57 protein-coding genes (1 of these 57 only partly in view) are annotated in these 57,065 nt (G+C 65.7%); 35 read left to right on the top strand and 22 right to left on the bottom strand.

What is annotated here, in order from left to right:
• From VKF82_06295 to VKF82_06240, 12 genes are all read left to right on the top strand, one after another.
• Positions 1-1,214: the 3' portion of an alkaline phosphatase family protein gene (locus VKF82_06295; protein HME81670.1), read on the top strand. Its footprint begins 217 nt before the window's first position; only the last 1,214 of its 1,431 coding nucleotides appear in the window; the start codon falls outside the window, past its left edge; it ends in the stop codon at positions 1,212-1,214.
• Positions 1,215-1,254: 40 nt separating this feature from the next.
• On the top strand, positions 1,255-1,707 hold the full coding sequence (locus VKF82_06290; GenBank protein HME81669.1) for a MaoC family dehydratase: 453 nt from the start codon (positions 1,255-1,257) through the stop codon (positions 1,705-1,707).
• A gap of 22 nt (positions 1,708-1,729) precedes the next feature.
• Positions 1,730-2,377, top strand: a complete 648-nt coding sequence (locus VKF82_06285) for a LuxR C-terminal-related transcriptional regulator (protein HME81668.1) — start codon at positions 1,730-1,732, stop codon at positions 2,375-2,377.
• A 93-nt stretch (positions 2,378-2,470) separates the two neighbouring features.
• Positions 2,471-3,067: a TetR family transcriptional regulator gene (locus tag VKF82_06280; protein HME81667.1), complete on the top strand. Its 597-nt coding sequence runs from the start codon at positions 2,471-2,473 to the stop codon at positions 3,065-3,067.
• On the top strand, positions 3,064-3,825 hold the full coding sequence (locus VKF82_06275; protein HME81666.1) for an enoyl-CoA hydratase-related protein: 762 nt from the start codon (positions 3,064-3,066) through the stop codon (positions 3,823-3,825). Before VKF82_06280 ends, VKF82_06275 begins: the two co-directional genes overlap by 4 nt.
• The gene (locus tag VKF82_06270) at positions 3,822-4,655 is read left to right on the top strand and encodes an enoyl-CoA hydratase/isomerase family protein (GenBank protein ID HME81665.1); all 834 of its coding nucleotides are present in this window, start codon (positions 3,822-3,824) and stop codon (positions 4,653-4,655) included. The genes VKF82_06275 and VKF82_06270 overlap by 4 nt, the downstream gene beginning before the upstream one ends.
• Complete coding sequence (locus VKF82_06265; protein ID HME81664.1) at positions 4,652-5,680, top strand: zinc-binding dehydrogenase; 1,029 nt, start codon at positions 4,652-4,654, stop codon at positions 5,678-5,680. Before VKF82_06270 ends, VKF82_06265 begins: the two co-directional genes overlap by 4 nt.
• 11 nt (positions 5,681-5,691) lie before the next feature.
• Positions 5,692-6,867: a 2-hydroxyacyl-CoA dehydratase gene (locus VKF82_06260; protein ID HME81663.1), complete on the top strand. Its 1,176-nt coding sequence runs from the start codon at positions 5,692-5,694 to the stop codon at positions 6,865-6,867.
• Positions 6,864-8,144 (top strand): 2-hydroxyacyl-CoA dehydratase family protein, encoded by a 1,281-nt coding sequence (locus tag VKF82_06255; protein ID HME81662.1) that lies wholly within the window; start codon positions 6,864-6,866, stop codon positions 8,142-8,144. The genes VKF82_06260 and VKF82_06255 overlap by 4 nt, the downstream gene beginning before the upstream one ends.
• Before the next feature lie 13 nt (positions 8,145-8,157).
• The gene (locus tag VKF82_06250; protein ID HME81661.1) at positions 8,158-8,985 is read left to right on the top strand and encodes an acyl-CoA dehydratase activase; all 828 of its coding nucleotides are present in this window, start codon (positions 8,158-8,160) and stop codon (positions 8,983-8,985) included.
• A 15-nt stretch (positions 8,986-9,000) separates the two neighbouring features.
• Positions 9,001-9,792, top strand: coding sequence for an acyl-CoA dehydratase activase (locus VKF82_06245; GenBank protein HME81660.1), 792 nt, complete (start codon positions 9,001-9,003; stop codon positions 9,790-9,792).
• Between the two features lie 137 nt (positions 9,793-9,929).
• Complete coding sequence (locus VKF82_06240) at positions 9,930-10,436, top strand: DUF5602 domain-containing protein (GenBank protein ID HME81659.1); 507 nt, start codon at positions 9,930-9,932, stop codon at positions 10,434-10,436.
• A gap of 118 nt (positions 10,437-10,554) precedes the next feature.
• Here VKF82_06240 and VKF82_06235 read toward each other — a convergent pair whose 3' ends face one another.
• Entirely contained in the window at positions 10,555-10,884 is a 330-nt protein-coding gene (locus VKF82_06235) for a zinc-ribbon domain containing protein (protein ID HME81658.1), read from the bottom strand.
• Between the two features lie 275 nt (positions 10,885-11,159).
• Here VKF82_06235 and VKF82_06230 point away from each other — a divergent pair, with 275 nt between their 5' ends.
• Positions 11,160-11,525: a VOC family protein gene (locus VKF82_06230; protein ID HME81657.1), complete on the top strand. Its 366-nt coding sequence runs from the start codon at positions 11,160-11,162 to the stop codon at positions 11,523-11,525.
• A 2-nt stretch (positions 11,526-11,527) separates the two neighbouring features.
• On the opposite strand, the gene VKF82_06225 is transcribed toward VKF82_06230, so the two are convergent.
• The 3 genes from VKF82_06225 to VKF82_06215 are packed head-to-tail and all read right to left on the bottom strand — an operon-like array spanning position 11,528 to position 15,494.
• Positions 11,528-13,069 carry an MFS transporter gene (locus VKF82_06225; protein HME81656.1) on the bottom strand — a complete coding sequence of 514 codons (1,542 nt, stop codon included), beginning with the start codon at positions 13,067-13,069 and terminating at the stop codon, positions 11,528-11,530.
• A 5-nt stretch (positions 13,070-13,074) separates the two neighbouring features.
• Entirely contained in the window at positions 13,075-13,605 is a 531-nt protein-coding gene (locus VKF82_06220; protein ID HME81655.1) for a hypothetical protein, read from the bottom strand.
• Complete coding sequence (locus tag VKF82_06215; GenBank protein ID HME81654.1) at positions 13,602-15,494, bottom strand: ABC transporter ATP-binding protein; 1,893 nt, start codon at positions 15,492-15,494, stop codon at positions 13,602-13,604. Before VKF82_06215 ends, VKF82_06220 begins: the two co-directional genes overlap by 4 nt.
• Between VKF82_06215 and VKF82_06210 the strand changes: the two genes are divergently transcribed.
• Positions 15,483-15,980, top strand: a complete 498-nt coding sequence (locus tag VKF82_06210; protein ID HME81653.1) for a peptidylprolyl isomerase — start codon at positions 15,483-15,485, stop codon at positions 15,978-15,980. The genes VKF82_06215 and VKF82_06210 overlap by 12 nt on opposite strands.
• Before the next feature lie 9 nt (positions 15,981-15,989).
• Here VKF82_06210 and VKF82_06205 read toward each other — a convergent pair whose 3' ends face one another.
• The 4 genes from VKF82_06205 to serA form a co-directional block, all read right to left on the bottom strand.
• Complete coding sequence (locus VKF82_06205) at positions 15,990-18,068, bottom strand: M56 family metallopeptidase (GenBank protein ID HME81652.1); 2,079 nt, start codon at positions 18,066-18,068, stop codon at positions 15,990-15,992.
• Positions 18,068-18,430: a BlaI/MecI/CopY family transcriptional regulator gene (locus VKF82_06200; protein ID HME81651.1), complete on the bottom strand. Its 363-nt coding sequence runs from the start codon at positions 18,428-18,430 to the stop codon at positions 18,068-18,070. The genes VKF82_06205 and VKF82_06200 overlap by 1 nt, the downstream gene beginning before the upstream one ends.
• A 136-nt stretch (positions 18,431-18,566) precedes the next feature.
• Entirely contained in the window at positions 18,567-19,199 is a 633-nt protein-coding gene (locus VKF82_06195; protein ID HME81650.1) for a histidine phosphatase family protein, read from the bottom strand.
• Entirely contained in the window at positions 19,196-20,779 is a 1,584-nt protein-coding gene (gene serA / locus VKF82_06190) for a phosphoglycerate dehydrogenase (GenBank protein ID HME81649.1), read from the bottom strand. Before serA ends, VKF82_06195 begins: the two co-directional genes overlap by 4 nt.
• A 102-nt stretch (positions 20,780-20,881) precedes the next feature.
• Between serA and VKF82_06185 the strand changes: the two genes are divergently transcribed.
• Positions 20,882-22,132, top strand: coding sequence for an ammonium transporter (locus tag VKF82_06185; protein HME81648.1), 1,251 nt, complete (start codon positions 20,882-20,884; stop codon positions 22,130-22,132).
• A 260-nt stretch (positions 22,133-22,392) separates the two neighbouring features.
• On the opposite strand, the gene VKF82_06180 is transcribed toward VKF82_06185, so the two are convergent.
• A complete protein-coding gene (locus VKF82_06180) occupies positions 22,393-23,106 on the bottom strand; it encodes a hypothetical protein (protein ID HME81647.1) in 714 nt (237 codons plus the stop codon).
• A gap of 61 nt (positions 23,107-23,167) precedes the next feature.
• Between VKF82_06180 and VKF82_06175 the strand changes: the two genes are divergently transcribed.
• From VKF82_06175 to VKF82_06155, 5 genes are read left to right on the top strand one after another with little or no spacing between them, the layout of a single operon-like run.
• Complete coding sequence (locus VKF82_06175) at positions 23,168-23,860, top strand: YkgJ family cysteine cluster protein (GenBank protein ID HME81646.1); 693 nt, start codon at positions 23,168-23,170, stop codon at positions 23,858-23,860.
• A 41-nt stretch (positions 23,861-23,901) separates the two neighbouring features.
• Positions 23,902-24,579 (top strand): CerR family C-terminal domain-containing protein, encoded by a 678-nt coding sequence (locus VKF82_06170; protein ID HME81645.1) that lies wholly within the window; start codon positions 23,902-23,904, stop codon positions 24,577-24,579.
• Positions 24,580-24,587: 8 nt separating this feature from the next.
• Positions 24,588-25,697, top strand: a complete 1,110-nt coding sequence (locus tag VKF82_06165) for an efflux RND transporter periplasmic adaptor subunit (GenBank protein HME81644.1) — start codon at positions 24,588-24,590, stop codon at positions 25,695-25,697.
• Positions 25,694-26,644: an ABC transporter ATP-binding protein gene (locus tag VKF82_06160; GenBank protein HME81643.1), complete on the top strand. Its 951-nt coding sequence runs from the start codon at positions 25,694-25,696 to the stop codon at positions 26,642-26,644. The genes VKF82_06165 and VKF82_06160 overlap by 4 nt, the downstream gene beginning before the upstream one ends.
• A complete protein-coding gene (locus VKF82_06155) occupies positions 26,641-27,762 on the top strand; it encodes an ABC transporter permease (GenBank protein HME81642.1) in 1,122 nt (373 codons plus the stop codon). The genes VKF82_06160 and VKF82_06155 overlap by 4 nt, the downstream gene beginning before the upstream one ends.
• Here the strand turns inward: VKF82_06155 and VKF82_06150 are convergent.
• The 6 genes from VKF82_06150 to VKF82_06125 form a co-directional block, all read right to left on the bottom strand.
• Positions 27,757-28,335: a TlpA disulfide reductase family protein gene (locus tag VKF82_06150; GenBank protein ID HME81641.1), complete on the bottom strand. Its 579-nt coding sequence runs from the start codon at positions 28,333-28,335 to the stop codon at positions 27,757-27,759. The two genes, VKF82_06155 and VKF82_06150, sit on opposite strands and share 6 nt — an antisense overlap.
• Before the next feature lie 68 nt (positions 28,336-28,403).
• Positions 28,404-29,333: an alpha/beta fold hydrolase gene (locus tag VKF82_06145; protein HME81640.1), complete on the bottom strand. Its 930-nt coding sequence runs from the start codon at positions 29,331-29,333 to the stop codon at positions 28,404-28,406.
• A gap of 15 nt (positions 29,334-29,348) precedes the next feature.
• Positions 29,349-30,233 (bottom strand): CoB--CoM heterodisulfide reductase iron-sulfur subunit B family protein, encoded by an 885-nt coding sequence (locus tag VKF82_06140; protein ID HME81639.1) that lies wholly within the window; start codon positions 30,231-30,233, stop codon positions 29,349-29,351.
• Complete coding sequence (locus VKF82_06135) at positions 30,230-31,237, bottom strand: succinate dehydrogenase/fumarate reductase iron-sulfur subunit (protein ID HME81638.1); 1,008 nt, start codon at positions 31,235-31,237, stop codon at positions 30,230-30,232. The genes VKF82_06140 and VKF82_06135 overlap by 4 nt, the downstream gene beginning before the upstream one ends.
• Entirely contained in the window at positions 31,237-32,922 is a 1,686-nt protein-coding gene (locus VKF82_06130) for an FAD-binding protein (protein ID HME81637.1), read from the bottom strand. Before VKF82_06130 ends, VKF82_06135 begins: the two co-directional genes overlap by 1 nt.
• 92 nt (positions 32,923-33,014) lie before the next feature.
• Entirely contained in the window at positions 33,015-33,506 is a 492-nt protein-coding gene (locus VKF82_06125; protein ID HME81636.1) for a DoxX family protein, read from the bottom strand.
• A gap of 178 nt (positions 33,507-33,684) precedes the next feature.
• Here VKF82_06125 and VKF82_06120 point away from each other — a divergent pair, with 178 nt between their 5' ends.
• The 4 genes from VKF82_06120 to VKF82_06105 all read left to right on the top strand — a co-directional run bounded on the left by VKF82_06120 (position 33,685) and on the right by VKF82_06105 (position 37,104).
• Complete coding sequence (locus VKF82_06120) at positions 33,685-34,263, top strand: sigma-70 family RNA polymerase sigma factor (GenBank protein ID HME81635.1); 579 nt, start codon at positions 33,685-33,687, stop codon at positions 34,261-34,263.
• The gene (locus tag VKF82_06115) at positions 34,260-35,543 is read left to right on the top strand and encodes a DUF4349 domain-containing protein (protein ID HME81634.1); all 1,284 of its coding nucleotides are present in this window, start codon (positions 34,260-34,262) and stop codon (positions 35,541-35,543) included. The genes VKF82_06120 and VKF82_06115 overlap by 4 nt, the downstream gene beginning before the upstream one ends.
• A 33-nt stretch (positions 35,544-35,576) precedes the next feature.
• A complete protein-coding gene (locus VKF82_06110) occupies positions 35,577-36,491 on the top strand; it encodes a metallophosphoesterase (protein HME81633.1) in 915 nt (304 codons plus the stop codon).
• Between the two features lie 100 nt (positions 36,492-36,591).
• A complete protein-coding gene (locus VKF82_06105) occupies positions 36,592-37,104 on the top strand; it encodes a DoxX family protein (protein HME81632.1) in 513 nt (170 codons plus the stop codon).
• On the opposite strand, the gene VKF82_06100 is transcribed toward VKF82_06105, so the two are convergent.
• On the bottom strand, positions 37,101-37,754 hold the full coding sequence (locus tag VKF82_06100) for a TMEM175 family protein (protein ID HME81631.1): 654 nt from the start codon (positions 37,752-37,754) through the stop codon (positions 37,101-37,103). The genes VKF82_06105 and VKF82_06100 overlap by 4 nt on opposite strands.
• 208 nt (positions 37,755-37,962) lie before the next feature.
• Here VKF82_06100 and VKF82_06095 point away from each other — a divergent pair, with 208 nt between their 5' ends.
• Entirely contained in the window at positions 37,963-41,184 is a 3,222-nt protein-coding gene (locus VKF82_06095) for a TonB-dependent receptor (protein ID HME81630.1), read from the top strand.
• Positions 41,185-41,202: 18 nt separating this feature from the next.
• Here the strand turns inward: VKF82_06095 and VKF82_06090 are convergent, their stop codons facing one another.
• Positions 41,203-43,233, bottom strand: coding sequence for a S9 family peptidase (locus VKF82_06090; protein HME81629.1), 2,031 nt, complete (start codon positions 43,231-43,233; stop codon positions 41,203-41,205).
• A 138-nt stretch (positions 43,234-43,371) separates the two neighbouring features.
• Here VKF82_06090 and VKF82_06085 point away from each other — a divergent pair, with 138 nt between their 5' ends.
• Genes VKF82_06085 through VKF82_06075 form a run of 3 tightly spaced genes read left to right on the top strand, consistent with a single transcriptional unit; the run spans position 43,372 to position 47,253 of the window.
• The gene (locus tag VKF82_06085; protein ID HME81628.1) at positions 43,372-43,650 is read left to right on the top strand and encodes a hypothetical protein; all 279 of its coding nucleotides are present in this window, start codon (positions 43,372-43,374) and stop codon (positions 43,648-43,650) included.
• 17 nt (positions 43,651-43,667) lie between these two features.
• The gene (locus VKF82_06080; GenBank protein ID HME81627.1) at positions 43,668-44,414 is read left to right on the top strand and encodes an SAM-dependent methyltransferase; all 747 of its coding nucleotides are present in this window, start codon (positions 43,668-43,670) and stop codon (positions 44,412-44,414) included.
• Positions 44,415-44,445: 31 nt separating this feature from the next.
• On the top strand, positions 44,446-47,253 hold the full coding sequence (locus VKF82_06075; GenBank protein ID HME81626.1) for an AAA family ATPase: 2,808 nt from the start codon (positions 44,446-44,448) through the stop codon (positions 47,251-47,253).
• On the opposite strand, the gene VKF82_06070 is transcribed toward VKF82_06075, so the two are convergent.
• The 3 genes from VKF82_06070 to VKF82_06060 are packed head-to-tail and all read right to left on the bottom strand — an operon-like array spanning position 47,250 to position 49,938.
• Positions 47,250-47,717: an SRPBCC domain-containing protein gene (locus VKF82_06070; GenBank protein ID HME81625.1), complete on the bottom strand. Its 468-nt coding sequence runs from the start codon at positions 47,715-47,717 to the stop codon at positions 47,250-47,252. The two genes, VKF82_06075 and VKF82_06070, sit on opposite strands and share 4 nt — an antisense overlap.
• Positions 47,714-49,060: a cyclopropane-fatty-acyl-phospholipid synthase family protein gene (locus tag VKF82_06065; GenBank protein HME81624.1), complete on the bottom strand. Its 1,347-nt coding sequence runs from the start codon at positions 49,058-49,060 to the stop codon at positions 47,714-47,716. Before VKF82_06065 ends, VKF82_06070 begins: the two co-directional genes overlap by 4 nt.
• 23 nt (positions 49,061-49,083) lie before the next feature.
• Positions 49,084-49,938, bottom strand: coding sequence for a fatty acid desaturase (locus tag VKF82_06060; GenBank protein ID HME81623.1), 855 nt, complete (start codon positions 49,936-49,938; stop codon positions 49,084-49,086).
• Between the two features lie 116 nt (positions 49,939-50,054).
• Here VKF82_06060 and msrB point away from each other — a divergent pair, with 116 nt between their 5' ends.
• The 3 genes from msrB to VKF82_06045 are packed head-to-tail and all read left to right on the top strand — an operon-like array spanning position 50,055 to position 51,260.
• Positions 50,055-50,534: a peptide-methionine (R)-S-oxide reductase MsrB gene (msrB, locus tag VKF82_06055; GenBank protein HME81622.1), complete on the top strand. Its 480-nt coding sequence runs from the start codon at positions 50,055-50,057 to the stop codon at positions 50,532-50,534.
• Entirely contained in the window at positions 50,531-50,818 is a 288-nt protein-coding gene (locus VKF82_06050; protein ID HME81621.1) for a hypothetical protein, read from the top strand. Before msrB ends, VKF82_06050 begins: the two co-directional genes overlap by 4 nt.
• A gap of 16 nt (positions 50,819-50,834) precedes the next feature.
• On the top strand, positions 50,835-51,260 hold the full coding sequence (locus VKF82_06045) for a hypothetical protein (protein ID HME81620.1): 426 nt from the start codon (positions 50,835-50,837) through the stop codon (positions 51,258-51,260).
• Here VKF82_06045 and VKF82_06040 read toward each other — a convergent pair.
• The gene (locus tag VKF82_06040) at positions 51,232-52,287 is read right to left on the bottom strand and encodes a hypothetical protein (protein ID HME81619.1); all 1,056 of its coding nucleotides are present in this window, start codon (positions 52,285-52,287) and stop codon (positions 51,232-51,234) included. The two genes, VKF82_06045 and VKF82_06040, sit on opposite strands and share 29 nt — an antisense overlap.
• Positions 52,288-52,490: 203 nt before the next feature.
• On the opposite strand from VKF82_06040, the gene VKF82_06035 reads away from it, so the two are divergent.
• The 4 genes from VKF82_06035 to VKF82_06020 are packed head-to-tail and all read left to right on the top strand — an operon-like array spanning position 52,491 to position 56,367.
• A complete protein-coding gene (locus VKF82_06035) occupies positions 52,491-52,970 on the top strand; it encodes a (2Fe-2S)-binding protein (protein HME81618.1) in 480 nt (159 codons plus the stop codon).
• Positions 52,967-55,432: a molybdopterin cofactor-binding domain-containing protein gene (locus VKF82_06030; GenBank protein HME81617.1), complete on the top strand. Its 2,466-nt coding sequence runs from the start codon at positions 52,967-52,969 to the stop codon at positions 55,430-55,432. The genes VKF82_06035 and VKF82_06030 overlap by 4 nt, the downstream gene beginning before the upstream one ends.
• 10 nt (positions 55,433-55,442) lie before the next feature.
• On the top strand, positions 55,443-55,922 hold the full coding sequence (locus VKF82_06025; GenBank protein ID HME81616.1) for a VOC family protein: 480 nt from the start codon (positions 55,443-55,445) through the stop codon (positions 55,920-55,922).
• Between the two features lie 10 nt (positions 55,923-55,932).
• Positions 55,933-56,367, top strand: coding sequence for a hypothetical protein (locus tag VKF82_06020; GenBank protein HME81615.1), 435 nt, complete (start codon positions 55,933-55,935; stop codon positions 56,365-56,367).
• Positions 56,368-56,431: 64 nt separating this feature from the next.
• Here the strand turns inward: VKF82_06020 and VKF82_06015 are convergent, their stop codons facing one another.
• The gene (locus VKF82_06015) at positions 56,432-56,878 is read right to left on the bottom strand and encodes a TonB family protein (protein ID HME81614.1); all 447 of its coding nucleotides are present in this window, start codon (positions 56,876-56,878) and stop codon (positions 56,432-56,434) included.
• Between the last annotated feature and the right edge of the window lie 187 nt (positions 56,879-57,065).

Below are 57,065 nucleotides of genomic sequence, written 5' to 3'. Positions count from 1 at the left end.
ATCCGGGCGCTGATGGTTTGCCGCGCACGAGCGGCGGCGGCTTCGCCGTCTGCGTACCGGCGCCGAGCGGCGGCTGCGTGCAGCCCTTCCACGACGCGAGCGATCGCAATGCCGGCGGACCGCACGGCGCGAGCAGCGCCGTCGCCGACATCGACGGCGGCAAGATGGACGGGTTCATCGCCGAGCAGGCCAAAGGCGGCAAGCGCCACTGCGCCGGTGCGTTCGATCCGCGCTGCGGCGCGGGCGATCACCCCGATGCGATGGGCTACCACGACGCGCGCGAGATCCCGAACTATTGGCGCTACGCGCAGGCCTACGTCTTGCAGGACCGCATGTTCGAGCCCAACGCCTCCTGGAGTCTGCCGGAACATCTTTTCATGGTGTCGGGATGGTCGGCGCGCTGCGCCTCACCCGATCCGATGAGCTGCGTCAACGAGCTGCAGAACCCCCAGCGTCTGGCGCACGGCGACCAGCCGGATTATGCGTGGACCGATCTCACATATCTGCTGCACAAGAACCACGTCTCGTGGGCCTACTATCTCGCTCAGGGCACGCAGCCCGACTGCGAAGACGATCAGATGTATTGCGCGCCGCAGCCGCAGACGCGCGGCGTGCCGCAGATCTGGAATCCGCTGCCGTGGTTCGAGACCGTCAAACAGGACGGCGAGCTCGGACAGATCCAGGACATCTCGAATTTCTTCGCCGCCGCCAAGAGCGGCTCGCTCCCGGCCGTATCGTGGGTCGTGCCCAACGGCACGGTGAGCGAACATCCGCCGGCGCTGGTCAGCACCGGGCAGAGCTACGTCACCGGCGTGATCAACGCCGTGATGAAAAGCCCCGATTGGAACAGCACGGCGATCTTCCTCGCATGGGATGATTGGGGCGGATTCTACGATCACGTCGTGCCGCCGCAGGTGGACGAGAACGGCTATGGCCTTCGGGTTCCTGCGATGCTCATCAGCCCGTACGCGCGCAAGGGCTATGTAGACCACCAAACGCTCAGTTTCGACGCCTACCTGAAGTTCATCGAAGACGATTTTTTGAACGCGGCGCGCATCGATCCGCGCACCGACGGCCGGCCCGATCCGCGCCCCGACGTGCGCGAGAACGCGGTGCAGCTCGGCAACCTGCTCTCCGAATTCGATTTCGATCAGCCGCCGCGCCCGCCGCTGCTCCTGCCGGTGAACCCGACGCCCGGTCCGGCTTCCCGATAGTCCCACAGGAAGAAGCGCCATCCGTCGCGGACGAAGCGCCGTGACGACGATTCGCGGCATCGCGGGGTTCAAGGAGTTGATCGGCCGTCCGTTCGCGCCGAGCGAATGGTTCGTCGTGGATCAGCAGCGCGTGGATGCCTTCGCCCAATCGACCGGCGACATGCAGTGGATCCACGTCGACCGGCAACGCGCCGCCGCGAGCAAGTTCGGCACCACGGTCGCGCACGGTTTGCTCACGCTTTCCCTCATCCCGCAGTTCTGGCACTCCGTCGCATCCGTCGACGGCTTCACATCTGCGGTGATCTACGGACTCGAGCGGGTTCGCTTTCCCGCGCCGGTATTGATCCCATCGCGCCTGCGAGCGACATTCACCGTCAAGGAGGCCGCGGACATGCCGGGCGGCCTGCGCGTGCGGCTTCACGCCACGCTCGAACGCGAGGGCGAAGTGAAACCGGCATGCGTCGCCGAAATGCTGGTGCTCCACTATCTGTGAAAGAGGAGCCGCCTAGGCGCTCATGCCCGTGAAACTCGGCGCCAGCCTCGAGGCGACCGTCGTCATCGACGACGCCGGCCTTGTCGTGTCCTGGAATGAGCCTGCGGAGCGCCTGCTCGGCCGCAGCGCCGCTGAAGCGGTCGGCAAGCACTGCCACGAGGTCATGCACGGTCTGACGCCCGCAGGCGCGCCGCTGTGCGGTCCCGATTGCGCGGTCATGGCGCTGTGCCGTCAAGGCAATGCGCCGCGGCGCTTCGAGATGGTCGCGCGCCGGCCCGACGGGTCCGAGGTGTGGCTTGACGTCACAACGGTGACGATCGAAGAAGACGAGCACCAGCTCGCCGTGCACGTGCTCAGCGAAAGCGTGTCGGCCAAGCGTCTAGCCGGGGTCGCCGCGGAGGTCGCGCGGCGCCTGACGGAGGCCGCGCCGGAGCGGAGCGTCGACGAAGCGGCGCTGGCGCAGATCAACCGGGCGCTCACGCCGCGCGAGGTCGAGGTGCTGCGACTGCTCGCGGCCGGCATCGGGACCGACGACATCGCCGCCAGGCTCAGCCTCTCGCGCAGCACGGTGCGCAATCACGTGCAGAACATCTTGCCCAAGCTCGGCGTCCACACGCGCGTCGAGGCGGTCGTGCTGGCGCTCAAGAGCGGCCTGGTGCATCTGCACTAGGCAATCCATCCATCCGCCCCTTGTGACATAACCCCGTATCGCGTACGGTAAAGTTCGAACGAACGCTCGAACGAAAACGGAGGCGCGAGGGGGATGGCGAGTTTCGACCAGCGGCTGCTCACCGCGCTGGATGCCGCGGAAGCGGTGTTCGCCGGCAAGGGATATGACGGGGCGAGCATGCGGGACATCGCGGGCGCCGCCGGCATGAGCATCGCCGGTCTTTACTATTATCTACCGAGCAAACAGCACGCGCTCGAGCTGGTCTGCGAGCGCGCGTTCGGCGCGCTGTTCGACTCCCTCGATCGCGCTGTCGCCGGCGCGGCGGCGCCCGATGCGAAGCTGCGGGCGTTCATGCGCGGCCATCTGCGCTTCGTCGTGGCGCACCCGGGGGCGTTTCGCGTCTTGCTCTACGACATGGATGCGCTCGAAGGTCAGGCGCGCAGCGCGATCCAGGAGCGGCGCCGGCGCTACTTCGCGCGCGCGACCGAACTCGTCATGTCGGTCGCCCGATCGCAGCCATCCCCCGTATCAAGCCGCGTAGCGACCGGCGCGCTCTTCGGCATGATGAACTGGACGCCGATGTGGCAGCACGGCGGCGATGCCGCAGAGGCCGCCGCGATCGCGGACCAGATGTGCGAGTTGTATCTGCGCGGCATCACGCCGCCCCAGGCAACGGAGGTCGTGGCATGAGCGATCGCATCGTCGTCAATCGCGACGGCCGGCTGGGCCGCATCACGCTGCGCGCCGGCGCCCTCAACGTGCTCGACACGGCAGACGTCCGGCATCTCGAGCAGGTGATCTGCGAGCTCGATGACTGCGCGGTCGTCCTGCTCCACGCCGAGAGCGACCGCGCGTTCTGCGCGGGTATGGAGGTCGCCGACCACCTGCCCGATCGCGCGCCCGCCATGCTAGAGGCCGTCGACAGACTCTGCGTCGCGTTCCTCGCAGCGTCGCCTGTCACGGTCGCCAAGATCGGCGCACCGGCGATCGGCGGCGGGTTGGAGCTTGTGCTGTTGTGCGATCTCGCCATCTGCTCGCACCGCGCGAAGTTCTCGCTGCCGGAGATCACGCTTGCCGCCCTGCCGCCGATCGCGTGCGGTCTGCTCGCGCAGGCGATCGGCAGCCGGCGTGCCGCCGATCTCATCCTGACCGGTCGCACCATCGACGCCGCTACCGCGGAGCTGTGGGGGATCGTGCGCGAAGCGGTGCCGGCGGAGCGGCTCGACGCAGCCGCGAGCGACTTGTGCCAGTCGCTGCTGTCGCTATCAGCCGACGCGCTGCGCTGCTGCAAGCGCGCGATCCGCGCGGGCAACGTCGAGGAAGCCGTGCACATCTACATCCAGGACCTAGTACCGACGCCCGACGCCGCCGAGGGCATCAACGCGTTCCTCGAACGGCGCAAGCCCGAATTCGGGCGGGTACTGCCCGCTCAGGAGGTTGCTCCATGACACAGGTCGCCGAACCATCGGCTGCGACCGCCGACGTCCTCTACGCCGTCGAAGACCGCGTCGCGACGATCACGCTCAACCGCCCCGAGGCGTACAACGCCTATACGACCGAAACGCTGCGCCATCTCCATGAGGCGCTGCGCACGGCGATGTGGGATGACGAAGTCGGCGTCGTCGTGCTCACGGGCGCCGGCCGCACCGCATTTTGCACCGGCGGCGACGTCAAAGAGTACGAAGCGCGCTACCTGCGCAAGCCCGAGGACTTCTGGAAGTACATGGTGCTGTTTCAGGACTGCCTCGACTCGTTGCGCACCATGGGCAAGCCGACCATCGCGCGGCTCAACGGGATGGCGGTCGGCGGCGGCAACGAGATGAACATGGCGTGCGACCTCGCGATCGCCGCCGATCATGTGACCATCCGCCAGGTCGGCGCGCGGGTCGGCAGCGTCGCCGCGGGCGGCGCCACGCAGTGGCTGCCCATCATGGTGGGCGATCGCCGTGCGCGCGAGATGCTGTATCTGTGCCGCCCGATCAGCGCACAGCAAGCGTTCGAGTGGGGCCTCGTCAACCGTGTGGTGCCGTTCGATCAGCTCGATGCCGCCGTGCGCGACTTCTGCGACGAACTGCTGGCCAAGTTCCCGGGCTGCCTCAGCTACACGCAGTGCCAAGTCAACTATTGGAAGGATCAGGCGTGGTATGCGACGATCGGCCACGCGCGCGAATGGCTCGCGCTGCACTTCGGCCATTCCGAGACCGCCGAAGGCATGAAAGCGTTCGTCGAGAAGCGCGCGCCGGACTACGCCGCCGTGCGCCGCCAGAGAGCGCGATGAAGGCCGCGGTCTTCCACGGCGCGCATCGGCCGCTCGCATTAGAGGAGCGACCGATACCGCAGCCCGGCCACGGCGAGATCACCGTGAAGGTCGCCGCGTGCGGCCTGTGCCACACCGATCTGCATTACATCGATCACGACGTGCCGACGTTCCAGAAGCCCCCGCTGGTACTGGGCCACGAGGCATCGGGGACGGTCGCGCTGGTCGGGGCTGGCGCTGAGCGCTGGCACGAAGGCGACCGCGTGCTCATCCCCGCGCTGCTCACCTGCGGCGCATGCGACGCTTGCCGGCGCGGCCGCGAGAACATCTGCGAGCGTGGCATCATGCCCGGCAATCATATCGACGGCGCTTATGCCGAGTACGTGCGCGTGCCCGCGAAGGATCCGCTGCCGCTGCCCGAAGACCTGCCGCTCCAAGAGGCGTGCCTCATCGCCGACGCGGTGTCCACGCCATACCACGCGGTGGTCAATCGCGGCGAGGTGCAGGCCGGACAGCGTGTGGTGGTCTTCGGCTGTGGCGGCGTCGGAGTCAACGTCGTGCAGATCGCGGCCGCCGTCGGCGCGCAGGTCTGGGCCGTGGACCTGCAGGCCGAGCGGCTCGAGCGGGCGCTGCGCTTCGGCGCAACCGCGGTCATCGACGCTTCGAAGACCGACTCGGTCGCAAAAGCGGTCAAGCGCGAGACCGGCGGCGGCGCCGACGTGGCGTTCGAGGCGATCGGCAACCCCCAGACCATGCGCGCTGCGTTCGACAGCTTGCGGCGCGGCGGGCGTCTGGTCGTCGTCGGGTACTCGGAGCGCGAGCTCACGCTCGCCGCCGCCAAGATCATGTTCAACGAGATGGACGTGCGCGGTTCGCTGGGCTGCCGGCCGGTGGACTATCCGCGCGTGATCGACATGGCGCGGCGCGGCGTCATCGCGGTAGAACCGCTGGTCACCGGGCGCTTCAGCCTCGACGACATCAATGCCGGCCTTGACGAGCTGCGCAGCGGCCGCGGCCTGCGCAACATCGTGATCCCGACGGCGTAGGAGAGACGGACATGGCGCTGCAGCTCGAATCGTCTTTCGACCAGATCGTCGATCGCTGCGTCGAGTCGATCGAATCGCTCGATTTCGCCGAGGCCAAGGCGTGGAAACGCGCGTCGGAGGGGCGCGCGCTGGCCGGCTGCTTCCCGGTCTACTCTCCGCTGGAGATTTTCCACGCGGCCGGAGCGCTGCCGGTCGGCCTTGTTGGCGGCGGCAACCGGCTTGAGATCGCGCATGCGGATTCGCGCTTCCAGTCGTTCATCTGCTCGATCGTCAAGAGCACGCTCGAGCTCGGCATGACCGGCAAGCTCGACGATTTCGACGGGCTGGTCTTCCATTCGATCTGCGATCCCGCGCGCAACCTCGCGAGCGTCTATCAGCGCAATTTCCCGGACACCAAGATCGAATACATCCATTTCCCGCAGCGCATCGGCGCGCCCGACGCCGTGGACTATCTCGCGGCAGAATACGCACGCATCGCGCTCTGGGCCGGCGAACTGACCGGCCGGCCCCCGTCCGCCGACGATCTGCGCGCGAGCATCGAGCTGTACGACGCGATACGGGCGCGCATCCGCGCGCTGTACGCGCTGCGGAGCGAGCGGCCCCACCTGCTCTCGACGCGAGAGCTCTACGCGCTCGTGCGCTATGGGCACGGCGTGCCCCCCGACGTCCACCTCGGCGTGCTCGACGAGGCGCTCGCACAAGTAGCGCAGCGCGGCGGCAAACCGAAGGATCGTGCCCGCGTGGTCCTCATCGGATCATTCTGCGAGCAGCCGCCGCTCGATCTCATCGCTTCCATCGAAAGCGCAGGCTGCTATATCGTGGACGACGATTTCCTCCTCGGACGGCGCTTCTTCACCGAGGACGTCGGCGCCGACTGCGATCAGCCGCTCGTGCGGTTGGCCGACGCCTACGTCCGGCGCAGCGTCGACTCGAGCGTCAAGCACGACTTGGGCCATTCGAAGGCGGAACGGCTGGTCGAGAGAGCGCGCGCGCAACGGGCCGATGCGGTCGTCGTGCTCACCGCCAAGTTCTGCGAGCCCGCGTTGTTCGATTACGCGCTGTATCGCAAAGCGCTGCAAGAAGCGCATCTGCCCCACGTCTTTCTCGAGTTCGAAGAGAAGATGTGGCTGTTCGACAAGATCAAGAGCGAGATCGAGACGTTCGTAGAATCGCTGCTGTTCGCATGAAGGAGTCAGCCGTGGCCGTGACCGCCGAATACCAAGGCCGCTTGCACCATCTCCAAAAGGAGCTGATGGCGCAGTACTACCGCGAGCTCACGGAATCGTCCGAAGGGCATGGGAAGAAGGCCGCCTACCTGCTCATCGGCGGCAATCCGGTGGAGTTGCTGCGCGCGTTCGATATCCTGCCCGTGTATCCGGAGGTCAACGCGCTGCAGCTGGCGGTCAAGAAGCAATCGCTCGGACACATCCAGGCGGCCGAAGGCATGGGCTACTCCACCGACAATTGCGCGTACGTCAAAGCCGACATCGGTTTGTACTTCTCCGGACGCAAGACGCCGTTCGCGACGATTCCAGAACCGGATCTGCTGCTATGCAACTACGTCGGCTGCAACGTCTACCTGCACTGGTTCGACCACCTCGCCCAGTACACCAAGCGGCCCGCGTTCCACCTCGACGTCCCGTTCATCCGCACCAAGTCGGGCGGGCCGACGAACGACGATTTCGCGTACGTCATGCGTCAACTGCGCCAGCTGATCGAGGTGTGCGAAGGCATCACCGGCCGCCGGCTCGACGAGGACAAGCTGCGCGAGGCGGTCACGCTGTCGTCGAAGACCGGCGAGCTGTGGTCGAAGATCAAGCACCTCACCAAGCGCACGCCGTCGCCGTACGACGCCTATTTCGATTCGGTGACGATGATGGCGCCGCTGTACTGCCTGCGCGGCACGCCGGCCGGCGTCGAGTTCTTCGAGACCGCGTATGCGGAATACGCGGCCAAGGCCGACGCGGGCGAAGGGCCGTTGGCGCGCGAGGACGTCCGTTTCGTCATCGAAGGGCCGCCGCCGTGGCCGTACCTGCGACAATTCCGCGACATGTTCTCGCGCTGGAACGCCGTCGCGGTAGCGTCCACGTATTCGACGGTCGGCGGCCTTTGGGAGTTCGGATTCGTCCATGATCCGGATAAGCCGCTCGAGAGCATCGCCGAGCACCTGCTGCGCTGGAATCTCACTAATCGCAATTTCTTGCAGCGCTACGACCAGATCGAACGCTATCTCGAGGAGTGGCACGCGGACGCGCTTGTGATCCATTCGGTGAAGAGCTGCCGCCTGTTCTCCGCCGGCCAAGGCGACATGCGCGAGTATTTCACGAAGCGCGGCGTGTCGACGCTGCTCGTCGAGTCGGATCTTGAGGATCCGCGCTATTTCTCCGAGGCGCAGATGCGCAACCGCATCGACGCGTTCTTCGAGTCGCTCGCCCATCGCAAACTCACTCACGCGCAGGCATAGGAGGACGAAGAGCATGGCTTTCGCAGCAGGCGTCGACGTCGGATCCACGCAGACCAAGTGCGTCATCGTCGACGAGGGCAACGCGATCGTGGCCCGCGCGCTCATCAACACCGGCTCCAACGTCACGCGGGCGGCCGAGCGCGCCTTCGAGCAGGCGCTCGAGGCCGTTTCGATGTCGCGCGCGGACGTCGCGTGCGTTGCAGGCACCGGCTACGGGCGCTTCAAGGTGACCTTTGGCGACCTGCAGATCACCGAGATCAGCTGTCACGCCAAGGGTGCGTGTTCGGTGTTCCCCGGCACGCGCACCGTCATCGACATGGGCGGACAAGACGCCAAGGGCATCAAGGTGCAAGACGGCGAGGTGCTCGACTTCGTGATGAACGACAAGTGCGCGGCCGGCACCGGGCGTTTTCTGGCGACGGCGGCCGAGGCGCTCAATCAGCCGCTCGACGCCATCGGCGAGCTGTCGCTCCAGGCGCGCAATCCGGTGCGCCTGTCCACCGTCTGCACGGTGTTCGTCGAGTCGGACATCATGGCGTACCTCGCGCAGGGCAAGAAGGTTCCCGACATTCTCGGGGGTATCCACGGCGCGATCGCCGCGCGCACCATCGCGCTCGTCCGGCGCGTGGGTCTCGAGCCGGAGATCACGTTCACCGGCGGCGTGTCGCTAAATATCGGCATGGTGCGCGCGCTCGAAGAGCGGCTCGGCACGCGCGTCAACGTGTGCGACGATTCGCACTTCATGGGCGCGATCGGCGCCGCCGCATTCGCGCTCGAGCGCGCGATGGCGAACGCCGTCGCGCCCGTACCCGGCGTGGCCGGCGCAGCGGGCGCGGCGTAAGCGGAAGGAGCGATCATGGGATACATCGCCGGCATCGACATCGGAGCGCGCGCTACCAAGGTGGCGCTGATCGGCCGCGACGGCGCGCTGCGCGGATCGCACATCGCGCGCACGCGGCCGCCGTTCGAGGATCTCGTCGAGGGTGCGCTCGGCGCGGCGCTCGACGCCATGGGCGCCTCGCGCAGCGACATCGAGTACGTCATCACCACCGGCTTCGGCCGGGCGAGCTACATGGAGCGCGACACGCAGGTCACCGACATCTCAGCGGGTGCGTTCGGCGCGACGCATCTCTTCCCGGGCACGCGCGGCGTCATCGATATCGGGTCGCAGAGCACTCGCGCCATCCATGTTGACCCGGTCGGCCGCGTGAAGGAGTTCAAGTCCAATGACAAGTGCGCAGCGGGGGCCGGCGGGTTCGTCGAGCGTGCCGCGCGCTACCTCGAGATCGATCTCGAGGAGGCCGGCGAGTTGGGGTTGGCGGGGGACAACCCAGTCACCATCTCGAGCATTTGCGCCGTGCTCGCCGAATCGGAGATCATCAACCACGTGAGCCAGGGGAGCTCGGTTGAAGACATCGTGCGTGGGATCCACAATTCGCTGGCCGAGCGCGCGGTCGCGCTGCTCAAGCGCGTCGGGATCGAGGCCGAGATCACGCTCGTGGGCGGCATGGCTCGACAGCGCGGCATGGTGAAAGCGCTCGTCGAGGCGCTCGGGCAGGAGCTGAACGTTCCCGAACAGCCGGAGATCGTCAATGCGCTCGGCGCGGCGCTGCTGGCCAAGCGGCGGCTCGAGAAGGCTGCGGCGTGAGAGCCGCCCTTGACACGGGACTCTAGCGCCCGGAGACGAAGCATATTCTCACGGTCGTTTCGGACCGGCCTTGTCTGTGGCCGGCTCTTTTTTTTTACGTCAGACGCCACGCTATGATATCGGGAGAGAATATGCGTTTGTTTTTTTCAAGGATCTTCGTCGGGTGCGCCGCAGTCGCGCTTTTTGCCTCGGTTGCGGCAGCGGATACGGCAGCGACCACGCCGCCCTTGCCGCCGGGCATGACCCCAGCGGTCTACAAGATGATCATGACACCCGGCAGTCCTCAGCCGTCCGGATTGCCGGCGGACGTCGAACCCAAGTCCGGGTGCATTCCTACGATGGGCTTCCATTACGCCGCCCCAGGCAAGTTCCCGTTCGGCCCGATCTATGGCTGGTACCAGGGCCAACCCATCTTCACCGAGGTGATGATCCCGCAGTCGGCCTTCGAGCAAGGGATGAGTTGGAATGAGGTCCTGGTGCCGTTGGCCGGCCATCAGATCGATCACGTCGACATCTGGTTCGAGCCGCACGGCCATCCGGGCTATGAAGTGCCGCACTACGACATCCATGCGTGGTACGTGAAGCACGACGTCCACATGTACTACTGCGGAAACACGTCCGGCAAGAAGCCGATCTGGCTGTAGCCGCTCGCGCTAGCGGACGGTCCGACAAAGAAAGAGGCCCGGCGTGACGCCGGACCTCTTCTTATGTAGCGGTCGAGTTTACTCGACCGTCGCGGTCGAATTTATTCGACCGTCGCCGTTAGTACGCCGAGCGCTGCTTTTGGAAGCAGTCGCGGCAGTACACCGGCTTGTCGCCGCGGGGCTGGAACGGAACCTCTGCGACTCCGCCGCAGCTCGAGCATGTCGCTTTGAACATCTCGCGCTGGCCGCCGCCGCCGCCGTAGCCACGGCTTCCGCCGCCGCCACCGCCACCGCCGCCCATGCGGCTGGCCTTGCGGGCCTGCCGGCAATCGGGGCAACGGCTGGGTTTGTTCTGGAACCCCTTTTGTTCGTAGAACTCCTGTTCGCCAGCGGTGAACGTGAATTGATTCCCGCAGTCGACGCAGGTGATGAGTTGATCGGTATACACTAGAGTTGAAACTCCCCTTGGTGCATTGTCAGACTCTGACAACACACACGTCAGTAGTTGAACGTTTCGGTGTCCGGTTTCTGACGATCGCGAAGAGGAGTTATCCTGATTCGACGCCCTGGCAGAGCCCCTAGACTTTCCAAAACCACGCTTATCTTAGCAAAATAGGGCCCCGCATTCAAGGCCCTGGGGCGCAGGGCGGCACGGATGGGCCGAAGAACGAGACGCGCCCTCCTGCGCGATGCGGCAAATGACAGCCGAAAGGACGCCTTAATATGCCCAGACCAGTGCATTTCGAGATCAATGCCGACGAGCCAGCTCGCGCCGCCAAGTTCTATTCGGGCGTGTTCGGTTGGAAGATAACCAAGTGGGATGGCCCTTTGGACTACTGGCTGGTCGACACGGGCGAGGGCGATACCGGCATCAACGGCGGCATCGTGCCTCGGATGCAACCCAACGTCGCGACGGTCAACACGATCGCCGTCGATGATCTCGATGGCTATCTCGCGAAGGTCGAGGCGGCCGGCGGAACGATCATGCGGGCCAAGTACATGGTACCCGGCATCGGCTGGCTTGCTTACGTCATCGACACGGACGGCAACCCGTTCGGGATGCTGCAGCCGACCGACGAGGCGACCTAGGGCTAGTTCGGCCTTGCTGGGATGAAAAGCGCGGCCACGATCGCGCTCGCCAACGCGAGCAGCGCGCCGAGGAGCATCGCGACCCGGAACGCGCTGACGTACGAGCGCGCTACAGCGCCTTGCACTTCGTCGCGTATATCCGCCGGGACGTCGGCGGGCGCAGTCGCTTGGGCCAGCTTGGTGCGTTGCGCCGCCATGTGCGCGTCGACGTGGGCCCGCAGTTGCGGCGGCATCGCCAACGCGTTGAGCGACGTGTCGAGCTTCATGCTGAATACCGACAAGACGACTAAGCTCATCACGGCGACCGCGAACAGGCCCGCCGCTCGCGAGACGGCGTTGTTGATCGCAGACGCGAGACCGGCGTCGCTTTGGTCGACCGATTCGAGCACCGTGGTCGTCAGCGGCGCGACGGTGACGACCATCCCGAGTCCGAGAACGACGAACGCCGGAAAGAACGTCGTCCAATAGCTGCCGCCGATGCCGGGCAGCGCGAACAAAGCGAAGCCGGCTGTGGCGATCGCCGGGCCGATCACCAGCGGCAGTTTCGAACCATAGCGCGCTACCAAGCCGCCGGCCCATGGCGATAGCGCGACCATGAGCACGACGAACGGTATCATCGAAAGCCCGGCCACGGTCGGCGGATAGTGCTGCACCTGGATGAGGTCGAAGGGGACGAAGAAGAGTATGCCGGCCAACGCTGCGTAGAGCAAAAACGTGAGCAGGTTCGCGCCGGAGAACGTCGGCGATGCGAACAGCTTGAGCGGCATCATCGGGGCGGGTGAGCGCGCTTCGACGGCGAGAAAGGCGGCGAGCGCCAGCGCGCCAAGGATCAGCGACACGATCACCTGCGGATCGCCGAAGCCTACTCCGCCTGCGGTGATCAGCCCGTAGGTGAGGCCGGCGAGGCCGATGGTCGCCAGGGCCGAGCCCGTCCAGTCCAGATGATGGACGCGCTCGTTATCGTGGCTTTCCGGCACGCCGATCGCCGAGATCGCCACGACCGCGATCGCGAGCGGGATGTTGAGGAAGAAGATCCAGCGCCACGATGCGTATTGCACGATCGCTCCGCCGAGCGCCGGTCCGATCGTCGCCATCAGCGCGGTGAACGACGACCACGTGCCGATCGCGCGCCCGCGCGTCTTGGCGTCGAACGTCGTGCTGATGATAGCCAGGCTTCCCGGCGTGAGCAGCGCGCTGCCGATGCCCTGCAAGCCGCGCGCGATGATCAGATGATGGACGTCGGGGGCGAACCCGCACCACGCCGAAGCGGCGGCGAAGATCACCGTGCCGACGATGAACACGCGCCGGCGTCCGAAATGATCGCCGAGCGAGCCGCCGACGAGCATCAGCGCTGCCAGGAACAGCGTGTAGGCGTTCACGACCCACTGCATGTCGATGGCGTTCGCATGCAGGGCGGTCTGTATGACCGGCAGGGCGATGTTGACGACCGTCCCGTCGATGAAGACCATGCTCGAGCCGAGGATGGTGGCGATGAGGACGAGGATGCGCGTCGTGCGCGGATAGACGACGGCTGCGTCAGCCATGCGCGTCAGGGCGTCTGCGAGTAGATTCGCTGCAGGTACGCCCGCACGCCCGCGTTCATGCCGACGGCCAACGCGAGCAAGGCGACGCTGATCAAGCCGACCGATCCGGGAGCCGCCGCTGGCATGCCGGAGGGATCGACGCTGAAGCCGCCGCTGAAGAAGCGCATCCCGAAGCGCAATGCCAGCACCGCGACGAAGATGATCGCGCCGATCGGCGAGACCTTGACGAACATCGCCCGTGCGGCGCGGTCGACCCGCACGCGGGTGTGCGTGCCTTGATACCAGCCAAGCGCCATGCCGGCGGCGAATGCGGCGAGCATGATCGCGATGTCGGCGGCGCTCGTGAGGTGCTCGAAGACGGCGAACCATGCGGTGACCGCCGCGAACAGCACGGTGACGGTCCACATGCCCGTGGGGCTGTAGCGTTGTTCGGCCGTCATGCGGACGACGCGCACCGCGACGACAAGGACCAGAAGGCCGATCGTCAGCGCGGCGATCAGGCCCGGTGGGGCGGTCGGTGCAGCGACCACGCTCATGCGAGCGCCTGCTCCTGGGCGGTCCGCTTGAACTGCGCCTCATACAGCTGCGCGTACAGGCCGCTGCGCGCGAGCAGCTCGCGATGCGTGCCCGACTCGACGATGCGCCCGGCATCGACGACGTGGATCACGTCCGCGCGCGCGATCGTCGACAGCCGGTGCGCGATGACCAAGCTCGTACGGCCTCGCATCAGCGGTTCGAGCGCGGCTTGGATGAGCTGTTCCGAGGTCGAATCGAGCGAGCTGGTCGCCTCGTCCAAGATCAGGACGCGCGGATCCTTGAGCAGCACGCGCGCGATCGCCACCCGCTGGCGTTCCCCGCCCGACAGCTTGAGGCCGCGCTCGCCGACGACGGTGTCGAAGCCGTCCGGCAAACCGGCGATGAAGTCGTAGATATTCGCCGCCTTGCACGCCGCGATCAGCTCGGCTTCGCCCGCATGCGGATTGCCGTAGCGCAGATTCTCGCCGATCGTGGTGTGGAACAGATACGTCTCCTGTGCGACGATGCCGATCGACGAGCGCAGCGATTCGAGCGTCAGGTCGCGCACGTCGCGGCCGTCCAACGTCACACGCCCTTCCTGCGGGTCGTAGAAGCGCGGCACGAGATTCATGATCGTGGTCTTGCCCGCGCCGCTCGGACCGACGAAGGCGACGAGTCGGCCCGTCGCCGCATGGAACGACACGTCGTCGAGCGCCCAGCGATCCTCGACGTAGCGGAAACGCACGTGCTCGAAGCCGACTTCGCCGCGCACGTCGGTGAGGGTGATCGCATCGGGCCGCTGGGGCGCCTCGGGCGTCATGTCCAGATAGTTGAAGATGCGCTCGAAGACCGCCAGCGCGCTGACGATCTGCACTTGCACGGAGACCAGCGCCGCCGCCGGCCCGTACAGGCGCGCGAGATATGCGACGAACGCGACGATCGTGCCGACCTGCAGGCCGCGCTCGATCGCCAGCCAGCCGCCTCCCAGCCAGATCAACGCCGGTCCGATGACGACCAGCGCGCCGACGAGCGCGATGAACCAGCGCCCGACCAGCGCGAGCCGGATCTCCATCTCCATCAGCTCGGTGCCGGCGTCATGGAACCGCGCGGCCTCTTGGCGTTCGCGCACGAACGACTTGACCAGCGTGATGCCCGAGAGCGACAGCGTCTCCTGGATCAGGCTCTCGATGCGGTCGCGCTGCTCGCGCGTCTGCTTGCGCACCGCATACATCGTGCGCCCGACCGGGCCGAGCGGGATCACCATGAGCGGCACGACGACGAGTGAGAGCAGCGCCAGGCGCCAGTCGAGCAGGAAGATCGCGATCAGGGTGGTCACGATCATGAGGACGTTCGTGACGATGGTGACCAGCGTGCCGGTCACGACATTGTCGATCGCGTCGACGTCGCTCGAGACGCGGTTCATGATCTCGCCGGTCTTGGTGGACGTGAAGAACGAGAGCGGCATGCGGTGCAAGTGCTGCACGAGCGCGTCGCGCATGTCGCGCATGATGCCCTCGCCGACCGAGGCGTTGAGGTAGCCTTGCCAGACGCCGATCGCCGCGGCGGCCAGCGAGACGCCGATCATGCCGCCCACGTTGACCCAGAGGCTGTGCAGGTCGTGTTTGGCGATCGAGACGTCGATGATCCATTTGGTGAACAGCGGCGGGAGCTGGCCCAGGCTCGTCGCGATCGTGATGCATACGAGCACGAGCGTTTCTTTGCGCCAATACGGCGCGAAGTAGCGCAGGATGCGGCGCAGGTCCACCTTGGCCGGCGGCTTGTTGCCGTCGCCTGAGGTGCCCATCGCGTACATCATATGGAAAGGGGTGGACCCGCCGAGCATGAAGCTCATCTCCGGCGGCTCACCCGCCGATTCCCCTAAGGAGGCGACTTGCCAGTGCCAGCTCACGTTCCGCCTACCGCCGACGAGGCGACCACGCTTTCGCGCGATGCCAAGACGCAGCACGCGCGCATCGCGACCAAACACGGGGACATCGTCTTCGAATTCTATCCGGACGACGCGCCGACGACCGTGGCCGCGTTCGTCAAGCTCGTGCGCGCCGGGTTCTACGACGGGTTGACGTTTCATCGCGTCGAGCCCGGTTTCGTGGTGCAGGGAGGCTGTCCGGAAGGGACGGGCCGCGGCGGCCCGGGCTACAACCTACGCGAGGAGTTCAACAAGCGCAAGCACGTGCAGGGCACGGTCGCGATGGCGCGCGCGCAGTCGCCTAATTCGGCTGGCTCGCAGTTCTACATCTGCCTCGAGCCGGCGCCGTTCCTCGACGGCCAATACACCGTCTTCGGTCAGGTCACCGACGGATTCGAGAGCGTCAAGAAGATAAAGGTCGGCGACAAGATGGAGAGCGTGCGGATAGAACCCAAGGCCTCGAAGTAGCGCGCTCGTCTAGCGCTGTTCGGCCAGCGCTCGCTTGATGCTCAGCTTCACGATGTCGCAGCTGATCGTTCCGCCCGCCCGCTCGAGCACGGCGCGGATTTCAGGATCGTCGGCGGCAGGCGCCAGCGCTTCGACCGCCGCGAGCTGCACGCCGACGGGTTGGCTCGGCGATAGGGTCGCCTGAAGGGCTTTGCGCACGGCCGGTTCCCGGGCGTCGTCCATCAGCACGTGGATGATGTTCATCTTCACGCGCGCGGTCGCCGCATTGGCGAGCGCGTTGATCAGCGCCGTCTGAGCCTCGGTCTCGTACGATGCGCCGGAGAGAGCCTGCACGGCGGCAATCTGCACCTCCTCGGGCTGCGAGGCGAACGCGTCGCCGATCCCCCGGGAGACGGCATCATCGTGCACCGCTCCGGTCAGGGCAGCGATGATCGCCAATTTCACGTTGATGGCCGTCGCGCTCGAGCGCAAGGCATCGAGCAGCGCGTCTTGCTGTTCGGCCTCGTGGACGCTTTGCGCCAGCGCTTGCACCGCGACGATCTTGACCGCCAGCGATGCGTCGTTGCGCAGCGCATCCACCAGCGCCGCGCGCGCCTCGATGCTGTCGGCGTGCGCCCCCAGCCGCTGGATGGCGATGATCTTGGCTGAAGACGATAGCGTCGGCAGCTTTGCGGCGAGCAGCGGGATGTTGTCGGTCGCGCCGGCGTTCGCGACATCAGCGTTCGTCGCGTCAGCGCTCGACTCCACGATGCGGGCGTCGGGCGGAGCGGCATACGCCACGCTCGTGTCGCTCGTGGAGACAACCGGAGCGACTGTGGCCGGAACGACCGCAGGCGGCGCCGCAGCCTCGCGCGGCGGGGCTTGATGCGCGAGCGGCGGCGCCGGCTCGTGGCGGATGAAGATGAAGTTGCGCGCTCCCACGGCGTTGGAACGCGCAACACTGAAGACGCGGTGCACTACGGTATCGGCATGGCGGGCGAATGCCGCCGAGCGAACCGCTGCCGTGGCGGCGGCATGTGCCGCCGTGTGCCGCGACTGGACGAGGACGATGGCCAGGACCTTTGCCCCTCGCTCGTGGTGCGCGAGCGCGGCGGGGCCGGCCGGGTACGTGGAATCGGGCATCACCGAGACGAGCGGGCTCATTCGCGACGCGACCACGAGCGCACCCGCGATCGCCGCGCACAGCGCGACCGCCGCGAACCCTGACGCGAATGGGATGGCCCGGCGTTTTTTTTCGAGCAGCCGCTCGATGCGTATGGCAAGCTGACGCCGCGTCGACGTGGCGGCCAGCGCCGGCAGCGCTTGGCGCGTCAACGCTGTGGCCTCGACCAAGCGCGTCAAGCACGCCGCGTAGGTCAGCGGTTTGCCGGTACCCGCGATGACTCGATCGTCGCACGCGATCTCGCGCTCGAGGGTCAACTGGCGGCCGATGATGTGGACGGCAGGGTTGAAGAAGAGCAGCGCCTCGGCTATGCGCTGGAAGACGTTGGTGTAGTCATCCCAGCGCTGCAGATGTGCGAGCTCGTGCAGACCGACTTGGTCGAGCTCGTCATCCGAGAGCTGTTCGAGCAGCCGCTCGGGCAGTACGATGACGGGGTCGAAGAGGCCGATAGCCACCGGCATAGGGACTTTGTCAGAGACGCACAACCTGCAGGTCCGCCGGCCGCCCGTCGCCGCCAGCCAGCGCCGCACGCGATGCTGATAGAAGACGGACAGCGGATGCGCCTCGGCTTTGAGCTGCTGCAGGCGGATGTAACTGACGATCAGGCGCAGCACGAGTACGGTCGCGACCACGTACCAGAGCGCGAACAGGATCTGGGCGAAGCGCTGCGGCACCGCGACCGCAGAGTCGCCGCCGGATGCGGCCGGCGGCGTCGCGCCGGCATGCAGCGCGATGACCGGAAGGATGACCACGGCGGCCAAGGCCACGCACCACAGCCCATAGCGAAGCGACGCGTTGGCGCGCGGCGCCAGCCGCAGCACCAGCCATGCGAGCAGCGCGACGGCGAGCGCTTCCCACAAGCCGTTCAATATCGCGCCGACGCTGACGCGCGCGAATGCTTCCCCGAGTTGCAGCCAGACCTGCATCACGAGTTCTCCCTGCTGCGTTCGATGAGGCGTTTGAGACGCGCCAGCTCTTGCTCGTCGATGTTCTCTTCCTCGAGCAGGCGCAGCGCGAGCAGTCCCGGTGAATTATCGAAGAAACGGCGGGCCAGCTGTTGCGCCGCATTGCGGATGGCCTCGTCGCGTCCGATCAGCGGACGGTAGACGAACGCGCGACCCGACTCCGAGTGCGCGACGTAGCCTTTGGTCTCCAGGATGCGCAACGTGGTGAGCACCGTGCTATACGCGAGCGCGGTATCGTCGGGCAGGCCCGCGAGCACTTCGCCGACGGTCGCCGAACGTTTCTCCCACAAGACCTGCATGAGGCGCAGTTCCGCCTCGGTCAACGTCGGAGATTTTTTCCGGGCCAAAGCGACCTCCCGGCTAGTATATTAAAGAATTAGTAGCTCAAGCGATACTGTACTATGGTCGCCGATGCCTTGTCAACTAAGAAATTAATAGATGCCAAGAATATGGCGGGGCCTAGAGCGCTTGGCGTGCCAAATCACTGCGAAGCCCATCAAGGTGCTGCGCGTCGTTGGCACGCACGAGCCGCGGCAGCCCGTCCGCGAACGCGATCTCGGTCAAGGCGGCATTATCGCTCTTCAACGACGCGAAGCGCGTCATCGGCCGGCCTCCGGCCCACAGCGTCGCGAGGCGGATGATGACGTCGTGGGTGCAGACGACGAGGGGCGTCTTGCGCGCCGGCACGTCCGACATGAACGACTCGAAGCGCGCTTGCACCTGATCGAGATTCTCGCCATTGGGAAAGCGAACGGCTTGCGGCGACGCGTGCCAGCGCTCGAGCGCTTCGGGCCAGCGCGCGGCGATCTCCGTGCGCAAGAGCCCCTCCCAATCGCCGTGCGAGATCTCGACGAGGCGCTCATCAAAAGCGACCGGCAGCTCGCAGGCCGCGCCGATGACTTCCGCCGTCCGCCGCGCGCGAGAGAGCGGGCTCGAGACGATCGCCGCGGGATGGTCCACAGACGCGAGCCGCTGCGCGACGGCTCGCGCCTGACGCTCGCCCAGCTCGGATAACGGAGGATCTTGGCGGCCTTGGAAGCGGCCTTCGACGTTCCACGTCGACTCGCCATGGCGCACGAAGAGCAGCGTCACAACTCGATCGCGCGCGCGTCATGCAGTTCGCCGATGCCGCGCAGCCTGTCCAGCACGTGGGCGTCGGGCGCTCGGTCGACGCCCAAAACCATGAGCGCTTGCCCATCGTCGCGGCGCGCGACGTTCATGGTCGAGATGTTCAACGCCGCCTCGCCGAGGATCGTGCCTGCTTTGCCGACGATGCCGGGCACGTCCGAGTGGCGCGTCAGAATGATGTGGCCCCGCGGCGCAAGATCGATCTCGAAGCCGTCGACATCGACGAGCCGCAGTTGTTCGCCGTGCACGACGGTGCCGGCAAGCGATGTTCGGCCGCCGCGTACCGTCAGCGCGCCGGCGAATCCGCGCTCGCACGGCGCGGCCAGCGTCTCGAGTGCGATCCCCATCTCTGCCGCGATTTGGTGCGAGTTCACCACGGAGACGCGCCGGTCGGTCACGCCGCGCAACAGGCCGACCAGGAACGCCGCCGTGAACGGGCGCGGATCGTAGTCGGAGAGCTCGCCTTCAAACGTGAGCGAAAACGCCGGCAAGGTCGGCTCGCCGGAGATCTGCGCGTAGGCCCGGCCGAGCACCGCGGCCAGCTCGACGAACGGGCGCATCGCCGACGACGGCGCGACCGGAGCGTTGACCGAACCGGACGGCGGATGGCCGGCGAGCACCGCAAGCACGTCGCGGCACAGATCCGCGGCGATGCGCGCTTGCGCCTCGTGCGTGGAACCGGCCAGGTGCGGCGTGGCAAACACCTTGGGATGGCGCAGCAGGCGCCACACCGGCGCGTCGGTGGGTGGCGGCTCGCCGCGCACGACGTCGAGCGCCGCTCCGGCCAGGTGGCCGGCTTCGAGCGCCTGCAGCAACGCTTCTTCGACGACCAGGCCGCCGCGCGCGCAATTGATCAGCCGCGCCCCCGACTTCATCAATCCGAGCTCGCGTTGGCCGATCAGCCCTTGCGTCTGGGGGGTGAGGGGCGCGTGCAGCGTGACGAAGTCCGAGCGCACCAGCAGATCGTCCAGCGGCACGAGCTTGGCGCCGAGCGCCTCGGCCCGCGCTTCGCTCACGAACGAATCGTGCGCGAGCAGGACCATGCCGAATGAGCGCGCCCGCGCGGCGACCGCCGCGCCGATCCGGCCCAGACCGACCACCCCCAGCGTCTTGCCGGCGAGCTCGGTGCCGAGCAGGCCCTTCGCGCTCCAGCGGCCCTCGCGGATGCGCTCGTGTCCCTCGGCCAGGTGCCTGCACAGCGCCAGCATGACCGCCATGGTGTGCTCGGCCGTCGCCAGCGTGCTCGCGTCGGGTGTGTTCAGCACCACGATGCCCTGGCGCGTGGCCGCGACGACGTCGATCGCGTCAACGCCGACGCCGGCCCGGCCGACGACCCGCAACGCGGGCGCTCCGGCGAGCATCTCGGCATCGACCTTGGTCTTGCTGCGCACGATTAGCCCGTCGACGTCGTGGAGGAGCGATCGCAGCTGCGATGGGGCCGTGTCGAAGGCCTCGCGCACCTCGACACCGCCGTCGCGCAGCACCGCCACGCCCTCGGGGGCGAGCGGCTCGGCGACCAGCACGGTGGGTTGGCGCTCCGGCATTGCGCAGGCGTTCGTCGAAAGCGCGCGCTTCACTCTTCGACAAACGTCGAAAGCAATTCGCGCGCAGCCGCCCTATACTGTAGTCCCAAGGAGGGTGCGCTTTTGCACTCGATCAACGCCGGCGACACCGCCTGGGTGCTCGCCTCCGCCGCCTTGGTGATGCTCATGACGCCCGCCGTCGGGTTTTTCTACGGCGGGCTGGTGCGTCGCAAGAACGTGCTTGCGACGATCATGCACAGTTTCTTCATCTTATGTCTCGTTAGCGTGCAGTGGGCGCTCTGGGGCTACACGCTCGCCTTCGGACCGGACGCGAATTTCCTCGGGTACTTCCACGGCATCATCGGCGGGCTGCAGTGGCTTGGCCTGCAGGGCGTCGGCCAAGCGCCGTCCTCATACGCGCCGACGATCCCGGCGCTCGCGTTTTGCGTGTTCCAGATGATGTTCGCCGTCATCACGCCGGCGCTGATCTCCGGCGGCTTTGCCGAACGCAAGCATTTCAAGGCGTTCGTCATCTTCACGCTGCTGTGGGCGACCTTCGTCTACGACCCTATCGCGCATTGGGTGTGGGGCCAAGGCGGCTGGCTCAACAAGCTCGGCACGCTCGACTTCGCCGGCGGCACGGTGGTGCACATCACCTCGGGCGTGTCGGCGCTTGTGGCGGCCTTCGTCCTCGGGCGCCGGCTCGGGGTCGCGCCGGATCGCAACACGGAACCGCACAACATGACGATGGTCGTCCTCGGCGCCTCGCTGGTGTGGTTCGGCTGGTTCGGGTTCAACGCAGGCTCCGCGCTGGCGGCCAACGGGCTTGCGGCAAGCGCATTCGTCGCGACGAACCTCGCCGCGGCCATGGGCGCACTCACGTGGATGACCATCCACTGGTGGCGAAAAGGCAGTCCAAGCGTGCTCGGCGCAGCCGCCGGCGCAGTGGCGGGGCTCGTGGCCGTCACTCCCGCATGCGGCTTCGTGACGCCCGCTGGGGCGATTCTCATCGGCTTCGGAGCCGGCGTGGTCTGCTACATCGCCATCCAATGGCGCGAGCGCATGCACAGCGTGGACGATTCGCTCGATGTCTGGGCGGTGCACGGCATCGGCGGGACCTGGGGAGCGCTCGCGACCGGCTTGTTCGCCACCGTCGCCGTGAACGCGGCTGGCGCCAACGGGTTGTTCGCAGGCAACCCCCACCAGCTCGCGGTGCAGGCGATCGCGGTCGCGGTCTCGTGGGTCTACGCCGGCGGCATGACCTTTGTGATCCTCAAGGCGATCGAGCGCTTCATACCGCTGCGCGTGTCGCAGGGAGAAGAAGAGCGCGGGCTGGACGTCTCGCAGCACGCCGAGGTGGCCTATCAGATGTAACGGTCGAATTCATTCGACCGTCGGACCCTTGTCGCAAGCACGACGTCAAGCATTCGACTCGTGCACATAGGCTTGGGGCGCAAAGACGGGCTAGAATGGCTTTATGGAAATGGTCGCATCGTTTGCCGCGTTCGCCCTGCTCCTAGCCGGTTGGCTCTTGCTGGGCACGCGGCGGCCGGCCCCAGTAGAATAAAGAGAAGCGCGCCGCACGGCGCGCTTCTTCGGTATAGGCCGCTTCGAGGCGTATCGCGCCTCGGGCTTCACATGCTCGTCTCGGCGGACTTGCTCGGTTTCACGTCGGGGTTGAACTCCGCGAACGCCCCCAGCGGATTGGGGACGAGCCAAACCATCAGATCCCAGATCGCCGGGTATTCAAAGACGAAGGCCACTTGGCTTGCATCCTTGGCCTTGCCGATCTTCACGATGTCCGCAGCCGTCGGGTTTGCCAGCGGCACGCCGAACTTCGCCGCCGTCTTCGCGCCGTAGCCGGCGCCGTACTTCACTGAGCCGTCTGGCTGCTTCAGGCCGTAGTGGACGTGTTGCTCGATCGCGATGAAGCGCGAAGCCGAAACGCCCCACATCGTCTGCGCTTTCACCGAGTCAGCCTGAAGGTACGAGAAGTCCGCGCCGATCAGGCGGCCGTTGATGTCGTACCACAGCTGCGCCGGGTGCTGGGGATCGCTCTTCCAATACGATGTGTTCACCCAGCTGATCGCGCCGGTCTCGTCTTCGTTATTGTAGCGATAGTAGCCGGCGGCGGCAGCCTGTTTGGTCGTCGTGAAGCGCGTCTGGAGATCGCGGGTGACCGTGTCGACGAAGGTCCGCTCCAAGGGAGAGAGCGGTGGTGCCGGCGTCGGCGCCGGTGTCGCCGTCGGCGCGGGAGTCGGCGTGCCCATCGCGGCGCCGAGGCCGGCGGCCGGCACGAGCATGCACGCGCACGCGGTGAGAATGAAGCCCAGATGATGTATACGCATAAGGCTCCTAGCGTTCACACACGCGAGGTCCGGCCCCTTCACCGTCGAAGGCGCGCGCATCATGCACCCCTGTGAGTCCTGCACCGGCGAGTGCTGCAAGATCTACTACGTCAATCTGAGCGGTTTCGATGTCTGGACGATCGCCCGCGGCACAAACCTCGCCCCCCAGCAGTTCGTCGACATCGCGCAAGAACACGAAGCGACCGGCATCGGCTTCAAGCTCGACGCCACCAAGACGACCTTCGCGATGGTGCTCGCGAAGAACCCCGGCCGCGACGGCAAGCAGCAGTGCGCGTTTCTCATGGAGATCGGCGACGGGGTCTGCCGCTGCGGCATCTATCCGCTGCGTCCTGCGGCGTGCCGGGTGTTTCCGGCACGGCTGCGCGACGGCGCGGTCACATTTCGCGACGACATCGTGTGCCCGAAGGAGTCGTTCAACGCCGACGCGCTCGACGCGCCAGCCTGGCGCATGTCGCTGCTGCGCAGCCAGATGGAATGGGCCGTCTATGCCGCGGTGGTGCATCGCTGGAACGAGCTTGCCTGCAGCACGCCGCGCGGCGAGACGCGTACACCTGACGAGTACTATGCATTTCTCATGGATCGCTACGCCCGGCTCGATGCGCTCGAGCACGACCTGCAACCCGACGAGCTCTGCGTGCTGATCGAGGGCTGGGGCCAGCCAGCTGCAGCGCGCGGCGCGCCCCTTTGGGAGCGCTACCTACGTCGCGCGGAAGGCGTCATCGCGGAGGCTTGAATGCGGAAGGTATTTTAAACGATTGTTTAAAATGACTGTTCATGAGCCCTGCAACAACGTCGGCAAGACGAGCCGCCCGGCGAGAGACGGTCGAACGGCCTACCGCTGATCCAACCCGGACCAAGCTGCTCGCGGCAGCGACCGAGGTCTTCGCCGAGCGCGGCTATCACGCGGCCACGGTCCGCGAGATCTGCTTGCAGGCCGGCGCGAACATCGCCGCCATCAACTACTATTTCCACGACAAGCTGGGTCTGTATACCGAGGTGCTGCGCAGTGCCGTCGGCCCGGTGCGGGAGACGATGCGCCCGATCTTGGAACGGCCCCTTCCGCACGAGCAGAACTTGCGCGCCGCGATCCGCGCGATGATCGAGCAATTGTATGGCCGCGATAAGCCGGCCGTGCCATTCCGGTTGATGCGTCACGAACTGGTCCAGCCGACGCCGGCGCTCGCGCAGGTCGTCGACGATCTGATCCGTCCGCAATACGATCGTCTGCGGGCGACCATCGGCGCACTGCTCGACTTGCCGCCGGATCACGAGACGACCCGGTTGTGCGCGCACAGCGTGATGGGCCAATCGCTGTTCTATCCGCTCACCGGTCCCGTGATCGCGCGCCTTTGGCCCCAGTTGAAGATGACGCCGCAGCGCCGCAGCCAGATCGCCGAACATATCGCAGATTTCTCGCTCGCATACATCCAAAGCAGACGAGGTAAGGCATGAGTCCGCGCATGAGAACCGCTGCTGCTGCGTGCGCGACGCTCGCCCTGCCCGTCCTGCTCGCGCTGGTCGCGTGCAGCCGTGCTCAAACGAGCTATAGCGGTACGCTGCAATCCGAGTCGGCGAACGTAGGCAGCACGGTCGGGGGGCGCATCGTCGCAGTGCTCGTGAGCGACGGGCAACGGGTGAAGAAGGGCGATGCGATCGTGCGATTCGATCCGAAGGATCAGAAAGCAGCGCTCACCCAAGCGCAAGGTCAGCTCGCGCAAGCGCAGGCGAACCTCGCCGACCTGCTCGCCGGTCCGCGACAACAAGATATCGAAAAGGCGGACGCGCAAGCCGCGCAGGCGCAAGCGGTCTATCAACAGGCGTTGCTCACCGCACCGCACCAGATCGCCGAAGCTTCGGCCAATCTCAAACAGGCACAGGCGGCAGCCGCGCAGGCGCAGCACGACGCGGATCGGGCGCGCACGCTGTTCTACGGCGGAGCGATATCGGCGCAAGCCCTTGATGCCGCGCTTTCGGCGACGCGCCAAGCACACGCGCGGCTGGTTTCGGCGCAGGCGCAGTTCGAGGCGGCGCGCACCGGCTCGGTGCCTCAAGGCATCGACGCGGCACGCCAGACGTATGAGGCCGCGGCGGCGAACGCGGCATTGGTCGCCGCCGGGACCCGGCCCGATCAGATCCAACAAGCGCGCGATGCGGTCAAGAGCGCACGGGGTCTGGTCGGCGCAGCCAAGGCCCGTCTGGCTGAGATGACCGTGACGGCGCCGGCCGACGGCATCATAAACGATCTCGATCTACGTCCTGGAGATCTCGTGGCGGCCGGCGCTTCGGTCGCCAGCGTCGACGAGTTCGTCGACCCGTTCGTGCGCGTCTACGTGCCTCAATCGATGCTTGGGCCGATGAGAGTAGGGCAGCGCGTCAGCGTGCACTCGGACGCGCTTCCCAAGCGCTCGTTTGACGGGCACGTCGAGGCGATCGACTCCAGCGCGCAGTTCACCCCGCGCGACGTGCAAACGGCAGAAGATCGCGCCGACCTGGTGTTCGGCATCAAAGTGCGTGTCAGCGATCCCGAGCGCGTGCTGCGCGGTGGCACGACCGTCGAAGTCAGCCCATGAACGGCGCCGGCCCGGCGATCGTCGCGCAGGGGCTTACGAAACGCTACGGCGAGCAGACCGTCGTGCGCGACCTGAGCTTCGACGTCGCGCGCGGCTCGATCTTCGGCTTCCTCGGACCCAATGGGAGCGGCAAGTCGACCACCATCAAGATGCTATGCGGGCTGGTGACCCCCAACGCCGGCCGCGGGAGCGTCGACGGTTTCGATGTCGAGCGCCAAGGCGACCAGGTGCGCGCCGCCATCGGCTACATGTCACAGCAGTTCTCGCTGTACGGCGATCTGACGGTGGACGAGAATCTCGAGTTCTACGGACGTGCATACAATCTGGACAAGGCGCGGCGCGAGCGGCGCAAACGCGAGGTCACCGAGCTTGCGGGAATCGGCCAGTACAGCCATCGGTTAGCCGCTCAACTTTCCGGGGGCTGGAAGCAACGGCTGGCGTTAGCGACGGCGTTCCTTCATGAGCCCAACGTGCTGTTCTTGGATGAACCGACCGCAGGCATCGATCCAGTCGCGCGCCGGGATCTGTGGGATCTTCTTTTCAGGCTCGCGGAGACCGGTGTCACGCTGTTCGTGACGACGCATTATATGGACGAGGCCGAGCGCTGTTCGCGCGTGGGCTACATCTTCAATGGCGAGCTCATCGCGCTCGGCACGCTCGAAGAGCTGCGGCACTTGCCAGGCGTGCAACCGGCCGGAACCGTCCGCTACGCCGTCCACACGGTCGATGTCATGCCCGCGTTTTCTGCGGCCAAGGGCCTGGCCTACGTCAAGGACGTCACGATTTTCGGGCGCGACCTGCATCTCGTGGTCGCAGCAGACGTCACGCCGGAGCGCTTGCGTTCCGACCTGGCTGCGGCGCGGGCCGGAATCGAGGGGATCGAGCGGATCGAACCGTCGCTTGAAGACGTCTTCGTGGCGCTGACGCGCTCGCGCGAGTTCGCATGAGAGCGGCGTTCGATCTGCGCGGCTTCTCGGCCGTGCTCTACAAAGAGTGGCTCCACGTGCTGCGGGACCGAGGCACCTTGGTCCTCGCGTTGATGCTCCCGATCCTCCAGCTCTTGATCTTCGGTTATGCGATCAACACGCGCGTCGAGCACATCCCAACAGCCTACTACGACGAGGATCGCGGCGCGCTCGCTCTGCGGGCATTGGATTCGCTGCGTACGTCACAGCAATTCGACCTCGTCCGCAAGGCCTCGTCACGGCCGGAGCTCGAGCGTCTGATCGTGGCCGGCAAGGTCCATGTCGCAGTCGATATACCACCGAACTTCACCGCGGACGTGCTTGCCGGCCGGCAGGGTCAGATCCAGGTCCTGATCGATGGTTCGGATTCTTCGATCGCGCAGCAGGCGTATGGTGCGTCAGGCCTCATCGGCCAGGCATTGTCGGCGCAACTGCGCCCGCAGCCGGCGAGCGTCGCGCTCATCGACGTGCGGCCGCGCATGCTCTTCAACCCCGATCTGCGCAGCGCGAACTTCCTCGTGCCTGGGCTCATCGGCTTGATCATGCAGCTCATCACGATCTTCCTGATGGCGCTCTCGATCGTCGGCGAGCGCGAGCGCGGAACGCTCGATCAACTGCTCGTGACACCCATCGGGTCCACCGGCCTCATGCTCGGCAAGATCGTGCCGTACGCGTGCATCGGGTTCGTCGATTTCTTGCTGGTCTTGCTGGCGATGGTCTACATCTTCAAAGTGCCGATCGCGGGGAGCGTACCGCTGTTGCTGGTGCTCGGCGCGTGCTTCTTGATATCGGCCCTGGGGCTTGGCTTGCTGGTCTCGACGATCGCGCAGACCCAGCTTCAGGCCATCTTGTTGACCTTCGCGCTCACCGGACCGTCGGTTCTGCTGTCAGGCTTTTTCTTCGAGCGAGAGCTCATGCCGCCGGTCATGCAGTGGATCGGCCTGTTCATCCCGATGACGTACTTCTTGGAGATCCTGCGCGGCATCATCTTGCGCGGGGCGGGGCTCGATGCGCTGTGGCCGCAGGTGCTGGCGATGTGCGGGCTCGGCCTGGTGCTGATCCTCGTGTCCAGCATCCGCTTCGCGCGCACGACGTCATAAGACGCCGCCGTTCGAAGGCTCTGGGGTCGGGGGCGGTGTCGGAAGAGCTCCCGAGATCACGTCGAGCTTATGCGAGATCTCGTCGTCGGTCATCGACCCGACCACGTAGCAGTCTAGTACGCCCTGGCGCGTGAAGAACAGGTGCGCCGGGAATTCGACGTTCTTTTCGGTGGTGCCGGTCTCGAGCGCATACGTGAAGCCGCCAGTTTGATCCATCGCTATCGGATAGGATATGCCGTACTTGGTGCGATAGGCGCGCACCGTATCGTCTGATTCTCTGAAGTTGATCCCGACCACGCGAAGCCCGTGCTCATAGCGATCCGTCGCTGCTCGAACGATGAAAGGCTGCTCGTTCACGCACGGCTCGCACCAGGTGGCGAAGATGTTCAGCCAGACCGCATACCCCGCATACTTCGAGAGAGCGAAATCCGGCCCGTCGAGAACGCGCATCTTGATCTCGAGCGGTCGATCGTACGGCAACGTCGTGTTGTGATCGCACTCGACGGCCGCTCGTGGTGTCTTCGCGCCGACAACAGCGGCTACGAGCCCAAACAGAAACTGTTCACGCAGCACAGCGCTGGCGGGTTCACATCCCGAGAAACTGATTCCCGCCCACGGCTTACTCCCGCCCTGCGGAATTCCTAGCCGAGGATGAGATCGAGCAGTGGCGGATAGCACTGCGCGACGCATTGATTAGGGTTATCCGGTTCGATGACGTCGTGCATCGCCGGGAAGCCGACGAGCCAGGCGGCTGAACTTGAGACCATGCCGGTGCCGCGCCAGTGCTCCGAGAGCTGCTCGGGCACGCTGTTGTTGACCGCCGGGTCGCGCGGGTTGAGCGCGAAGATCATCTGCGTGCGCGCCCGCCCTGCAAGCGGAGCTTGCGCGCCGAGCGTCCACTCGCCGATCTTGTAGCATTCGCCGAGCGCGCGCAGCGGATAGCGGGGGTAGGCGTGGCTCGGCGTGATCGCTTCTTTGAGCGTCGGATTCCACCACGCGTAGCGTGACGGCGGCATCGCGCGCATCCACGCGGCGGCATAGACGCTGAGCGGAAACCAGATATGATCGATTCCGAACGCCGGCGACAGCGCGACGCAGCGGTCGATATCGCCGCGCTGCGTCACGAGCCACGCGGTCAGCACGCCGCCCAGCGATATACCGTGCACGACCAGCCGCCGGCCCAAACCGCGGGCGGCGTCGACCGCTTCCATCGCGAGCGCGCAGACCTGTTCGGCGGTCATGCGCTCGAGCCGGGTCGTCATCCGGTTCACGTCGCCGTGCTCCGGCAGGCGCGGCACGAGCACGTTGCAGCCGCGCGCGTGCAGTCGCTGCGCGAACAGCGCGTATTGGGCCGGGCAATTGGTGAAGCCGTGAAACAGGACGACCGTGGTGTCGGTCGGACGGCCGTGAGAATAGAGCGCCGTCCGTCCGACGGGGAGGATGCTCGCGTCATCGAGGGCCTGGATCCGGCGTACGAGCGCCAGCGCATCGTCAAAGCGGGAATCATCGGCCTTCGCGCGCGGCAGCAGCGGTACGGCGGAAAGCAGTCGGATGAAATCGCGACGGTACATCGACCGGGTCGCGCGCTAGACCTTGAGTTCGACTTTTTCGAGGGCCTTGGTGGTCGAGACCACGTGATGGTTGAGCCGTAGCTCTTCGGGCGAGTAGCCGAACGCGAGGCCAAGCAGTTGAGGCAAGTGGAAGATCGGCGTGTCGATCACCTTATGCATCACGGCGGCCGCATCGGGCTGCTGCGCGTCGAGGTTGAGATGGCACAGGGGGCAGGGGGTTACCAAGAGGTCGGCGCCCTTTTCTTTGGCCTCGAGGATGTGGTTGCCGCCCATGGTCAGCGCCTTATCGCGGTTCATGGTCACCATCGGGAAGCCGCAACACTTGGACTTGCCGTGGTACTCGACCGCTTCGCCGCCGACGACCTCGATCAGCTGTTCTAAGTAAGTCGCGCGCTCCGGCCGCTCTTTGAGGCCGAGGTACTCCTGCGGACGCAGGATGTAACAGCCGTAGAACGGCGCGATCTTCAGGCCCGTCAGCTTGTGCTTGACGAGCGAGCGGATCTTGTCGAGCCCGATGTCTTCGACAAGGATCCACAGCAGATGTTTGACCGTCGTCGTTCCTCTATACTGATAGCCGCTGTCGGCGAGCGCGACATTGGCGGCGGCGAGGCGTTCAGGGCTCTTGCGGAAGTGATAGTTATGGTTGGAAAGCACGCCTTGGCAGGTCGAGCAGATGGTCATCAGCGTCGCGCCTTGCTGCTCGGCCATGGCCAGCGTCAAGCCGTTGAGCGAATCGGCCAGCGGCGGATTCTGCTCGGAGAGCACGCCGGCGCCGGTGCACGGCGCCTCGGTCAGCTCGTGCAGCTCGAGTCCGAGCGCTTCGGCGACTTTGCCGGTCGAAACGTACAGTTCGGGGCACGCGCCTTTAGAGACGCAGCCGGGCCAGAATGCGACTTTCATTTGAATCGTCCGCCGATCTTCTTGAAGAGGTTCTTGATTCGCTCGACGTGCGGGACCGCATGGTGGATGAGGGGCGGGAACTTGCCGGCGCGCAGCAAGTTGAACGCCGCGGGCAGCGACTGCAGCTGCGCGGGGATGTTGAAGAGTCCGAGCGACTTGGGCATCAGCGTGAGCTCGTTGAGACGGCCGCTGTCGCGCACCGATTCCGCGAACGCGTCCGCATGGCGCGTGCCCGTGTTATGCGTGAAGCCGGCGTCGACCGCCATCTTGCGGAGTTTGAGGATCTGGTCGAGCGGTGCGACGCCTTTGGGGCATTGCTGCACGCACTCGTAGCAGTGCGTGCAATCCCACACGCCGTTGGGCTCGCTGTACTGCCCCAGTCGCTGGGTGGTTTCCGCGTCGCGTGGGTCGGCCGTATACCGATAGGCCTTGGCCAGCGCGGCGGGTCCCGTGAAGTCCGAGTTGACGGCGAACGACTCGCAATCCATCAGGCACGCGCCGCACGAGATGCAGCTCACCTCTTGGAGGAGCTCTTCCATCGCGGCGTTGGGGACGCAGTATTCTTCGCCTTGGGGCACCGGCTGTTTGTTCTCAAGCCACGGCTTGACCGAGAAATTCTTCTTCCAGAACGGCGTCATGTCGCAGACCAGGTCGCGCACGATCGGCATCGAGGGCGGCGCCTCGACGGTGACCTTGCCGTCCGGCGTGAAGTCGCGCAGCTTGCTCGTGCACACAAGACGCGCGTGGCCGTTGACCCACATGGCGCACGATCCGCAGATCGCGCTGCGGCACGCACAGCGCACGCCCAAGCTCTCGTCCTGATATTCGCGGATGGCGATGAGCGCGTCGAGGACCATCGCGTGCTCGGGCAGGTCCACCTTGAACGTCTGGTAGACCTTGGGCACGGCGTTCTGGTACGGCGGCCGGAACGGCTGGCCAGGCTCGCCCTTGGGCTGCGGCTCTCCGGGCGGGCTATAGCGCCCGACGACGACGGTCCATTCCATCAGTACTTACGCTCCTGCGGCGGCCATTTGGTGATCGTCACCGGCACGTAGCTGATGACGGGCTGGCCGTCGCGCCGGGTGATGAGGATGTGCTTGAGCCATTCCGCGTCGTTGCGCTCCGGATAATCGGTGCGCGATTGGGCGCCGCGGCTTTCCTTGCGTTCGATCGCGCCGAGAATCGTGGTCTCGGCGCAATCGAGCATGTAGCCGAGCTCGAGCGCGAAGGTGAGCGCCTGGTTGTAGATGCGGCCCTTGTCGCGCACGGCGACGGTCTCATAGCGCTTCTGCAGATCATGCACCTGCGCGAGCGCCTCGCGCAGGCCGGCCTCGTCGCGATAGACGCCGACCTTCTCGTCCATCAGATTGCCGAGCTCGAGCCGCAGCTTGGCATGCGTCTCGCCGGTCGTCGGACGGTCCATGAACGCCTGCACGCGTTTTTGCTCGGACGCCAAGAACTGCTCGCCGGCGGCGTCGGGCGGCATGGCCGATACCGTCTTGACGTATGCGGATGAGTTACGGCCTGCGTGGCGGCCGAAGACGAGCGTGTCGAGCAGCGAGTTCGCACCGAGGCGATTGCCGCCGTGCACGCTCACGCATGCGCATTCGCCCGCGGAATATAAGCCTTCGACCGGCGTGCGCGCGCCGGCGTCGGTCTTCACGCCGCCCATGATGTAGTGCATGCCCGGGCGCACGGGCACGGGCTGGTTGAGCATGTCGATGCCGAGGAAGTCGAGTGCCATCTCGTGGATCTGCGGCAGCTTCTTGAGGATGACGTCGGGTCCGAGATGCCGCAGGTCCAGCAGCACGCAGCCGTCGATGCCGCGCCCGGCCGCGATCTCCTGCCACTCAGCGCGCGACACGACGTCGCGCGACGCGAGCTCCTTCATCTTCGGCGCGTACTTCTCCATGAAGCGCTCGCCCTGCGAATTGAGCAGGTAGGCGCCTTCGCCGCGCGCGGCCTCGGTCATCAAGAAGCCGGAGCCCTTGAGCGTGGTGGGATGGTACTGCACCATCTCCATGTCCATGACCGGCGCTCCCGCCCGATAGGCGAGCGCGATGCCGTCACCGGTGCAGATGAGCGCGTTGGTGCTGGGCTCGTACACGCGGCCCATTCCGCCGCTTGCCACGACGACCGCCTTGGCGCGCAGCAGCACCAGATCGCCGTTCATCATGTCGAGCGCGACGACGCCGCGGCACGCGCCGTCCACCATGAACAGCGCGGTCGCGAACCATTCCTCGTAGACCTTGACGCCCGCTTTGAGCAGCTGATCGTACAGCGTGTAGAGCAGCGCCTGGCCCGTGATGTCGCCGACGAAGTAGGTGCGGGCCTTGGAGGCGCCGCCGAACGCTCGCGTACCGAGCTTGCCGTCCGGACCGCGGTAGAAGATGACGCCCATATGCTCGAGCTCGATGATGTCGGCAGGCGCTTCGCTGCACATCACCTCGACGGCGTCTTGATCCGCGAGATAGTCGGAGCCTTTGATGGTGTCGAGCGCGTGGATCTCCCACGAATCGCCCTCGCCGATCGCGGCGTTGATGCCGCCTTGGGCGGCGCCCGAGTGGCTGCGCACCGGATGGACCTTGCTGATGACGGCGACGTTCGCGCCATTGCGCGCTGCCTCGAGCGCGGCACGCATGCCGGCGAGACCGGCGCCGAGCACGATGATGTCGTGGTCGACAATCACGGCAATCTCACCCCTATCGGTCGTCTGCTAGGCGTTTGCCGTTCCCTCCGGTCTGAGGCGCGACCTACTGGCGTGCATATGTTCGGGCGACTTTAGTCGAGCTTTTCGGCAAGCATCTGCGCGACGGGCTCGCGAGGCTGAGCCGGTGCGATCGCACCCGCTATCGCGAGCCCCGCGGCGATGAGCACGAGGTTCTTGACCACGAATTCGCCCTGCACGGTGAGCAAGAGCGGATCGCCGTGCTGGAACGAGTTCTCGGGCTCGAGCACGAGCACCAAGAACGTGCCCAACATCTGCACGAAGAAGAGCAGCATGGTCACGCGGATCGCCCAGCCGGTCAACAGGCCGGCGCCGATGACGAGCTCCAGCACGCCCATCGACTTGACCGCGACATCGGCGGGCAGGAACGGCAGCGTGCGCGCCACGAGATCTGCAACCGGGCTGACCCCGAACAGCTTGAGCGCGCCGAACCAGATGAACACAAGCGCGAGGGCGATGCGCAGCACGAAGACGCCGTGGGCGCGCACGAAACCGATCGCCGCATCGTCGAAGCGCTGGAGCCAGCCCGGTGCCCGCATGCTCATGCCTCCGCCTTTCCGCCCCTGTTCTTCCTTTAACCCATTAACGCCGACGGCCGATGAACCTTCTAGGGCAGGAATCCGACGAATCGCGCAGAGTGGCGTGGTCTTGTCGCCCGCCCGCTGCGCCACTCAAACGGTCGAATAAATTCGACCGCTACAGGGGTGGTGCCGAGAAACGGCGATGCACGCAGCAAACAGCGCCGACGCCCAGCTCGAAAGCGAGTGGCTGAGGCAGACAGCACACGGGGATCGAGCGGCGTTCGAGCGGCTCTTCCGGGCCTACGAACACCGCCTCTACCGTTTCTTGCTCGGGCTCGTGCGCGAGCCGCAGGTCGCCGAGGAGCTGACGGGAGACGTCATGCTCGAGGTGTGGAAGAACGCGGCGCGCTTCCGCGGCCAATCCAAAGTGTCGACGTGGATCTTCGGCATCGCCCATCACAAAGCGGTCGACGCGCTGCGCAGGCGCGCGCCGGCACACGTCGACCTGGAGGAGTTGAGCGCGGTTCCAGATGCTGGCGCAGGGCCAGAAGCGCAAGCGATGGCGGACAGCGCGCGCCGTGCGCTTGCCGATGCGCTGCTCGAGCTGACGCCTGAACACCGCGCGGTGCTCGAGCTGACCTTCACCAATGGATGCTCGCAGGCCGAGATCGCGGCGATCGTGGGCTGCCCCGTCAACACCGTCAAGACCAGAGTGTTCTATGCGAAACAACAGCTGCGCCGGATCTTCGAGCGCAGGGGCGTTCGGAGAGATCTGCCATGAACCACCAAGACGTCGCCGAATTGCTTCCGTGGTACGTCAACGGCACGCTTGCGCCGCACGAGCGCGCGCAGGTCGAGGCCGAGCTCGCGTCCTGCCCCTTGTGCGCCGGCGAGCTGGCCGAGCTGCAGCGCATCCACGCCGCGATGCACGAGATCGACCAAGACGCGCCCGGTCCGTCAGAATCGCTGATGGCCCGCACGTCGGCGCGCATTGACGCGCAGCCGGCGCGCGTGGGCGCCGCGTTCTCGGTGAAAGATTGGTGGAACAGTCTCACCGCCGCAGGCAAGATCACGGTCTTAGTCCCCGCAGCGCTGGCCGCCGTGCTGGTCGTCATCGCCGTGCGCCAAAGCGCGCTTCATCAGGTCGCTCTTTCCACCTATACGACGCCCGCCGGCGTTGCGGGCAAAACCCTCGACGAGCGCACCCAAAGCACGGATCAAGTCGCACAGGCACCGGCGCCTCCCCAGGCAGGGGCTCCGCTGCCGATCACGAGTGGCGCCGTCGCCCGAAGCGCTTCGGTGAATGAGGCCGCGGCGCCGGCCACGAGCCAGCTGCAAGCCACGAACGTTCTGAAGCGCGTGCCTTTGCCGTCCGGCGAGCGCCCGCAGCTCATACGCACCGGCACCATTGACTTGCTGGTGCCAGACGTCGAGCAGACGCTCGCGCAGCTCCAATCCCTGGCTCAGCTCCAATTCGGCGATGTGATCTCGCTCGATGATTCGACGCCCTCGACGCCCGGCGTCCGCCACACCGCGCAGGTCCAGTTGGCCGTGCCCGCCGACCGCTTCGATCAGACGATGCAGGCGCTCGTCAAGCTCGGCGCGGTGCAATCGCGCAATATCAGCGCTGAGAACGTCTCCGACCAGATCGTCGACGCCCAAGCCAGGCTTCGCAATCTGCGCCGGACCGAGACCGACATGCTGCGCATCCTCGACCGTGCGGGCAAGATCCCGGATGTGCTTGACGTGACGCAGCAGATCGCGCAAGTACGCGAGCAGATCGAGCAGCTCGATGCGCAGGTGCAATCGCTGCAGCATCGCGTCGCCTACTCGACCATCTCGATCGCGATCGAGGACGAGAAGCCGGTCACAAGCGCGCAACCTGGCATGGGCGCGCAGCTCGACGACGCCTGGAAAGCCGCCGTGCGCGAACTGCGCAACTACACGGTGCGCGTCGCTGCCGTCATGCTGACCATTATCGCGTTCGCGCCCTATTGGCTGGGGGTGCTGCTGATCGCTCTGTTCATCGCCAACCGGCTGCGGCGCCCGTCCGGCGCCTGAGGACTACCTGCGCCGCTGGAGAATCAGCGGCGCATGCTCGCCCTCGTGCTCTCCGTCGCCGTCGCCGCCGCTACGGCGCCGCCCCCCGCGCCGCACGATCCGGTCATCGCCGCGGTCGGCGACCTCGTCTGCGATCCGCGTCCCCACACCCTGCCCGATATCGAAGACGTGCTGGGGGGCTGCAGCTCCAACCAGACGTTCGCGCTCGTGGCGCACCGGCCGCTGGCAGCGATCCTCATCTTGGGCGACGCGCAATACGAGGACGGTGCGCTGGTCGCGTTCCAACAAGGCTATGCCAAGTCGTGGGGCAAGCTCAAATCGATCACGCATCCGACGCCGGGCAATCACGAGTACTATTCATCGCCGCATGCCGACGGCTATTTCACGTATTTCGGCCGGTCGGCGGGCGATCCGGCCAAAGGCTACTACAGCTTCGACCTGCCCAACTGGCACTTCATCGCGCTCAACGGCAACTGCGCCCTCATCGGCGGCTGCGCCGCCGATTCGCCGCAGGAAGCGTGGCTGCGCGCGGACCTGGCCGCGGATCACGCTTCGTGCACTCTCGCGTACTGGCATCAGCCGCGCTTTTCGTCCGGCTTTCACGGCAACGACACCCAGTATGGGCAGTTCTGGAACGACCTTTACGCCGCCAAAGCCGACATCGTTCTCGGCGGGCACGATCACGACTACGAACGCTTCGGCCTGCAGACGCCGGCCGGCAAGGCGGATCCGCAAGCCGGAATCCGCGAGTTCGTGGTCGGCACAGGCGGCCGCAGTCACTCGTTCTTCCTTAGAATGGATAGGAACAGCGAAGCGCGCGCATCTGGAACCTTTGGGGTCATGTTCCTGACGCTTCACGCGCACGGGTACGATTGGCGCTTCACACCGATCGCCGGCTACCACTTTTCAGATAGCGGAAGCGGGACATGCCATGGTCGAGGCCCCTGATTTCACGCATTAGATTCCTTGGAGTAAGTTTCACGCACGGAAGCGTGTGTCAGAAAAGTCAGTACTTCTCCTTTTGGCTCTGACTGTCTATAATGTGCGCATGTTTACAAGCTTAGCCCTCCTTATCGCACGCGTGCTGCTCGGTTGGATTTTCATCGCCCACGGCGCGCAAAAACTGTTCGGCTGGTTCGGCGGCTACGGCCTCAAGGGGACCGGTGGATTCTTTGAGGGCCTCGGCATGAAGCCCGGCGTGCTCTTCGCGTTCGTCGCGGGCGCGGGTGAGTTCGTCGGCGGGCTGCTGACCCTGCTCGGCTGGCTCAACCCCGTCGGGCCCGCGCTGATCATCGCGGTGATGATCGTGGCGATCGCGACCGTCCATATCCCCAAGGGCTTTTGGATGACCAACGGCGGCTACGAGTACAATCTCGCCAACATCGCGGCGGCATTCGCCATCGCGGGCGCCGGCTCGGGCGCGTACTCGCTTGACGCCGTAGCGCCGCTGGCGCTGTTGAGCCAACCCAACGCGGGTTGGATCATCATCGTCGCGGCGGTTGTCGGCGCACTGCTCTCTTTGGTCGTCCGTCGGGTACCAAAAGCCGCTGCCACCTCCTAGGGGACCGGCTCCTTCGCTTCTCGTTGCGCACGCCGCCGTGCGAGCCGTTGTCGCACGGCTACGAATACCGTCGCCGCGAGCGTGGCGGCCAGAACGGCCATGACCTCGCGCGGGCTGCCGCCGAACAGCGCGACGAGCGCTGAGGCGAGACAGCCCCCGCCGCCGATGCCGATGCGCCTGGCCAGCTGCGCGCCATCATTGCGGTCCGCATCATCGAGCTGAATCCGCGGATCGCGCAGCCCCTTTGCGATCAACACCGCGAGCAGCGAGTAGGCGAGCCCGATGCTCGCGAAATACGCGCCGAGCGACACGTCGTCGCCGAACGTCGATACTAACAACAGCGAGTAGGCGACGAAGACCGTCGCCGCGAGAAACGTGAAGTTGAGCAACACGCTCGGCGTATCCGGATAGAAGTAGCGCGCGAACAACCGGTGATGCAGCCACCACAGCGCGCAGACGAACGCGAAACTCGCCACGAACGTCACGATATGGATCGGGTGCGCTAACAGATCGCCGCTGGCGCGCGGGACCTTCAGCGTAAAGGCGAGCTGCGAGAGCGTGAAGGCGATGACGATATCGCTGAACGTCTCGAGCCGCCGCACCGTATGTTCGTGCCGCGGCGGCTTGACTGCGGCGCGGGCGTCGTCCATCGCAGCGGCGTTTAGCCGCCAGCGCTCGTTTCGCCTCGATGCGCTGCGCGTTACGTTCGGGAGCCCGTGTCCTATCGTCGGCCGCTCCGAACGAATTCGCCAATCCATCAATAGATGAGAGAGATTCTACGGCACAGCGGCTGGCCAGGAGCCGCATGACGCCTGAGGCGAAATTGCGCGCTACGTCGCCATGGGGGAGTCGCTCATCATGCGTTCGATTTTGCGTATTTCAGCCATTTCACTCGCTGTCGGATTCGCGCTCCTGTGCGCGCAGGTTTCGCCCGCCAGGGCCGGCACGACCGGCGCGATCAACGGCACCGTCACCGACGGCGGCGGCCATCCGATTGCGGCGGTGCAGGTCAGCGCGGCCGCTCCGTCAGGCACCTCAAAGACGATCACCGCGGGCAACGGATTCTACGCCCTCAACGGATTGTCGCTCGACACCTACGTCGTCACGTTCATCAAGGCCGGCTTTCAGACGACCTTCGTGCCCGGCGTGACGGTGACGCAGGATCAGACCCGTCGCGTGGACGCGGTGATGCAGACCGGACCGAAATCCCTCGGCACGGTGACGGTGCGCAGCGCTCAGTCACTGGTGCAACCTGCGACGACCGCGAGCAGCTATGTCGTGAACCAGCGCACGCTGCAAGACATCAACGGCACACCGCAAGACCTCAACGGCTTCCAAGCGTTCAATTCGCTGCCCGGTGTGACCACCGACTACGCGGGCTATCCAGTCATCCGCGCGGGCGCGGAGAACGACGTCGGCTATCAGCTCGACGGCGTCGACAACACCGACCCGGTCACCGGCCAGTTCCTCAACGCGGTCACGCTCAACGGCGCGCGCAGCGTGCAGCTGGCGACCGGCGGCTACGACGTGGCCTCGGGCAACACCAATTCGGGCGTGATCAACGAGGTCATAAAACGGGGCGCGTATCCGGGCGCCGGCCAAGCGACCTTCCGCCTAGGCTGGCACGAGTACGATCACGAGATCTCGATGGACTACGGCAGCGCGACGCCGGACAACCGCTTTAGCTATTACTTCTCGTTCGGCGGCCAGCGCATGGCGACCGACTATGGCAACAACGCGACGCTGCTGCCGCTGACCCTGGGATACCAGAACTTCACCACGCTCAACGACGTGGTGGGCAATTTCTTCTATCGCTGGGGCGGCGACAACCGCAACGAAGTGCAGTTCCTTTCCAACCTGAGCGGCCAGACCTTCGACTTCGCGACGCTGATCAATCCGGCGCAGGCGCCCTACCCGACGATCAACGGCAACGACGAGGCCGGCACGAATCTGCTCAACTTCCCATGCAACCCGACGCCCTGTGTGCCGCTGTCCAATTTCATCACGCTGTATCCCGGCCAGGCTGCCGTGAATCAGAACATCAACGCGGTCGACACGCAGACGTTCAACTCGACCATCGACAAGCTCAACTACAAGCGCCAGTTCAGCGCGTCGAGCTTCGGCGATCTGACGCTGTTCCGCACGAGCGAGAATCTCGTGTCTTCCTATCCGTACAATGTCGGATCGTTTTCGGACACGTATCAGGATCTGAACACCGTCGGGCTCGGGATCCAAGCAGACTACGACAATCAGCTCAGCAACCACCACGAGCTCGGTGCGGGCGGCACGTATACGTACTACTCCTCGCTCTTCAAGGCCGCGTTCCCCAGTTTCGAGCCCATCGTCGAGCCGCTCGAAGGCATCGGCTGCCAGCAATTGCTGCTGACCACGAATCCTGGCCCGGGCGTCGGTGGCTGCTACATCGGCCCGCTTAACGCGCAGCTCAACGCGACGCTTGGCACGACTCTGCCGACCAGCGGACCGCTCGCGCCGCTGAACACCTTCGCGGACAGTACGTCGTACACGGACGCGCCGATCCATCGCTACGATTTCTACGTCAAGGACCGCTGGCAGCCGAACGACTTGCTTACCGTGACGTTCGGCGTACGCTACGACATGGAGGTCATCGGCCTGCCCAGCGACGCCGCGGCGCAGAACATCAGCTACTACACCGACGACACGACGCCAGCGGGCTGCGGCGCTCCTCCGAATCCGCCATGCAACATCGTCACCTTGCCGGGCTCGCCGATCGGCACCGACGTCACGCGCCCGTCGCAGATCAGCCCGCGCATCGCCGTCTCGTACCAGCTCGGCCCGCACGACGTCGTGCGCGCATCGTATGGCAAGAACATCGAGTTCGAGCCGATCTCGGCCGTCCAGAACTCGTATCGCATCGATCCGTCGCTGGCGAACTGCACGATTGCGAGCGGCTGCTTCCAGCCGCTGCCGGGTTACAGCCCGACGTGCGTCAACGGCGTCGACCCGGCGAACTCCAACGCGAGCTGTAACGGCTTCTCAAACCTGCAGCAGCAGATCCTGGCCGACCTGAACACCAACAACTTCCAGTCATTCACGCCTGTCGTTCCGCAGCGTGCGATCAATTACGATTTCTCGTACGAGCACGACTTCGGCCATGGGCTGGACACGAAGATCACTCCCTACTACCGCCGCGGCACCGACTACGTGGTCACCAGTTCGAATTTCCTGTTCAACCTCCCCAGCGGTACGCCGGTGTTCGGACCGGCGCGCTCGGTGAACGCGGGTATCAACTCGAATACCGGCGTCGAGTTCGAAGTGCAAAAACAGGCGACGTTCGGGTTTTCCGGGTTCTTCAACGCGACGTACGACAACACGCTCGCCAATTACGATAGCGACTTCTTCCCGACCGTCAACAACGCGGCGCTGGCCGCCGGTCATTTCTTCCACGTGACGTATGTGTCGCCGCTGGTCGCCAATCTCGTGGTCGCATACGACTCGCGCCAGGGCCTGCACGCCTCGGTCGATATCCCGTACGAATACGGCTATCCGTATGGCGTGGGGACCAAGACCTTCGTCTTCCTCCCGTGCAGCCAGGTGCCGACCTGCACGGGCGATCCGACCAGCACGGTCCCGTATCAGGTGCTCAACACCGATCTGGCCGCCTCGACGCCGTCGGAAGCGTACTACTTCACCGATCCGACCAATCCGGGCACGATCACCGCACCGAACATCGTGTCGTCGCGCGGCACGCCCGAGGGACCGGACCCGGGGTCATTGCGCGGTCCGCAGATCCTCACCGTCAACGCCAGCATCTCGCAAGACATCGGCCGCGGCCCCAACAACTTCCAAGTCGGCGTGCGCGTGCTCAACCTGCTGGGCAATTACACGCCCGCGGTGGTCGCGAACAATCCATATTACGTTCCCAATGGCCTGGGTGGCTACGGAGTCGGCTCGGGCTTCAACACGAATCAGTGCCCGGCCGGCGTGGTCAACCAGTTCGGCTGCGAGCCGTTCCAGAACAACTACACTCCGTATCCGTACGAAAGCGAAGCGTTAGGCCCACCGCGCCAGTGGACGTTCTTCTTGAGCATGAAGTACTGACGGGTCCGTACGGCGGCGTCACTTCAGATAGCGGTCCATCCAGGCCGCCCAGCGCCGGTAGATGTCCTCGGAGCGCACCGGGTCGTTCGGATAGTGCCCGCTCACCGGATAAACGACGAACGTCACCGGCAGGTGGCTGTCCTTGAGCCCGTGATAGAACTCATATGAGTGGATCACCGGTACGCGTACGTCGCCGGAATCGTGCAGCAACAGCGTCGGCGCCGTGACTTTGGCGACGTAGCTGAGCGGCGACTGGTCGCGATACGCTTGGAGCAGTGCGGCCGAATCCCACGGCGAACCGCCGAAATAGAAGCGGCCCAGCACGTTGTAGTCCGATGTCGCATAGTCGACGAACGCGTCCGCGGGCGCGGCGCCGGCCATCGCGGCCTTCCACACCGCGTAGTGCGTGATGAGCCACTCGGTCATGTAACCGCCGTACGACCAGCCGGACACCGCGATGCGCGTCTCGTCCACGATGCCCAGCTTCTTGACGGCCTCGATGCCGGCCATGACGTCGCGCCCCGGGCCGTCGCCGGCATCGTTGAAGATCGCGATCTGGTACGCGTTGCCCTGGCCGTCGCTGCCGCGATAGTTGGGCGAGAAGACGAGGTAGCCGTGCGCGGCGATGTACTGCGGCAGGCCCGGCCAATCGGTGTCGCGCCAACTCGCGATCGACGATTCGGTGGGTCCGCCGTGGATCTGCAAGACCAGCGGGTATTTCTTGCCGGCGACGTACGAGGGCGGGTAGAAAAGCACGCCGCTTTCGGAAAACCCGTCGGGTCCGGTCCACGCGATGTTCTGGACTTTGCTCTGCGCGCGCGCATCGATGGCCGCGTTGTAGTCGGTGAGCCGCACCGGCGGGGCGAATGTCGAAGCCATGTAATAGACCTCGGTCGCGCGCTGCGGTTCCGAACCGGCGAAGGCGATCTGCCCTGCCGCAGTGGCATCGAGCGTGCCGGGCACCGGATCGACCGCCTGCGTATCGATGCGCGACGAGTCGCCGTGCTCGCCGACGATGAACAGCCGCGAACGGGTCCCTTGAAACGCGTTGACGACCAGCCGATGCCCGCTCAGCCAGCGCGCGCCCATCGCGTCGATGTCGAGCGTCTGCGTCGCCGCGATACCATCACCGCCGCTCGCGGGCGCGATCATCATCATCGTCTGCGCTAGCGCATTATCGGCGCGCGCGTAGGCGTACGCGATGCGAGTGCCGTCCGGCGAGTAGATGGCGCCGGCCTCGAGGCGCTTGTGGTCCGTGAGCTTGCGGATCGAGCCGATGGCGACGTCCAGCACGTCGGTCACGGTGCCGACCGCATCGGAATTGTACGCATTGTCCATGCGCGCGAACACGATCGAAGCGCCGTCGGGCGACCACGCGAAGAACGGCATCGGAGCGACCTCGGGCAGCGGGTAGATGAGCTCGCCCTTGGGTAGGCTCCAGCTGCCGCTGGTGAGACGGCGCGGCGCGCCGCCGGCGATCGCTTGCAGCCACAGATGCGAGGGCGTCGGCTTGGCGGTGCTCAGGTAGTCTTGATCGCCGACCTCGAATGCATCGAGTCCGGCCGCGATGGACTTTGCGTCTGGCGCAGCATCCGGCGTCGCGTACGCGATGGCCGAACCGTCAGGGCGCCACGCGAACGAGTCGACGCCACGTGGCAGATGGGTCAGCTGGCGGACGGATCCGCCGCGTACGGAGACGATGAAGATCTGCGGCGCGTCATTCGCGTCGGCGATGTACGCGATCGCGGCACCGTTGGGGGACCATGCCGGATCTGTCACGCCGTATGATGCCGGTGTCACCGGCGTGCGCGTGTGCGTCGTGCAATCGATGACCTCGATGCGCTCGACGTAGCGATTGGTGGTAAAGTCCTGGCGCTGCACGACGGCCGCCACGCGCCTGCCGTCCGGAGAAATGGCGAGGCTGGGTATTTCCACGTACGTGCGCAGGGTCTCGAGATCCAAAGCCTTCGAAGCGTTCGAAGCCGACGCGGCTTGAGGCGCGCCGGCGAACGCGAACGCGGACAAGACGGCGAGTAAGAGTGTCTTCATCACGGCCGCCGTTTCGCTGCGTGGAAAGAGCGCTCATTCCGATTGCAGGGCATTTACGAACGTCGGTGAACGCCGCTTGTCCGCTCTCTCGAGAGAACCTACAAATGAGTCGGTTCTTGTTCTGCAAAGGAGTTCGTCGTGCCAGAAGGCCCGTTCGTCAAGTTTCTCGAGAAGACCAAGCATAAGGACTTCTCGAAAGACGTCTATGAGCAAGTCCTCAAAGTATTCGAACATCACGGTCTCAAGGAAAAGCAGATCAGAGCGTTCTTGTGGGGCTCGATCAAAGATATCGAGGCTCTGGTCGCCGAGGAATACAAGGCTCTTGGGGTGACGCCGATGCAAGCCTTCTCATACGGACCGCCGCGGCCCAACGTGTGGCCCGGTGGTACCGGCGGTGGCGGAGACCCGCACTCATAGCCTGGTCCACACCGCCATTGCCGGACCTGACCATTGTCGGGGCGGGCATCGACGCCGGACGCGACCTGACGCCGGCAGCGCGCTGGCATATCGAACGCGCCGATAAGGTATTTTTCTTGGTCGGCGATCCGGTCGCCGCTGGCAGCGTGCTTGAGCTAAACGCCAGCGCCGAGTCGTTGCACACGCTCTACGACGTCGAAAAGCCGCGCATCGACACGTATGAAGAGATGGTCTCGCGCATCATGGCGAGCGTCCGCACAGGCGCAAAAGTATGCGTGGTCGCCTACGGCCACCCCGGCGTCTTCGCCTATCCGATGCATCGCGCGATCGCCCAGGCTCGCGCCGATGGCCACACCGCGACGATGCAGCCGGCGGTCTCCTCGGTGGATTGTTTGCTCGCCGATCTTGACCTCGATCCCGCCGCGTGCGGGTTGCAGATCTTCGACGCATCCGATCTGGTGTTCAGAAGGCGAGCGTTTAGCGTGGATAGCCCGCTGGTGTTGTTGCAACCGGCCGTGACCGGCGATCCTAGCTTCAAGATCACGTACGGACGCGAAGGCGTCGCCAAGCTCGCAGGCTATCTCGTCGAGTATTACGGCGAAAACCATCAGGCCATCGTCTACCAGGCATCGCAGTACTCGGTGTTCGGCCCGCTCATCCAACGCACGACCGTCGGCGCGCTCGCAGATGTTGACGTGACCACCGGATCGACGCTGTACATCCCGCCTAAAGAGCCGTCGCCGGTCGGGGAAGAGCGAGGCTAGGGCGCGAAACGCCCTCATCGGGGGCGAAACGATGGCGGACTCCGCACAAACGCACAGACTCGTCGGCAGAGATCCGCAGTTGGCGCTGCTGCGACGGCTTCAGGAATCGGCGAAGTCCGGCGCCGGCAGCGTGGTCTTGCTGGGCGGCGAGGCAGGGACGGGTAAGAGCCGCCTCGTCTTCGAGTTCTGCGCGGCGCTCGCATCCGCCGAAACGCGGTACGCGGTCGGCCAATGCCTCGAATACGTCCAATCGCCGTTCGCGCCATGGCTCGCTGCGCTCGCAACCCTTAACGACGCCGACCCGGCGGTCCTCAAAGCATCACCGTCTGTCCGAGCGACCCTTTCGCATTTGCTGCCGGAGCTCGCCGCCACGGCTGTACCGGCTGAACCGGCGACCGACAAACTGCGCCAATTCAACGCGATCGTCGAAGCGTTGCGCGATTTCGGCGCAGCGCGACCCACGGTAGTGGTGATCGAAGACATCCACTGGGCTGACAGCGCGTCGTTTGAACTGCTGCAGCACCTCGCAGCGAATATCGGCGATGCGCGCCTGCTCGTCGTTGCCACCTATCGCAACGACGAGCTCAAGCGCGCGCAAGCCTTGCGCCCGATGCTCGCCAAGCTTGCGCGCCAGTCCGCGGTGCGGCGCATTGAGCTGCCTGCGCTGAGCGCGTCCGAGATGCACGAACTCGTGTTCCACGTGCTTGAGGGCCGGGCTCAGCTTCCAGCCGCGACGATCGGCGCCATCTGCTCGCGCGCAGAGGGCAATGCGCTGTTCGCAGAAGAGCTGCTCAAGTCGGTGCTGGAAAGCGGCCGGCTCGAAGCGCCGAGCTTGCCTGCGACCCTGAGCGAGGCGGTGCTCGAGCATTTCGCGGCCCTGACCGTCGTGGAGAAGAAGATCATCTCACACGCGGCGGTGATCGGCCGGCGCTTCCAAGCGGCACTGCTCGCAGAGATCGTCGGCCTTCCTTTAGAGGACGTGACCGCGGCGCTCAAGCACGCGGTCGAACTGTCGCTGATCGCCGAAGAGAGCAACGGCGTCGTCTTCTTCGCCTTCAGGCACGAGCTCACGCGCCAGGCGATCTATGAAGAACTGCTCGCGAGCGAGGCCCGGCAGATCCACACGAAGATCGCCACGACGCTGGAGGGGCACCCGCACGACGAGAATACGGCGGAGCTCGCCTATCATTGGTGGCAAGCGCACGAGCGGGCGCGCGCCGCGCGGTACAATGAGTTGGCGGCGGATGCGGCGCTTAAGGTCTTCGCGTACCGCGACGCGGCCACCGCATTGGAGCGAGCGATCGAGTCGACGAGCGGCGACGACGCGCATCGCGCCGCGCTGAACCTCAAACTCGCGTACGCGCTGCACCAGTGCGGCGCCGAGGAGCAGGCCAAACGAGCCGCCGGTGAAGCGCTCTCTTTCTACGAGGCTAGCGGTGACCGGGTCAGCGCCGCGCGGACGTGTCTCGAGCTTGCCCGGATGCATGGCACGTACGGGCACACCGACGAGTCCTTCGCGCTTACACAGCACGCGCTCGAGCTGGTCGGAGATGATCCGGCAAGCCCGGCGTACTTCGACGCGCACGTGCAGATGATGCGCCTCTTCACCGAATTCCGTTGGGATCCGCAGCGCCTTGCGCAGCACATGGCGCTTGCCGACGCCGCGACCGGCGCACGCGCGCCGGAGACGCGGATCAACTTCTTGGTGCTGCGCGCGGTCAGCGACGCCGGCGCAGGCGAGGTGGATCGAGCGCTCGAGGACACCCGCGCCGCCGCTGCACTAGCGGCTGAAACCGGCGATTTCCGCAGCGCAGTCCGATGCTGGGGAAGCTTCGGGATTTCGATGCTGCAAGCGGGCGAAAGCGCGCAAGCGGCTGCGGGATTCGACGCGGCGTCCGAGATCATCCGCCACAAGGGCGTCGGCGGCCTGACGGCGATCTGGATCCGAGTCGCTTCGGCGCACGCCAAGCGGGTCAGCGGCGACCTGGCCGGTGCACGCGCTCTGCTTAAAGAGGCGCTTGCGGCGAACGTCGAGACGCCCGGCTTCCAGATGTTCATCGCAAGCGCCGGCATCAGGGTCGGTCTCATGCTTGACGACGATGCCCTGGTGACGCGGTGCGCGCGCCGCGAGCTGGTGAGCTTTGCGCTTTCGTCCGGCAACTCCAGGATGATCGGTTCAACCGCCGCGTTCGCCGAGCTCGATGCGGCGCACGGCAGGACCGACCAGGCTGCCTCGCTGTTGCGCGACGCCATCGGCGCGCTCGAGAACATCGGTGCGCCGCCTGGGTTCGGCGATGCGGATGAGCTGTGCATCGCGGCGGCGGCGTACGGCGCGATCGAGGATTTGCCGCGCGCTCGCGCGCTGCTGCAGGGCGCAGCGCGAGCACCTGAGATGCCGCGCGCCACGCGCGCCAACCTCGCGTTCTTCGATGCCTACGCGGCGAACAGAGCCGGCGACGCCGCGACCGCGTCCGCGCGTGCGCTCGAGACCGCCGAGCTTTTCCGCACCATGGCGTGGCCCTATCACGAAGCGCGAGCGCTGGAGATCGCCGGAAACCCGGAGCAGGCGCTCGAGCTCTACGCGCGCGCCGGCGCGATGCGCGATGTGCAACGGCTAAACGCGCAGTTGAATCCGGTGAACCGGCGCGGGCGAACAAAAGGCGAGCTGACGCCGCGCGAGCGCGAGATCTGCGATCTGCTCGTGCAGGGCAAGACGAACAAGGCGATCGCCGAGCAGCTCGTCCTGAGCGAGCGCACCGTGGAGAGTCACGTGTCGTCGGTGTTGACGAAGATGAGCGCAGCCACTCGCGCGGAGCTCATCGCCAAGCTCAAGGGCTAGCCGAAGGGCCTGCCGCCCCGAAGCGTGCGCTCCAGGTTCGCGACGAACTCGTCGGCGGCGCCGGGGGTCGCGCCTTGCGTCAGATGCTGGTCGAGCGCTGCCGCCGCCGCTGCGCCGCTGCCCTCGATGTCCGCGTGTATATCGATTCGCGAGCCGCCTGGCGCCGGTTGCACTCCGGCCGTCACGACGGCGTTCACGCCGCCCCGACCGGTGGTATCGTCGGCCGTGATACGCACGACCGCGCTGCGCGCCTGATCGTCCACCGACTGCACCGCGATCGCGACATCGTACGTGCCCTGCATCGGTCCCGCATGCATGGTGATGCGGGCGCTGTGAGCCCCATTGCTCATGCTCTCGAGGAGACGCGCGCCCGGAATGTGGGGCAGCACGCGCGGAACGTCCTTGATGATATCCCAGACCGCGCCTGCGGGCGCAGCGACGTGGAAGGTCCGATCGAAGATCACCGTTGGGACCGGTACAGGTGCGCGCGCGTCAGCGGCAGCGCGACGCCCCCGCCGGGCGTGCGCTTGGCGAGCAGCATCTGGACGATGCCCATCCTGCCGGCGGCGAAGCCATGCGCCGAGCCGGCCATATAGAAACGCCACACGTTATAGGTCTCGTCGCCGACGAGCGCGCGGGCCTCGGCCTCGTGCGCTTCGAGACCACGCACCCACTGGCGCAAGGTCAGCGCGTAATGCTCGCGCAGATTCTCGACGTCGCGCACTTCAAACCCGGAATCGAGCGCAGCCTCATCCATCGCCGCGAGCCGCGGCAGGTCGCCGTCGGGAAAGACGTAGTTTTCGATGAAGCGCGAGCCGTGCGGGAAGAAACGGGCCGCCAAGCCTCGCTCGTGGGCGCGTTGCGTGACGATTCCGTGATTGAGGAACAAACCGCCAGGTTTGAGCGCACCTTCGACCGCTTCGAAATATGTCGACAGCATGCCATCGCCCACGTGCTCGACCATGCCGATGCTGGCTGCCTTGTCGAAGAGACCGAGCGGCTCAAGCTCACGGTAGTCGCGCAGCTCAACGCTGACGCGATCGGCAAGACCCTCGGCGGCGATGCGGCGCTGCGCGTATTCGGCCTGCTTCGTGCTGAGCGTGATGCCGACCGCGGTCGCGCCGTGCTCGCGCGCCGCATAGCGGATCAGCCCGCCCCAGCCGCAGCCGACGTCGAGCAGACGATCGCCTGGCCGAAGCTGCAGCTTGCGGCAGATATGCTCGTACTTGTGCTGCTGGGCGTCGTCGAGCGACTCGATCGCGTCTTGGAAATACGCACACGAATAGGTCATGTCGGCGTCGAGCCACAACGCGTAGAACTCATTGGAGACGTCATAGTGGTAGGCGATCGCGGCTCGATCGCGTTCGATCGAGTGCACGCGCCCGCGTAGTCGAGCCGGACCGCGAGCTCGCGGCGGACGCTGTGCTGCGGGCAAGCTTGGCAGGCGCGCTGCCAGCCCCGCGATCGCGAGCCAGTCCGACGGCGATCGAACTGCCGCAACCGTATCCATCGCCGCAAAGGCGTGCTCGATATCGCCGCGCACGACAAGGTCGCCGCGCGCCATAGCCTCGCCGGCCGACAGATCGGATGAGCGCGTCAGCAGCGAGCGCAGCACACCGGGGTGGCGGACGACGATCTCGGCACGAATGGGGCCGTCGGGCGTCAACAATGCGGCGCCATCGGCGAGCGACATAGCGATGCCGGCATCGAGGCCGGCGAACAGCCGCGCCGTGAGCTCGCGCGCGATGCGGGTGGCTTCGCTCTCGCGCGAAGCGGCGGGGGCAGGTGGAGGATGCGTCGTGGCCACGACTCTCGTGTCCCTCCGCAGGGTCAGCTTTGCGCTTGCGAGCTCCGCGGCGCCGCCAAGCGCTCGAGCATCGTCGGCGTCGGCAGTTTGACGTCACGCACCAGTCGCAAGGCCTTGAGGACCCGGATCTGGATCCAGGTCGGGTCAAACTCGAACCAGCGTAGACCGTGCCGCGCAGAGAACGGGAATGCGTGATGGTTGTTGTGCCATCCTTCACCCCACGTGATGATGGCCACCCACCAGCAATTCGTCGAAAGGTCGTCCGTCTTGAAGCTGCGGTAGCCGAAACGGTGCGCCGCACTGTTCACGAACCACGTGATGTGGTAGACGAAGACGAGGCGGAAGAAAACGCCCCAGATGACCCACGAGACGCCGCCGATCGCGAACAGGATCAGGCCGAGCGCGACTTGGAGCCACAGCTGGTAGGTCTGCAGAAAGCGGTAGTACGGCTGCGACCACAGGTCCATCGCGTAGCGCTGCTGCTCTTCGACGCTGGGCCGCGCGTCGTTCGGCTTGTACAGCCAGTCGACGTGCGTCCAGATGAGGCCGCGATGCGCGTCGTGCGGATCGCCCTCGTCGTCTGCATGCGCGTGGTGCAGGCGATGGGTCGCGACCCATTCGATCGGACCGCCTTGCAGCGAGAGCGTGCCCCACAGCGCCGCGAAGTACTCGAGCCAGCGCGGCATCACGAGGCTGCGATGCGTCAACGTGCGATGATAGCACAGGGCGATGCCGACCGCACCCGTCATCCACCAGAGCACGACGGCGACCGCCACGCCGCTCCAAGAGAAGAACATCGGGAGAAACGCCGCGAGGGCGATCAAGTGGATGATCGCTAGCCCGATCGCGACGGGCCAGCTATAGCGCTTGAATTCCATTTGCAACAGCCATTCGCTAAACGCGTAACGGGGACCCCCGTTCGGGCTGATTCATCCGATGTGGCGAGGGACACGTATCCACTCAGAGGAATCGCATCATTAAGGAGAGGCTTTCGATGACCAGACGCGTTTTTTTCGCCGGTGCGCTCTTCGCCGGCGCGCTCGCGGCACTCGTACGTCCGCGCACCGCGGAGTCCGGCCAGCAGTACGAAGTCTCCTACAGTCCCGAACAGTGGAAGCAGCGCTTGACGCCGGAACAGTATTACGTACTACGAGAGAGCGGCACGGAGATCGCGTTCACGAGCACGCTCGATACGGAGACGCGCGCCGGTATCTACGAGTGCGCTGGCTGCGATCTCGCCGTGTTCTCCTCGACCACGAAATACGACAGCGGCACCGGTTGGCCGAGCTTTTGGGCGCCGATCCCCGATGCGATCGGCACCACGCGCGACACATCGCTGTTCGAGGTGCGCACCGAAGTGCATTGCCGCCGCTGCGGCAGCCATCTCGGGCACGTCTTCGATGACGGTCCGAAGCCGACCGGCCTGCGCTACTGCATCAACGGCGTCGCGCTGAAGTTCGTGCCGAAGTCATGAGCAGCGACGGTCTCGCGCAAAAGCTTGCGGCGCTTTTCAGCCAGACATCCGAAGATCACCACGTCGCGTACAAGGCGACCGACGGCGTCGACCCGGACTGGTCGATCTGGTATGCCGGCCATCTGCTCGAGAAGGGCTTCGACACGATGCTCGGCGCCGCGATCCTCAAGAGCGATCTCATCTATCTGCTCGTGACCGTGGACAAGGAGCTGCAGAGCTACGCGCCCGGCGCTCACTGGGAAGCCTACTACGCCGCCTTCTTCATCGACCGCTACGCCGACTGAGGCTACGGCTCACGCGGTGATCAGCCGCGCTTGGCTGATCGCGCTCACCGTGGCGCTGATGATCGTCAGCTTACCGCACGCGCTGGAGGATTTTCACTATGGCGATCTCCAGCGCATCGGCATTCCGCTGCCGGCCAGCGTTCTGGCGCTCCTGCTGGCGTACGCGCTGCAGACCACCGGCATCACGCTGACCGCAAACGGACGACGCGCCGGCACGTGGCTGCTGGCCCTCATGGGAGCGATATGGAGCGTCGGCGCCATCGTGATCCATGGCCACGATCTGCTGTTCGCCGGACCCGAGTACCGGCACGGTCACGTCTCGAAAGTACTTGAAGCGCTCGTCATCCTGTTCGGAGCCGCGGTCACGTGGGTCGGCCTGCGTGTCGCGCGGAACGACTCGCCGATCGAGGTCGTCAGTACGCGAACAGGAACGCCGCGTTGAAGGTCTGATGTCCATGGCCGGCTGACACGTCTTCGACAGTGACCTTGGCGTTGCGCCGCACCCTCATGACCAGTGTCGTCGTCAGCGATTGCTGTAGGCCTGCGAACGGATCGTAGGTGCTGTCGTAGCGCGACAGCGCGGTCAGGGCGGGCGAAAAGGCCCAGCGCACTTGTGCGAATCCGCCCGAACTGCGCGCCGCAGCGCCCGCAGCATTCGCCGCGCTATCGAAGCCTTGTTGCACCACGATATCGGCCTCCGCCTTGCCGATGAAGAGATCGGCGCCCAGCCCTTGTCTATTGAAGAGGTCGAGGACCGAGCCGAAGCGCCTCGTGCCGCTGTGGTAATACGCTGAGAACACGGCGGTCTTGCCGCCCGTCTGCGCGTACGCGTCTGAGTCGACGCCCGACGTCGGCAATCCCGACTGCGGGTCGTGCCCCTTGAGCGCCATCAGATGGACCACCGTGCCATCCGTCTCGCGCCCGTAGGCGATGTCGATCCCCATCCCGTCGTTGAAGAAATCGAAGGGATCGTCGCCGACCTTCTGATCGAAGATCTGATAATGGTTGATCGTCTCGCGCTGCGTCTCGGGATCGACGGGTAGCGGCAGTGTGAATTGGCCGGCGGTGACGCGCAACGCCGATCCGGTGTCGCCGAACGCCGGGCGGCTCAGGAACTCCAGCCACGCGTCGCGGGTGAGGCCGGGCTCGCCGCCATCGACCATGTATTGCTCGAGCCGATATGAGACATGCGGCGTGACCGGGCCCGATGCTAGCAGCTCGACCTCGTCGACGATCGCCTTAGGCAAGCCGTTGGGGTCCGGCTCGCTCGAGTACTGCAGATTGACCTTGAGCGCGATCGGGAAGACGTCGGGCGCAAGCGGGAGGCCCGGCGGCGGCCGGAAGCCGTCGCGCAAGAACGCGGCGCCAAAGGCGTTGAGGTGAGGCACGGTCGTATGGCATGCCTCGCACGTCAGACCATAGCGGTGCGCGAACACCGGCAGCGCGGACGATTGAGACGGAAACATCATTGCGGCGCCGCATATCAGCAGCGCCAGGTGGAACGCCTTCATTCAGCATACCCTAAGACAAGCGATTAGGGTAGCCTAATTATAAATATTAGACTGGGCTTCCTTGAGGGCGGCCGCGTTGACTCCGTCATCAATTTTGAGGTAACGTAGAGCGTACAGGCTGAACGGTCGTTCGGCCCACGGAACGGAGCAGCACGCTTTCGATGACGGTAGCGCCTCCCAAAGTACTCGCCAAACTCACCATCAACGGCCGGGTGATCGAAGTCGCGTTTCATCCTAATAAGACGCTGCTCGAAGTGCTGCGCGAAGATCTCGGGCTCACCGGTACAAAACATGGTTGCGAAATGGGCCACTGCGGCGCGTGTTGCGTCTTGGTGGACGAACAGCCGGTGCTGTCGTGCCTCGCGTTGGCGGTGGAGATGGAGGGCCATCCGATCCGCACGGTCGAGGGATTAGCGCACGACGGCCGCTTGCACCCGATCCAGCAAGCCTTCGCGGAGTGCGGCGCCGCGCAGTGCGGCTACTGCACGCCGGGTTTTCTGATGACCGCCGCGGCGTTGGTGGAACAACGCCACGACCTTTCCGAGCAAGAGATTCGCGAGGCCATCGCCGGCAATCTGTGCCGCTGCACCGGCTACAGCAAGATCATCGAAGCGATCCAGCTCGCATCTACACGAATATGAAAGAAGAAGAGCTCCCGCAGGTCTCGACCGCCACCAATCCCGACGGCGATGCGCGCCCGCTCACCGGCTCGAGCGAGACGACGTCGATCGCGCGGCGCGCGCCGCAGACGCCGGCCGACAAACCCGAAGGTTTCCACGTCGTCGGCAAGGCGATGCCGAAGAGCGACAGCTTCACGCGCGTCACCGGCGAGGACAAGTTCGCCGACGACATCTTCTTGCCGAACATGCTGTATGGCAAGATGCTGCGCAGCACGGTGCCGCATGCGCGCCTCGTGAAGATCGACGCCACGCGCGCCATGCAGTTGCCAGGCGTGGTCGCCGTCGCCACCGGCCAGGATATCATGGTGCGCTACGGCATCCTGCCGTCAAGCCCCGACGAGATGGTCATGGCGCTCGACAAAGTGCGCTACGTCGGCGACCCGATCGCCTGCATCGTCGCCGACGACGAGCTGACAGCCGAGGAGGCGCTCGAGCTGATCGAGGTCGAGTACGAACCGCTGCCGACCATCGGCTCGATCGAGCAAGGGCTGCGCGACGACTTGCCGCAGATCCATGAGAACCCGCGGCGCACCAACAACGTCCATAAGGAAGCACACCTTGAGTTCGGCGACGTCGAGGCCGGTTTCGCCCACGCCGATCGCATCTTCGAAGACGAGTATTTCTTCGAAGGCAACACCCATGCGCCGATCGAGCAGCATGCGGTCGTCGCGCACTACGGCGGCGACGGCAAACTCACGCTGTGGTGCGGCACGCAGACTCCGCACTATCTGCACCGCATCGCGTGTGCGGTGCTGGGCATGCCAGGCAGCCAGGTGCGCATCATCGCGCCTCCGGTCGGCGGCGGCTTCGGCGGCAAGACGGAACCGTTCGCGCACGAGCTCGCGGCGGCGTTTCTGGCGCGGCGCACGGGCCGGCCGGTGAAGATCGCGCTGACGCGCCAAGAGGTGTTCTACGCGCACCGCGGCCGCCATCCGGTCAAGTTCAAGCTCAAGACCGGCGTCAAGAACGACGGCACGATCACCGCGATCCATCTGCAGTCATGGCTCGATGGCGGCGCGTACGGGTCCTACGGCGTGGCGACAACCTACTACACCGGCGCGCTCACCTGCGTCACCTACAAAGTGCCTGCTTACAAGTTCGACGGCTGCCGCGTGTTCACCAACAAACCGCCGTGCGGTCCCAAACGCGGCCACGGCACGACGCAACCCCGCTTCGCGCTCGAGAATCAGCTCGATAAGATCGCCGACGCGCTCGGGATCGACGCGGCTGAGTACCGCAAGCGCATCGCGGTGGATCCGTACACCAACACCGTCAACGGCTTGCGCGTCACCTCGTGCGGCTTGCGCGAATGCATCGACGCGGCGAGCGAGCGGACGGGCTACAAGCGCAAGCGCGGCGCGATGGCGCGCGGCAAGGGCATCGGCATCGCGGCGAGCGCATATCTGTGCGGTGCCGGCTTGCCGATCTATTGGAACGACATGCCGCAGTCAGGCGCGATCGTCAAGGTCGACCGCGGCGGCGGCGTCACCATCTTCGCGGGCACGAGCGACTGCGGCCAAGGTTCGACGCACATGCTCGCGGCGATCACCGCGGAGACGTTGGGCATCGACGTCATGGACGTGCACGTCTGCTTCGGCGACACCGATCTCACGCCCGTGGACTTAGGCTCGTACTCCAGCCGCGTCACGTTCATGGCCGGTAACGCGGCGCGGGAGGCCGCCGGCAAAGCGCGCGCGCTCATCGCCGGCGCCGCCGCAGCGAAGCTGGGCATCGCGCCGGAGCAGATCGGCATGGCGCAGCGGCGCGTGTACGATCTGGACGACACGTCGCGTTCGCTGACGTTCATCGAAGCGGCGCAGCTGGCCGAGGCCGAGCACGGCACGATCGCGACAGTCGGGTCGTATTGGGCGCCCAAACTTGCCGCCGGTTACAAAGGCTCGGGCGTAGGCCCATCACCTGCGTATTCGTACAGCGTCGCCGTCGCCGAGATCGACGTCGATCTTGAGACCGGCGAGATCAGGGTGGAGAAGATCACGCTCGCGCACGACGTCGGCCGCTGCATCAACGCGGATTCGGTCGAAGGGCAGATCGAGGGCGGCGTGTATATGGGCCTAGGCGAGGCGCTCATGGAAGAATGGCCCTTCCGGGCGGGCGAGCACAAGATACCGAATCTGCTCGACTACAAGACACTGACCAGCCTCGACACGCCGCCGATCGAGTCGATCATCATCGAGACCGACGACCGCGAGGGTCCGTTCGGCGCCAAGGAAGCCGGCCAAGGGCCGCTCAATCCGGTCATCCCGGCGATCGCGAACGCGGTGGCCGACGCGATCAAGGCGCGCGTGCACTCGACGCCGATCACGGCCGAAAAAGTGCTTCGAGCGCTCGACGCGTCAAGCGGCGCGACGCTGCGCTTGAAGAAAGCCCCGTCCGTCCCGCCCAAGACACCCGTGCCCGTATGAGGCGTCATCGATGATACCGATCAAGGGGCTTAACCACGCAGTGCTGATCGTGGCCGATCTCGATCGATCCGTCGGCTTTTACAAGGACGTCTTCGGATTCGAGGAGATCGGGCGCGCCGGTCGCCAGATGGCGTTCATGCGCGCGGCCGGCTCGCGCAACCATCACGATCTCGGTTTTCTCGCGCTCGGCCCGCAAGCGGTGCGGCCGGCGCGGAACGCGGTCGGCCTGTTCCATCTGGCGTGGGAAGTGCCGGCGATCGAGGATCTCGCGGCGGCCCGCGAGGCGCTTGCCAAAGCCGGCGCGTTGTCGGGCGAAAGCGATCACGGTGCGACCAAATCGGTGTACGGCGTCGATCCCGACGGCCACGAGTTCGAGGTCATGTGGATGGTGCCGCGCGAGCAGTGGGGCGAGTACGAGAAGCAGGCGCCCACGCGCCGGCTCGATCTCGACGCGGAGCTTCGCCGTTTCGGCGCGGCAAGCAAGACCTAGCGCCGGACACGTGCCGCGACAGGCGCGCGATGCCGCAGGTTATTCCGGCACGCCGCTCGCCGCGAAACTCGGGATCAAGGCCGGCCAGCGCGTCGCGATCGTGAACGCTCCGGCCGGTTTCAAGCGCACGCTGGGCACGCTTCCGCCGGGCGTCCGTCTTGCCGGCCGCCTGGCCGGCGGCGCACCCATGATCATCGCCTTCGCCACCAAACACGCGCGCCTGCTGCGCAGCTTCGGGAGGTGGAAACGCGCGCTCGCGCGCGACGGGTCGTTGTGGATATGCTGGCCCAAGCGATCGTCGGGTGCGCCGACCGATCTCGATGAGAACAAAGTGCGCGACTGCGGCCTCGACGGTGGCCTAGTCGACGTCAAGGTGTGCGCGGTGGACGCGACCTGGTCCGGGCTCAAGTTCGTCTACCGGCTGGCCGATCGCGGACGATCGTAGACATCGCCGCCGGTGGCTACCGACGGCGATGTTGGTCGTGCATGATGTTCGTCGACGTATCAGGTCAGTCGAACATCACGTTGATGAAGTAGGCCCGCGCGAAGCGGTTGCAGTGTTCGATCTCCGGTTGGTAGACCGATCTGCGGACCACGAGCAGCGCTTCGTCGTCGAGGAGACCGTTGCCCGATGAATCGGCGACCGCCGCCTTCATGAGCGTGCCGCGAGAATCGAGATCGATCAGCACGGTCGTGCTCGCGTCAGGAACGCCCTGAGCTTGCGCGACTTCGGGCCACTCGACCGGATAGGAGCGGGTGATGCGGGCGGGCTGGTCGGCGATGTCGCATTTGCCGGACGTGATGACCGGCTCGAACGCGTAGGCCGGCGCTGCGGGGACGAGCTCGCTGAGCGTGATGGTGCCGGCCGCGCTGGCCGGGATCGCCGCTGCGCCGATAGCCGCTGCCAAGACGACAGCACCCACGACGGCAGAGACACGAATCGAGCTGTTGGACATGGCGAGAACCTCCTTGAACCAAGTGCCGGCGCGAGCTGGGCTCGACCGGGAGGCGGCGCGCGTGCTGCGCGCTCAACCTCTGGCTCAAGAGTAGCCGAACGGCCATTGGCAGGGCTTCCGAGGCAGTACGGACGATGCGCGGCCGTCGGTACCGAAAATGCGGCCTCGAATATGCGGGACGGGCCGG

It is taken from the genome of Candidatus Eremiobacteraceae bacterium, from assembly GCA_035314825.1.
Lineage (GTDB): Bacteria > Vulcanimicrobiota > Vulcanimicrobiia > Eremiobacterales > Eremiobacteraceae > JAFAHD01.
This window is presented reverse-complemented; position numbering and strand designations above follow the sequence as displayed.

Bases quoted from the DNA above. Each gene is read 5' to 3' on its own strand.
- VKF82_06285 (HME81668.1), top strand. From the start codon at position 1,730: ATGCCCGTGAAACTCGGCGCCAGCCTCGAGGCGACCGTCGTCATCGAC.
- VKF82_06280 (HME81667.1), top strand. From the start codon at position 2,471: ATGGCGAGTTTCGACCAGCGGCTGCTCACCGCGCTGGATGCCGCGGAA.
- VKF82_06275 (HME81666.1), top strand. From the start codon at position 3,064: ATGAGCGATCGCATCGTCGTCAATCGCGACGGCCGGCTGGGCCGCATC.
- VKF82_06270 (HME81665.1), top strand. From the start codon at position 3,822: ATGACACAGGTCGCCGAACCATCGGCTGCGACCGCCGACGTCCTCTAC.
- VKF82_06265 (HME81664.1), top strand. From the start codon at position 4,652: ATGAAGGCCGCGGTCTTCCACGGCGCGCATCGGCCGCTCGCATTAGAG.
- VKF82_06260 (HME81663.1), top strand. From the start codon at position 5,692: ATGGCGCTGCAGCTCGAATCGTCTTTCGACCAGATCGTCGATCGCTGC.
- VKF82_06255 (HME81662.1), top strand. From the start codon at position 6,864: ATGAAGGAGTCAGCCGTGGCCGTGACCGCCGAATACCAAGGCCGCTTG.
- VKF82_06250 (HME81661.1), top strand. From the start codon at position 8,158: ATGGCTTTCGCAGCAGGCGTCGACGTCGGATCCACGCAGACCAAGTGC.
- VKF82_06245 (HME81660.1), top strand. From the start codon at position 9,001: ATGGGATACATCGCCGGCATCGACATCGGAGCGCGCGCTACCAAGGTG.
- VKF82_06230 (HME81657.1), top strand. From the start codon at position 11,160: ATGCCCAGACCAGTGCATTTCGAGATCAATGCCGACGAGCCAGCTCGC.
- VKF82_06225 (HME81656.1), bottom strand. From the start codon at position 13,069: ATGGCTGACGCAGCCGTCGTCTATCCGCGCACGACGCGCATCCTCGTC.
- VKF82_06220 (HME81655.1), bottom strand. From the start codon at position 13,605: ATGAGCGTGGTCGCTGCACCGACCGCCCCACCGGGCCTGATCGCCGCG.
- VKF82_06205 (HME81652.1), bottom strand. From the start codon at position 18,068: ATGCAGGTCTGGCTGCAACTCGGGGAAGCATTCGCGCGCGTCAGCGTC.
- serA (HME81649.1), bottom strand. From the start codon at position 20,779: ATGCCGGAGCGCCAACCCACCGTGCTGGTCGCCGAGCCGCTCGCCCCC.
- VKF82_06180 (HME81647.1), bottom strand. From the start codon at position 23,106: ATGCGTATACATCATCTGGGCTTCATTCTCACCGCGTGCGCGTGCATG.
- VKF82_06175 (HME81646.1), top strand. From the start codon at position 23,168: ATGCACCCCTGTGAGTCCTGCACCGGCGAGTGCTGCAAGATCTACTAC.
- VKF82_06170 (HME81645.1), top strand. From the start codon at position 23,902: ATGAGCCCTGCAACAACGTCGGCAAGACGAGCCGCCCGGCGAGAGACG.
- VKF82_06165 (HME81644.1), top strand. From the start codon at position 24,588: ATGAGAACCGCTGCTGCTGCGTGCGCGACGCTCGCCCTGCCCGTCCTG.
- VKF82_06160 (HME81643.1), top strand. From the start codon at position 25,694: ATGAACGGCGCCGGCCCGGCGATCGTCGCGCAGGGGCTTACGAAACGC.
- VKF82_06155 (HME81642.1), top strand. From the start codon at position 26,641: ATGAGAGCGGCGTTCGATCTGCGCGGCTTCTCGGCCGTGCTCTACAAA.
- VKF82_06145 (HME81640.1), bottom strand. From the start codon at position 29,333: ATGTACCGTCGCGATTTCATCCGACTGCTTTCCGCCGTACCGCTGCTG.
- VKF82_06140 (HME81639.1), bottom strand. From the start codon at position 30,233: ATGAAAGTCGCATTCTGGCCCGGCTGCGTCTCTAAAGGCGCGTGCCCC.
- VKF82_06135 (HME81638.1), bottom strand. From the start codon at position 31,237: ATGGAATGGACCGTCGTCGTCGGGCGCTATAGCCCGCCCGGAGAGCCG.
- VKF82_06125 (HME81636.1), bottom strand. From the start codon at position 33,506: ATGAGCATGCGGGCACCGGGCTGGCTCCAGCGCTTCGACGATGCGGCG.
- VKF82_06120 (HME81635.1), top strand. From the start codon at position 33,685: ATGCACGCAGCAAACAGCGCCGACGCCCAGCTCGAAAGCGAGTGGCTG.
- VKF82_06115 (HME81634.1), top strand. From the start codon at position 34,260: ATGAACCACCAAGACGTCGCCGAATTGCTTCCGTGGTACGTCAACGGC.
- VKF82_06110 (HME81633.1), top strand. From the start codon at position 35,577: ATGCTCGCCCTCGTGCTCTCCGTCGCCGTCGCCGCCGCTACGGCGCCG.
- VKF82_06105 (HME81632.1), top strand. From the start codon at position 36,592: ATGTTTACAAGCTTAGCCCTCCTTATCGCACGCGTGCTGCTCGGTTGG.
- VKF82_06100 (HME81631.1), bottom strand. From the start codon at position 37,754: ATGGACGACGCCCGCGCCGCAGTCAAGCCGCCGCGGCACGAACATACG.
- VKF82_06095 (HME81630.1), top strand. From the start codon at position 37,963: ATGCGTTCGATTTTGCGTATTTCAGCCATTTCACTCGCTGTCGGATTC.
- VKF82_06090 (HME81629.1), bottom strand. From the start codon at position 43,233: ATGAAGACACTCTTACTCGCCGTCTTGTCCGCGTTCGCGTTCGCCGGC.
- VKF82_06075 (HME81626.1), top strand. From the start codon at position 44,446: ATGGCGGACTCCGCACAAACGCACAGACTCGTCGGCAGAGATCCGCAG.
- VKF82_06060 (HME81623.1), bottom strand. From the start codon at position 49,938: ATGGAATTCAAGCGCTATAGCTGGCCCGTCGCGATCGGGCTAGCGATC.
- msrB (HME81622.1), top strand. From the start codon at position 50,055: ATGACCAGACGCGTTTTTTTCGCCGGTGCGCTCTTCGCCGGCGCGCTC.
- VKF82_06050 (HME81621.1), top strand. From the start codon at position 50,531: ATGAGCAGCGACGGTCTCGCGCAAAAGCTTGCGGCGCTTTTCAGCCAG.
- VKF82_06040 (HME81619.1), bottom strand. From the start codon at position 52,287: ATGATGTTTCCGTCTCAATCGTCCGCGCTGCCGGTGTTCGCGCACCGC.
- VKF82_06035 (HME81618.1), top strand. From the start codon at position 52,491: ATGACGGTAGCGCCTCCCAAAGTACTCGCCAAACTCACCATCAACGGC.
- VKF82_06030 (HME81617.1), top strand. From the start codon at position 52,967: ATGAAAGAAGAAGAGCTCCCGCAGGTCTCGACCGCCACCAATCCCGAC.
- VKF82_06025 (HME81616.1), top strand. From the start codon at position 55,443: ATGATACCGATCAAGGGGCTTAACCACGCAGTGCTGATCGTGGCCGAT.
- VKF82_06015 (HME81614.1), bottom strand. From the start codon at position 56,878: ATGTCCAACAGCTCGATTCGTGTCTCTGCCGTCGTGGGTGCTGTCGTC.